Source organism: Serratia sp. OS31, assembly GCF_014164835.1.
GTDB classification, from domain to species: domain Bacteria; phylum Pseudomonadota; class Gammaproteobacteria; order Enterobacterales; family Enterobacteriaceae; genus Serratia; species Serratia liquefaciens_A.
In genome coordinates, this window is sequence record NZ_JACJFQ010000008.1 from 115,343 (window position 1) to 172,877 (window position 57,535).

The following is a 57,535-nucleotide window of genomic DNA, read 5'->3' on the forward strand; positions in this document are numbered from 1 at the left end:
AGCCGGCCTGGAAGTATTGAGTCTGGCTCGCTTGGCAAAACAACTTTACCAAATGGGCGGGATCGCCGGCGCGGCGGTGCACGTATTCAACCGCTGGCAGTGGGCGGAGGCGGACTTTACCCTGAGCGGCAACAGCGAACGCCTGCCGATTGATGGCCTGGCTGTACGCCACGCCGGTGGCGAGTTCAAAACGCTGCCGCGCAATCAGGTCTATTATCCCCCGACCCAACGCAATAACGCGGCGGTGACCTATTACAGTGCCGTCGGCACCCTGGCGGAAGTGGCGGTGGATATCGCCACCGGCCAGGTAGAACTGCTGAATCACCATTCGATCATGGAGTGCGGCAACCTGATTGTGCCGGAACTGGTTTCCGGCCAGTTGCAAGGCGGCTTGGCGATGGGGATTGGTCATGCGCTGCACGAATATTTACCGCTGTACGAAGACGGGCCCGGTAACGGCACCTGGAACTTTAATCGTTACCACCTGCCACGCGCCAGCGATGTGGCGGTCTGGAAGCAGACCGATGACATCCTGCCTGCGCTGTCGGAAACCGATCCGCCCAAAGGCATGGCCGAAGTGGTGATGATCCCGGTGGTCGCGGCCTTGGTCAACGCCATCGCCGACGCCACTGGCCACCGTTTCCGTGATTTGCCCGTCCGTGCAGAAAATATTCGTGAGGTATTACAATGAGCATCAAAACCCAGCCGATTTCCCTGACCATCAACGATAAGCAATACGGCCCGATCGACGTACCGGAAGGGCTGATGATGATCGATTTCCTGCACGAGTATCTCGACCTGACCGGCTCGCGGCTTGGCTGCGGGCAGGGTATCTGCCACGCCTGCGTAGCGATTGTCGATCACCCCAGCGGCACCAGTGAAGAAGTGCGTACCTGTATTACCGGCGCACACTTTTTCAGCGGCAAGAAAGTCCGCACCGTCGAGGGGCATGCCAAGGTGGACGCGCAGGGCGAAGTGGTGGAGTTGTCACCTATCCAGCAGGCGTTTCTCGAGCATTACAGCTTCCAGTGCGGCTACTGCACGCCGGGCTTTGTCAACGCCGCCACCATCTTTGTGGAAAAACTCAAGCGCGAACCCATCGCCCGCGAGCAGTTGGAAGACGCCATTGAACAGGCGCTGGACAGCCATATCTGCCGCTGTACCGGCTATGTCCGTTACTACGAAGCGGTTCGTGACGTGGTGCTCAAAACCCCGGGCCTGCTGAAGGAGACGGCGCAATGAAAAAACGTCTCGCTCTGTTGATCCTGCTGGTGGTGATTATCGTCATCGCCGTGCTGTGGTGGCGGGAAAACCGCCGCTACGATGGCCCGGTGCAGCAGGTGACCGCCAGCGCTGAACAGGTTGCTCGCGGTCGCTATCTGGCGCAGGCCGCCGACTGTGCCGCCTGCCATACCGCCAGCGGCGGTGCCCCTTTGGCCGGCGGCTATCCGCTGGAGACGCCGTTCGGCACTATCTATGGCAGCAACCTGACGCCTTCGGCCGATCATGGCATTGGCCGCTGGACCCGGGACGACTTTTTCCTGGCACTGACTCAGGGCGTGGCACCAGGCGGCCGCCATCTGTACCCGGCGATGCCTTATACCTCGTATAAAGGCATTTCACGCCAGGATGCTGATGACATCTACGCCTATCTGATGACCCGCCCGGCGGTGGACGTCGCCATTCCGGAAAACGACATGCCGTTTCCGTTTAACCAACGCATGGCGCTGATCGGTTGGAACCTGCTGTTCCGCAGCCAGGAGCCGTTGCCAACCAGTTCACAAGGCAATTCGGCGCAGTGGCAACGCGGCCGTTACCTGGCGGATACGCTGGGTCATTGCGGGGAATGCCATACGCCACGCGGCATGCTGGGGCAGATGAATCTTGGCAAGCCGATGCAGGGGGGCGATTTGGGGCGCTTTATGGCACCGGATATCACGCCGCACGGATTGGCCCAGCGCGGCTGGACGCCGGATGACCTGAACCGTTTCCTGGCGACCGGCATGGCACCTCAGGGATCTGCGTTCAGTGAGATGCACATGGTGGTGGATCTCAGCACCCGTCATCTGACGCCGGAAGATCATCAAGCGCTGGCGACCTATCTGATGGGTGAACAGCCGCCGGCTGCAGTGCCGGTTAAACTCGGTCAAGGCAGCGATGCCGGGCGTATCAGCTATCTGGATCAGTGCTCCGGCTGCCATGCACGAGAAGGTGAGGGCAAACCGCACGTGGCGGTGGCGATGCGCGATAACGCCACGCTGCGCCAACCGGACGCCAAGAATCTGATTGTCTCGGTGCTGGACGGTTTACCGGCGCAGCAATTCCCCAATGGCGAAAGCATGCAGAGCATGCCGGCCTTTGGCGAACGTCTGGACGATGCGCAAGTGGCGGAACTGGTGAACTATCTGCGCGTAACCTGGGGGGGCTTGCCGGCGGATATCACCGCCGAGCAGGTGAAGGCCCTGCGCCACAAATAACCTGAGAAGAAGTGTAAAATACGGGATTATTTATATTACCTAACCTGATTTTGATATCTTATCAAAATCAGGTTTTTTAATTTTAAGATTATATAATTTTAATTGATATTATCGCATGGTGTTTAAGTTTATTTGTTTATTATTAATGCATTTTCATTGTTTTTAATGGTGATGTTGTCAGTGGTGCGGGTTTTAATTGTTCATCTTGACGATGTTATTTGTTTTTTATTTCTATAAATAAACTTTGAGGTGCTTAATGATTAACAAAAAGTTTCTATTATCGTTATCCCCGGCGATTGCCCTTTTGGGCTTGGCCGGACAACCTGGTTTTGCGGCTGAGTTACTGACCAAAAAAATAATGACTGATAGTGATAGTACGCAATATTTGGTTAAGACATTGAAAAATGAGCATTCGACAGTAGCGATTAGTATCGCAGGCCTGAGTGAGCATAAGCTGCGTGCCGTTGACGAAACGGTCACTTTATTTACTACAGATGATGAAACGGTAGTGTTTAAAAAAACTTCGTCTCAGGAAGAGAATGGCAAACTGGTGTGGCAGGGCAATTGGGTGGGCTTGAACGAGTCTGCTACTCAAGAAGGGAATATTGAACAGCGTTTGCTGAATTCGGCCACATTAGTGCGTAACGGGGATAATATCGCCGGGTCGTTCCGTCTGGCCGGTCAACTCTACCAACTGTGGCCGCTCGGAGGAAATAAGGTTGCGGTGGTAAAAGTGGACGAAAGTGAAGTGAATGAATGGCATGAACATGAAGATGAACAGGATATTGAGGCCGACACTCCATTGCCTGCGGCGATGAATAGCAGGGCCTGTGAAGTCCCACCTCCTTATGCCGGGGATAGTAAACCGCCGAGTATTATTCGCGTGGCGCTGGTGACCACTGAGCAGTCGCGTAAGGCTTTGGCAAATACAGACCTTAATGCACTGGCAACTTTGGCTTTCTCTGAGGCCAACCAAGGAACAAGAAATAGCAATGTCGGTATTGTTTTTGACAGTGCCGGAATTTTACATGCTGATTATTCAGAACGTGGCACTTTTTCCAATATGTGGTCGGAGATGTTTACCAACTCTGGCAGTGCGTTAAGCCAGCAAATACAACAGTATCGTGATAAACATCGTGCACATTTGGTGGTGATGTTAGCTCAAACTACTTCATCCGCAGGGACTGGCACTAACGATGCCAATAAGAACAGCGCATTCTCCGTGATTCGCTACAGCAACTTGACGGGAACTTATACTTTTGCTCATGAAATGGGCCATAACCTTGGGGCCAGCCACGATCTTGACCAATATGGCGGGGTGCCAAAACGCTTACCTTGCTATCGGCACGGTTATAAGCATGAGTCGAGCGTTGCCAAGGAGCGTTGGCGGACCATTATGTCTTATGGCTGCAAGTCGGGGAGCTGTGGCCGCCTGAATATGTTCTCTAACCCACGCATGAGTTTTCAAGGGATTCCTGTGGGGTCAGAACAGTATGAAGACAACGCCCGTCGGTTGAACGAACGACGTGAGGAAGTGGCTAGCTTCTATCCTTGGATGTGAGGGGAAGATAGACAATAAAAAAGCCCGCCAGGATGAATGGCGGGCCTGATTAAGCCGTATGGATCAGCGGGTGACCGTACGCTGGCTGCGTTGCTTGATGAGATAGCCAATGGCCAAAATGGCCACCCAGACTGGGATCAGCAACACCGAGATTTGAATGCCCGGCGTCAGGTACATGATCACCAGGATACCGGCCATAAACACCAGGCACAGGTAGTTGCTAAACGGATACCAGAAGGCTTTGAACTTCGGCTCTACGCCTTCGCGGTTCTTGGCGGCGCGGAACTTCAGGTGCGCCAGGCTGATCATCGCCCAGTTGATCACCAGCGCCGAGACCACCAGCGCCATCAGCAGCTCGAATGCACGACCGGGGATCAGGTAGTTAATCAGCACGCAGAACGCCGTGGCCGTGGCGGAGACGGCGATAGCGATGACCGGTACGCCGCGGCCATCGACCTTCAGCAGGCTCTTCGGACCGTTGCCTTGTTTCGCCAAGCCGTACAGCATGCGGCTGTTGCAGTAAACGCAGCTGTTGTACACCGACAGTGCGGCGGTCAACACCACGATGTTCAGCACCGTTGCTACCAGGTTGCTGTTCAGCGCGTGGAAGATCAGCACGAACGGGCTGCCTCCTTCCACCACTTTGCCCCAAGGGTACAGCGACAGCAAAATGGTCAGTGAGCCGATATAGAACAGCAGGATGCGGTAGATCACCTGGTTGGTGGCTTTAGGGATGCTTTTCTGCGGGTTGTCGGCCTCCGCGGCGGTGATGCCCACCAGCTCGAGCCCGCCGAACGAGAACATGATCACCGCCATCGCCATCACCAGCCCCATGATGCCGTTCGGGAAGAACCCGCCCTGTGCCCACAGGTTGGTCACGGTCGCTTCCGGGCCGCCCATGCCGCTGAACAGCAGGTAGGCACCGAACACGATCATGCCGATAATCGCCACGACTTTGATGATGGCGAACCAGAATTCCATCTCGCCGTAGACCTTCACATTCGCCAGGTTGATGGCGTTGATGGCCAGGAAGAACACCGCCGCCGATACCCAGGTCGGGATCTCCGGCCACCAGTACTGCACATAGATACCGACCGCGGTCAGTTCTGCCATCGCCACCAGCACGTACAGCACCCAGTAGTTCCAGCCGGACGCAAAACCGGCGAAATTGCCCCAGTACTTATAGGCGAAGTGGCTAAAGGAACCGGCAACCGGCTCTTCCACTACCATTTCACCCAGTTGGCGCATGATCAGAAATGCGATAAAGCCGCCAATGGCATAGCCGAGAATGACCGAAGGACCGGCCATTTTTATTGTTTGCGCGATCCCGAGAAATAGCCCGGTACCGATAGCGCCCCCTAGAGCAATGAGCTGAATATGGCGGTTTTTCAGGCCGCGCTTCAGCTGGTCGCCATGCTGTTGACCATCCATCAATGAAACCCTCTGTCGTTGCAGAATTACTCACATGCTGTAAAGCAGTGGTTACGATGTGTGTTTTGTTTTATTTACGGCGTTATATCTATTAATTCCACGGAGCCGCTACCGTTTGGCAAAGAATAATGTTATGCGCGTCAGTTTGCACCTGCTTTATAGGGTGAGTGATTAAGATTTCAGCAGTTTAGGAAACAAAATGCGGGTTGTGTGACGGCAAGGGGGATTCAGTGCATGAAATAAGCAATAAATCACATAATGCGCAAAAATAATTTGGCGCTGGCCGCTTTGTGGTGGCGAAATATTAACCGGACAGGCGCACTTTATGCGCTGCAAATAGCTATTCGTTAAAGCTTAATAAACATGCAATAAAATGCCGTCTTTGATGCTTCAGTCTGCCTGACGGGAGGTTTCGCAAAAGTTAAATCAAAAACCTACCTCGTAAATGGTATTACCAAGCGCGCGTTAGCGGTTTGCAGCAGGTCTGGTATTGGGGTGTTAAAATGTGCGGGTAACCTGATTTCGATCAAGGCCCATATGGACAGGAGGTGAATACTTTGTTACTTTACCGTCACGTTTTTGAAATTGGTATTACCAATTGACTCCGCGCCATTCGCAGAGAAGAATTCACCCATGGCCTACAGCAAAATCCGCCAACCCAAGTTGTCAGATGTTATCGAGCAGCAGCTCGAACACCTGATCCTCGAGGGAACACTGCGCCCAGGCGAGAAACTGCCACCGGAGCGCGAACTGGCGAAACAATTTGATGTTTCCCGTCCTTCTCTGAGAGAGGCCATCCAGCGCCTGGAAGCCAAAGGGCTGCTCCTGCGCCGTCAGGGCGGTGGTACCTTTGTGCAAACTAATTTGTGGCAGAGCTTCAGCGATCCCCTGGCTGAACTGTTGGCCGACCACCCTGAATCACAATTCGATCTGTTGGAAACCCGTCATGCCCTCGAAGGCATCGCTGCCTATTACGCGGCGTTGCGCGGCACCGACGAAGATCTGGCGCGCATCCGCGATTGCCACATTGTGATCCAGCAGGCCCAGGAAAGCGGCGATCTCGACGCCGAAGCCGACGCGGTCATGCAGTACCAAATCGCCGTGACCGAAGCTGCCCACAACGTTGTGTTACTTCACCTGCTACGCTGCATGGGGCCGATGCTGGAACAGAACGTACGTCAGAACTTTGAATTGCTCTACTCGCGCCGTGAGATGTTGGCAAAGGTGAGCAGCCACCGCGCCGGAATTTTTGAGGCGATTGTGGCACGCGAGCCGGAAAAGGCCCGTGAAGCCTCGCACCGCCATTTGGCGTTTATCGAGGAAATCTTGCTGGATCTCGGTCGGGAGCATACTCGGCGCGAGAGATCGCTACGGCGTCTCCAGCAACGCAAGGATTAAGAGCGTTCTCTTCAGGGCACACCAGCCTGCGGAGCTTTCGTTCGAAGTGCTTAGTTAAGCATTTAAGCGGCAACTAAACTGATGGGCCTGTCTTCGTGTGTTTTGTCTCAGAACACAGGAAGACAGGCTCCAAAACAAACCATTAGACAGATAAGGAATACCACCATGTCAGAACGTTTAAACAATGACGTGGATCCGATCGAAACCCGCGACTGGCTGCAGGCGATCGAATCGGTCATCCGTGAAGAGGGTGTTGAGCGAGCTCAGTTTCTGATTGATCAGGTATTGGGTGAAGCCCGTAAAGGCGGTGTTAGCGTTGCAGCCGGTGCTGCGGCTCACAACTACGTCAACACCATCGCGGTGGAAGACGAACCTGCTTACCCTGGTAACCTGGATCTTGAGCGTCGTATTCGCAGCGCTATCCGCTGGAACGCGGTAATGACCGTGCTGCGCGCTTCCAAGAAAGATCTGGACCTGGGCGGCCACATGGCTTCCTTCCAATCTTCCGCGACCTTCTATGAAGTCTGCTTCAACCACTTCTTCCGTGCACGCAACGAGCAAGACGGCGGCGACCTGGTTTACTTCCAGGGCCACATCTCTCCGGGCGTTTACGCACGTGCCTTCCTTGAAGGCCGCTTGACCGAAGACCAAATGAACAACTTCCGTCAGGAAGTTCACGGTAAAGGCCTGTCTTCTTACCCGCATCCTAAACTGATGCCGGAATTCTGGCAGTTCCCGACCGTTTCCATGGGCCTGGGCCCTATCAGCGCCATCTACCAGGCGAAGTTCCTGAAATACCTGGAACACCGTGGCCTGAAAAACACCTCAGCTCAGACCGTTTACGCCTTCCTGGGCGACGGCGAGATGGATGAGCCGGAATCCAAAGGTGCGATCACCATCGCTACCCGTGAGAAGCTGGACAACCTGGTGTTCGTCATCAACTGTAACCTGCAACGTCTGGACGGCCCGGTCACCGGTAACGGCAAGATCATCAATGAACTGGAAGGCATCTTCTCCGGCGCAGGCTGGCAGGTACTGAAAGTGATTTGGGGCGGTCGTTGGGACGAACTGCTGCGTAAAGACACCAGCGGCAAGCTGATCCAGCTGATGAACGAAACCCTGGACGGCGACTACCAGACCTTCAAATCCAAAGACGGCGCTTACGTACGTGAGCACTTCTTCGGCCGTTTCCCGGAAACCGCCGCTCTGGTCAAAGACATGACCGACGACGAAATCTGGGCGCTGAACCGCGGTGGTCACGATCCGAAGAAAGTCTTCGCTGCACTGAAAAAAGCGCAGGACACCCAAGGCAAACCAACCGTTATCCTGGCCCATACCATTAAAGGTTACGGCATGGGTGAAACCGCGGAAGGTAAAAACATCGCTCACCAGGTGAAGAAAATGAACATGGAAGGGGTTCACCACTTCCGCGATCGTTTCAATGTGCCGGTTGCCGATGCCGACATCGAAAAACTGCCGTACATCACCTTCGAGAAAGACTCTGAAGAGTACAAATACCTGCACGAACGCCGTCAGGCGCTGAAAGGTTATGTACCTACCCGTCTGCCAGCCTTCACCCAGAAGCTGGAAATGCCGGCTCTGGAAGACTTCAGCTCGCTGCTGGAAGAGCAGAACAAAGAAATCTCCACCACCATCGCCTTCGTGCGTGCCCTGAACGTGATGTTGAAGAACAAGTCGATCAAAGATCGCCTGGTTCCAATCATCGCCGACGAAGCGCGTACCTTCGGTATGGAAGGTCTGTTCCGTCAGATCGGTATCTACAGCCCGAACGGTCAGCAATATACTCCGCAAGACCGTGAGCAGGTTGCTTACTACAAAGAAGACGAAAAAGGTCAGATCCTGCAGGAAGGCATCAACGAACTGGGCGCAGCATCTTCATGGCTGGCCGCAGCGACTTCCTACAGCACCAACGATCTGCCGATGATTCCGTTCTACATCTACTACTCGATGTTCGGTTTCCAGCGTATCGGTGACCTGTGCTGGGCAGCAGGCGACCAACAGGCGCGCGGCTTCCTGATCGGCGGTACTTCAGGCCGTACCACCCTGAACGGTGAAGGTCTGCAGCACGAAGACGGCCACAGCCACATTCAGTCTCTGACTATCCCTAACTGTATCTCTTACGATCCAGCTTATGCATACGAAGTGGCAGTGATCATGCACGACGGTCTGGTCCGCATGTACGGTGACGCGCAAGAAAACGTCTACTACTACATCACCACGCTGAACGAAAACTACCACATGCCGGCCATGCCGCAGGGCGCAGAAGAAGGTATCCGCAAAGGTATCTACAAGCTGGACACTCTGGCAGGCAGCAAAGGCAAGGTTCAGTTGCTGGGTTCAGGGTCTATCCTGCGTCACGTACGTGAAGCGGCGAAGATCCTGGCAGACGATTACGGCGTGGGTTCTGACATCTACAGCGTGACTTCCTTCACTGAACTGGCGCGTGATGGCCAGGACTGCGAGCGTTGGAACATGCTGCACCCAACCGAAACTCCACGTGTACCGTACATTGCTCAGGTGATGAACGATGCGCCGGCGGTGGCGTCTACCGACTACATGAAGCTGTTTGCAGAACAGGTTCGTACTTACGTTCCAGCCAGCGACTATCGCGTACTGGGTACTGACGGCTTCGGTCGTTCAGACAGCCGCGAAAACCTGCGCCACCACTTTGAAGTTGACGCTTCTTACGTTGTGGTTGCTGCACTGGGTGAACTGGCTAAACGCGGTGAAATCGAAGCTTCTGTGGTAGCTGATGCGATTAAGAAATTCGACATCAACCCAGAGAAAGTTAACCCGCGTCTGGCATAAGAGGTACAGAAGAAATGTCTATCGAAATCAAAGTACCGGACATCGGTGCAGACGAAGTGGAAATCACCGAGATTCTGGTGAAAGTGGGCGATAAAGTTGAAGCTGAACAATCGCTGATCACCGTTGAAGGTGACAAAGCTTCCATGGAAGTCCCTTCCCCGCAGGCGGGTGTGGTGAAAGAGATCAAAGTTGCCGTCGGTGATAAAACCGAAACCGGCAAACTGCTGATGATCTTTGAAGCGGAAGGGGCGGCTCAGGCCGCACCTGCTGCCAAGGCTGAAGAAAAACCGGCTGCAGCACCTGCTGCTCCGGCTGCCGCGGCTGCCAAGGACGTTGCCGTACCGGACATCGGTGCCGACGAAGTGGAAGTGACCGAGATCCTGGTGAAAGTGGGCGACAAGGTGGAAGCCGAGCAGTCCCTGATCACCGTTGAAGGCGACAAGGCTTCCATGGAAGTCCCTGCACCGTTCGCAGGCACCGTGAAAGAGATCAAAATCGGCACTGGCGACAAAGTCACCACCGGCTCGCTGATCATGGTATTCGAAGTGGCCGGCGCAGCTTCTGCTGCCGCTCCGGCTGCGGCTGAAACGCCTGCTGCTCCAGCGGCACCGGCTGCCTCTGCGGCCAAAGACGTTGCCGTACCGGATATCGGTGGCGATGAAGTAGAAGTGACCGAAGTGATGGTTAAAGTGGGCGACAAAGTTGCCGCTGAGCAGTCACTGATCACCGTTGAAGGTGACAAGGCTTCTATGGAAGTGCCGGCACCGTTCGCAGGTACCGTGAAAGAAATCAAAATCAGCGCCGGCGACAAAGTGAAAACCGGCTCCCTGATCATGGTGTTCGAAGTTGAAGGCGCTGCACCAGCGGCTGCTCCTGCTCAAAAAGCAGAAGCAGCGCCGGCACCGGCTGCCAGCGCGGCACCAGCCAAACAGGCTGCTCCAGCTGCCAAAGGCGAGTTCGCTGAGAACGACGCTTATGTGCATGCTACCCCGGTCATCCGCCGTCTGGCGCGTGAGTTCGGCGTAAACCTGGCGAAAGTGAAAGGCACCGGTCGTAAAGGCCGCATCCTGCGCGAAGACGTTCAGGCTTACGTGAAAGACGCGGTCAAACGTGCAGAAGCGGCTCCGGCTGCTGCTGCCGGCGGCGGTCTGCCAGGCATGCTGCCATGGCCGAAAGTGGACTTCAGCAAGTTCGGTGAGATCGAAGAAGTTGAACTGGGCCGCATCCAGAAAATCTCGGGTGCCAACCTGAGCCGTAACTGGGTGATGATCCCGCACGTGACTCACTTCGACAAAACCGACATCACCGATCTGGAAGCTTTCCGCAAGCAACAGAACGAAGAAGCGGCCAAGCGTAAGCTGGACGTGAAGTTCACCCCGGTGGTGTTCATCATGAAAGCCGTTGCAGCCGCTCTGGAGCAGATGCCGCGTTTCAACAGCTCTCTGTCCGAAGATGGCCAGAAGCTGACGCTGAAAAAGTACATCAACGTGGGTGTGGCGGTTGATACACCAAACGGCCTGGTGGTTCCGGTATTCAAAGATGTGAACAAGAAGAGCATCACCGAACTGTCCCGTGAGCTGATGGCTATCTCCAAAAAAGCGCGTGACGGTAAACTGACCGCCGGCGAAATGCAGGGTGGCTGTTTCACCATCTCCAGCCTGGGCGGTATCGGGACAACTCACTTCGCGCCGATTGTGAACGCGCCGGAAGTGGCTATTCTGGGTGTCTCCAAGTCTGCTATGGAGCCGGTCTGGAACGGTAAAGAGTTCGTGCCGCGCCTGATGATGCCAATGTCGCTCTCCTTCGACCACCGTGTTATCGATGGTGCAGATGGTGCGCGCTTTATTACCATCATCAACAACATGCTGGCTGATATCCGCCGTATGGTGATGTAATGAAAAAAGGGCGCAGCATGCTGCGCCCTTATCGCTTCTGTAGCAGTTTTGTCGGTTTTTGCACGACTCGACAAAATTGTTGAGACACGGGTCACTCGAACACGCTTTGCAGATTATTAACAATTCTGTAAACTGCTCGCGGTGTAAGCGTCCCGGTGGATGAAGGGCGTTATGAGATCGATTAGCAATAAAAATGACGTCTGACCCGCCGGACAATCAATTAAGAGGTCATGATGAGTACTGAAATTAAAACTCAGGTCGTGGTACTTGGGGCGGGCCCGGCAGGTTACTCTGCTGCCTTTCGTTGCGCTGACTTAGGTCTTGAAACCGTTCTGGTTGAACGTTATTCCACGCTGGGCGGTGTTTGCCTGAACGTGGGATGTATCCCTTCCAAAGCACTGCTGCACGTTGCCAAAGTGATCGAAGAAGCCAAAGCGCTGGCCGAGCACGGCATCGTTTTCGGCGAGCCGAAAACTGACATCGACAAAGTGCGCGTCTGGAAAGAAAAAGTCATCAATCAGCTGACCGGCGGTCTGGCTGGCATGGCTAAAGGCCGTAAAGTGAAAGTGGTTAACGGCCTGGGCAAGTTCACCGGCGCTAACACCCTGGTTGTTGAAGGCGAAAATGGTCCAACCACCATCAACTTCGACAATGCCATCATCGCTGCAGGTTCTCGTCCGATCCAACTGCCATTCATTCCTCATGAAGATCCACGCGTGTGGGACTCTACCGATGCACTGGAACTGAAAACTGTCCCAGAGCGTCTGCTGGTTATGGGCGGCGGCATCATCGGCCTGGAAATGGGCACCGTATACCATGCGCTGGGTTCACAGATCGACGTCGTCGAAATGTTTGACCAGGTGATCCCGGCAGCTGACAAAGACGTGGTTAAAGTCTTCACCAAGCGTATCAGCAAGCAGTTCAACCTGATGCTGGAAACCAAAGTGACCGCGGTAGAAGCCAAAGAAGACGGCATCTATGTCACGATGGAAGGCAAAAAAGCCCCTGCAGAACCACAGCGTTATGACGCGGTGCTGGTTGCTATCGGCCGCGTACCTAACGGTAAGCTGCTGGAAGCGGGTAAAGCCGGCGTGGAAGTTGACGAGCGTGGTTTCATCAACGTCGACAAACAGCTGCGCACCAACGTGCCGCACATCTTCGCTATCGGCGACATCGTCGGTCAACCGATGCTGGCGCACAAAGGCGTGCATGAAGGCCACGTTGCCGCTGAAGTTATCGCCGGCATGAAGCACTACTTCGATCCGAAAGTGATCCCATCGATCGCTTACACCGAGCCGGAAGTTGCCTGGGTGGGTCTGACCGAGAAAGAAGCGAAAGAAAAAGGCATCAGCTACGAAACTTCCACCTTCCCGTGGGCAGCTTCTGGCCGTGCTATAGCCTCCGACTGCGCAGACGGCATGACCAAACTGATCTTCGACAAAGAAACTCACCGTATCATCGGTGGCGCGATTGTCGGCACCAATGGCGGCGAGCTGCTGGGTGAGATCGGTCTGGCTATCGAGATGGGTTGCGACGCGGAAGACATCGCGCTGACTATCCATGCTCACCCAACCCTGCACGAATCCGTAGGCTTGGCGGCAGAGATCTTTGAAGGCAGCATCACCGATCTGCCTAACCCGAAAGCCAAGAAGAAGTAATTTTGCTGGTTTGAAAGGTGAATAAGTGGCTCCTGAAAAGGGGCCGTTTTTTTATGCGTGGCATTCAGGTAAAAGGCCGCTCGATGAGCGGCCAGTAGCTTACTTGTTCTGGAATATCACGTTGAACGTGAGGCTGTTGCCGTTAACCGACCAACCGCCTTTGCTCACGCCAAACGCCGATCCCAGTACAATGAGCAGGATAAATAGGGAACTCCCTTTCATTGCGCGATCCTTGTGGAACCACGACCACCGCGACTTCACCGGAAAAATCCCGGCGGAACAAGCGCTTTGTGGCGCCTGTATCGCAGTCGTTGCAGCACTGTTCTCAAGCCCGATGACCGACTGCTAAATCGGCAGAACAGACCCGGCTAAATATTACGTTGAAATGAATTTCCAGACATTCTTTTTGTTGATTTTTTAATCATCGTTGCGCACAATGTCCCTGCTTTGTGGCGCTTGTATCGTTCTTTAACGATGTAAGAAATCCGTAAGGTGCCTGCTAACACCGAACGGAACAACAGAACCGCCTTAACGGCGGTTTTTTTGTGCCTTCCGATCTCAATTTTTACTATTCGCGACCAATAGCCATTGTAAGTGAGTGGGTATTATGTTGTGCTCGTCAGGCTGATGCAGGTTGTGAACGGAACCTTCCTGCAGCCCCGTCGGGCCTGTGTTGCAGCCGATTACACTGCGCTCAACGATTCAGCAAAGATTTAATGTTGCTTTTATGTGAACGAATTAACAACCAATTCAAATCCTGATATGCTGGCTGAGCGGAACCGGGCACTGTAACTTACAGTCCAGGACATCGACAGCAGTGCCCCGTCAGGATCAATGGCATCAACACCGTGCGCTAAACCCGGTTTGAATAGAGAACGCCAGGCACAATAAATGACAATGAGAGCGAGGAGAATGTCGTGCTAGAAGAATACCGTAAGCACGTAGCCGAGCGTGCTGCAGAGGGCATCGTCCCTAAGCCGTTAGACGCCACCCAAATGGCAGCGCTGGTTGAATCATTAAAGAATCCGCCAAAAGGCGAAGAAGAATTCCTGTTAGACCTGCTGATTAACCGTGTGCCACCGGGCGTCGACGAAGCCGCCTATGTAAAAGCCGGTTTCCTGGCAGCCATCGCCAAAGGCGAAGCGACCTCCCCCCTGATTACCCCCGAGAAAGCCGTAGAACTGTTAGGCACCATGCAAGGTGGCTATAACATTCATCCGCTGATCGACGCGCTGGATAACGAAAAGTTGGCTGCGATTGCAGCCATTGCGCTGTCCCATACGCTGCTGATGTTCGACAACTTCTACGACGTGGAAGAAAAAGCCAAAGCGGGTAACCCGCACGCCAAGCAGATTATGCAGTCCTGGGCCGATGCCGAGTGGTATCTGTCTCGTCCGCAACTGGCGGAAAAAATCACCGTTACCGTATTCAAAGTCACCGGTGAAACCAACACTGATGACCTGTCGCCGGCACCGGATGCCTGGTCACGCCCGGATATTCCACTGCACGCCCTGGCGATGCTGAAAAACGAACGTGAAGGCATTGTGCCGGATCAGCCGGGCAGCGTCGGGCCGATCAAGCAAATTGAACTGCTGAACAAGAAAGGCTTCCCGCTGGCTTACGTTGGTGACGTTGTCGGTACCGGTTCTTCCCGTAAATCCGCCACCAACTCGGTGCTGTGGTTTATGGGCGACGACATCCCTTACGTGCCTAACAAGCGCGGCGGCGGTGTGGTACTGGGCGGTAAAATCGCACCAATCTTCTTCAATACCATGGAAGATGCCGGTGCGTTGCCGATTGAAGTGGACGTCAATGACCTGAACATGGGTGACGTGATCGACATTTACCCGTACAAGGGTGAAGTGCGCAACCACGAAACCGGTGAACTGATTGCCAACTTCGAACTGAAGACCGACGTGTTGCTCGACGAAGTGCGTGCCGGTGGCCGTATTCCGTTGATCATTGGCCGTGGCCTGACTACCAAAGCGCGTGAAGCGCTTGGCCTGCCGCACAGCGACGTGTTCCGCATTGCCAAAGAAGTGGCTGCCAGCAGCAAAGGCTTCTCGCTGGCGCAGAAAATGGTTGGCCGCGCCTGTGGCGTCGCCGGCGTGCGTCCGGGAGAATACTGCGAGCCCAAAATGACCTCAGTCGGCTCACAGGACACCACCGGCCCGATGACCCGTGACGAGCTGAAAGATCTGGCTTGCCTGGGCTTCTCCGCCGATCTGGTGATGCAGTCGTTCTGTCACACCGCCGCGTACCCGAAACCGGTTGACGTGACGACTCACCACACGCTGCCGGACTTCATCATGAACCGTGGCGGCGTGTCGCTGCGTCCGGGCGATGGCGTTATTCACTCCTGGCTGAACCGCATGCTGCTGCCGGATACCGTTGGCACCGGCGGTGACTCCCACACCCGTTTCCCGATCGGCATTTCCTTCCCGGCGGGTTCCGGCCTGGTTGCCTTTGCCGCCGCTACCGGCGTAATGCCGCTGGATATGCCAGAGTCTGTTCTGGTGCGCTTCAAAGGCAAGATGCAGCCTGGCATTACTCTGCGCGACCTGGTGCATGCTATCCCTTACTACGCCATCCAGCAGGGCCTGCTGACCGTAGAGAAGAAGGGCAAGAAGAACATCTTCTCTGGCCGCATTCTGGAAATCGAAGGTTTGCCGGATCTGAAAGTCGAGCAGGCATTCGAACTGACTGACGCTTCGGCCGAACGTTCCGCTGCCGGCTGTACCATCAAGCTGGATAAGGCACCGATTGAAGAGTATCTGAACTCCAACATCGTGCTGCTGAAGTGGATGATCTCCGAAGGCTACGGCGACCGTCGTACCCTGGAGCGTCGCATTCAGGGCATGCAAAAATGGCTGGCGGATCCGCAACTGCTGGAAGGCGATGCGGATGCAGAGTACGCTGCGGTGATCGACATCGATCTGGCAGAGATCACTCAGCCAATCCTGTGTGCACCAAACGATCCGGATGACGCACGTCTGCTGTCTGATGTAGCCAACAGCAAGATCGATGAAGTGTTTATCGGTTCCTGCATGACCAACATCGGTCACTTCCGCGCGGCAGGCAAGCTGCTGGATCAGCACAAAGGCCAGTTGCCGACCCGTCTGTGGGTGGCTCCGCCAACCAAGATGGATGCGGCTCAGCTGACCGAAGAAGGCTACTACAGCGTCTTCGGCAAGAGCGGTGCACGTATCGAGATCCCGGGTTGTTCACTGTGTATGGGTAACCAGGCGCGCGTGGCCGACGGTGCGACGGTGGTTTCCACCTCGACCCGTAACTTCCCGAACCGTCTGGGGACCGGTGCCAACGTGTATCTGGCTTCTGCGGAGCTGGCGGCGGTGGCTTCGCTGCTGGGTCGTCTGCCAACGCCGGACGAGTACCAGACGTACATGGCGCAGGTCGATAAGTCAGCGGCGGATACCTACCGTTATCTGAACTTTGACCAACTGGGTCAGTACACGGAAAAAGCCGACGGCGTGATCTTCCAAACCGCTGTTTAAGTCGCTATATTGCGCAACTGTTTAACGGGAGGCCTTGGCCTCCCGTTTTATTTTTCTCAGTTGCCAACTTTGCGAGCGCTCACTGAGTTAGTCATGAATTAATGTTTACACTAAGAGAAAGGGCTCAGGAGGGCGTGCTATGGATTACGAATTTCTGCGTGACGTTACCGGTCAGGTGGTGGTCAGATTTTCGATGGGGCATGAGGCGATTGGCCACTGGATCAACGAAGAACTCAAAGGCGACTTCAACCTGCTCGATCGCATCGAAGCCGGTGCGGCGCAAGTGAAGGGTAGCGAGCGTCAATGGCAGTTGGAAGGCCATGAATACACGTTGCTGATGGACGGTGAAGAAGTGATGATTCGCGCCAACCTGCTGGAGTTCGAGGGCGACGAGATGGAGGAGGGGATGAATTACTATGACGAAGAAAGCCTCTCATTCTGCGGCGTCGAAGACTTTTTGCAGGTATTGAAGGCCTACCGTTCTTTTATGCTGAAATACTGAACGTAAGGGCGCGGCGTGCCGCGCCCGATACAGATTACAGATGCGGAATATTGCGGCCGTAATAGATTTCCTGCATCTCTTTCCACAGCAGATCGGTAATCTCTTTACGCTCAGCCTCGCTCAGCGCGTCCGGTTTGGCGTTAAACAGGTAGTGCTTCAGATCGAAATCTTTCAGCAACATCTTGGTGTGGAAGATGTTTTCCTGATAAACATTCACGTCCATCATGTGGTACAGCGCCTTCATGTCATCAGACATAAAGTTCTGGATCGAGTTGATCTCATGATCGATGTAATGCTTCAAGCCGTTCACGTCGCGGGTAAAACCGCGCACGCGATAATCCATGGTGACGATGTCAGATTCCAACTGGTGGATCAGGTAATTCAGCGCTTTAAGCGGTGAAATCACGCCGCAGGTGGACACTTCGATATCGGCGCGGAAGGTGCAAAGACCGCCTTCCGGATGGCTCTCCGGATAGGTATGAACGCAGATATGGCTCTTGTCCAGGTGCGCGACTACCGTCTTTGATAGCGGGCCCGGGTGTTCTGAGGTATCGACATCGTCCGGGTCGACCGGCTCTTCGCTGACCAGAATGGTGACGCTGGCGCCCTGAGGCTCGTAGTCCTGACGTGCGATGTTGAGAATATTGGCGCCAATGATCGAGCAGGTCTCGCTCAGGATCTCGGTCAGGCGGTTGGCGTTGTATTGCTCGTCAATGTAGGCGATATAGCCGGCGCGGTCGTCCGCGGTTTTGGCGTAACAAATATCGTAAATACAAAAACTCAGGCTTTTGGTCAGGTTGTTGAAGCCGTGCAGTTTTAGCTTATGCAATTTGGTTCACCTCCTTTATCTTCTCGCTTAACGTGAAACGTTCAGTGCGTCGAGCAAATACTGCGGCAGTGCAAAGCTGCCCGCGTGAATTGCCGGGTTATAATAACGACAGTTTAAGCCGCTTTGATGAAAGCGATGTTGCAGCGTTGGCAGATCAAGCTGACGCAGCGCCGGGTTTTGGCTGGCCCAGGCGAAGGTCATAATGCCGCCGTAATAGGTCGGGATCGCCGCCTGGTAGAAACTGACGTCCTTGAAGTATTGGCTCAGCTTGGTGTGGCTATTGACCGCTTCGTCTTGCTGCAGGAAGCACACGCCGTTCTGCGCAACAAAAATGCCGCCCTCGTTCAGGCAGCGCGCGCAGCCTTCGTAGAACGCCGAGGTGAACAGGCTTTCGCCGGGGCCGATAGGATCGGTGCAGTCGGAGATAATCACATCGAATTTTTCATCGGTCTGATTAACAAAGTTGACGCCATCGTCGATCACCAGCTTAAAGCGCGGATCGTCGTAAGCACCGGCATTGTGATTCGGCAGGTATTGGCGGCAGAACTCCACCACGCCGGCGTCAATCTCGATCATGGTGATCTGCTCTACGCCCTGATGGCGGCTGACTTCGCGCAGCATAGCACCGTCGCCACCGCCGATGATCAGCACTTTCTTCGCCTGGCCGTGAGCCAGCAGCGGTATGTGGGTCATCATCTCGTGATAGATGAACTCGTCGCGCTCGGTGGTTTGCACCACGCCGTCGAGCGCCATAACGCGCCCCAGAACCGGGTTTTCAAATATCACCAAGTCCTGATGCTCGGTCTTCTCACGATACAGCACGTTCTCTACCGAGAAGTACTGGCCGAAGTTGGCATGCAGCGTTTCATACCAAATTTCTTTCTGGGTCATGTGCGGGAACTCCGTAATAACAGCCATGAAAAATTGGCGCAACATCATAGCTAACTCTGCCTGGTGATGCACGGCTGAATTTCAAACAGAGATAGCGGAAGGCGGGGGATTAGTTAGCGTAGGCCAGCAGGCTTAGCGAGTCGCGTGCCAGAGATTTGCATTTGTTCGGGGTAGGAATGGCGATACCACTGAGATCGCGATAGCTGTCTTCACCCAGAGCCTTCATATTAAAACTATTATAGTTGGTCAGATCCCAACGGTTTTGCTGCGCGAAATAAACGATGGCGCGTTTGATTTGCGCATTGGGCAAGTCGTTGTAGCCGCAATCGTTTTTCAAATAAATAAACACCGCCGTCAGATCGGCCAGATCTTCCGCTTCGGACTCATTCAGCGCCAGACTGGCGTTGGAGAACCCCAGCATGGTGAGCAACAGCACCAGTAAACTTGTTTTTTTCATCATGAAAATAGACCTGTTTGTTGTCTACAGACGTTATCACACTTGCCTGTAAAGGCACCAAATTTTATTACTCACAGGTAACATAACCGGCAGCAAAGGCTTGACCTTCCGCTAAGGGGAGGGTTTAGGCTGACGGCTATAGTTAAGTTAGATCACTGAGAAGAGGGAGTCAGCGATGTTACGCCGTGATTTTATCAAACTGACCGCTGCGCTGGGCGCGGCAAGCGCCTTACCGTTATGGAGCCGGGGCGCATGGGCGGCTGAATTGCCGGCGTTGCCGATCCCGCCATTGCTGATGCCGGACGCACAAGGGAACATTGCTCTGGCGCTGCAAACCGGCGAGGTGAACTGGCTGCCGGGCAAGGCGACCCAAACCTGGGGTTTTAATGGCGCGTTGCTGGGGCCGGCGGTGCGCCTGCAACGTGGCAAACCGGTCACGGTGGATATCCGCAATGCGCTGCCGGAAGCCAGCACCGTTCACTGGCACGGCCTGGAAATCCCCGGTGACGTAGACGGCGGGCCACAGGCGCTGATTCAACCGGGCGCGACGCGCCGGGTGCAGTTCACTATCGAACAGCCTGCGGCCACCTGCTGGTTCCATCCGCACACCCACGGCAAGACCGGTCAGCAGGTGATGAAGGGCTTGGCCGGGCTGGTGCTGCTGGAAGATGACGAAAGCAGTAAGTTACCGCTGCCGAAAACCTGGGGGCAGGATGATATTCCGGTGATCCTGCAGGACAAACGCTTGGGTAAAGACGCGCAGATTGAATACCAACTGGATGTCATGAGTGCTGCGGTAGGCTGGTTTGGCGACCGCATGTTCACCAACGGCGCTCAGTATCCCCGCCACGTGGCCCCTCGCGGTTGGCTGCGTCTGCGCTTTCTCAATGGTTGTAATGCACGCTCGCTGAACCTGGCCGCCAGCGATAACCGTCCACTCTATGTGATTGCCAGCGACGGCGGTTTTCTGGCCGAGCCGGTCAAGCTGACCGAATTGCCGATGCTGATGGGCGAACGTTTCGAAGTGTTGGTGGACGCCTCCGACGGTAAAGCTTTCGATATCGTCACGCTGCCGGTCAAACAGATGGGCATGACGCTGGCACCGTTCGACCAGCCGCTGCCGGTATTGCATATCCAGCCTTCGCTGGCGCAGGGCATCAAGACGATGCCGGACAGCCTGGTGAAACTGCCTGCGCTGCCTGCGGTGGCCGGCATCCAGGAGCGTTGGCTGCAACTGATGATGAACCCACAGTTGGATAAGCTGGGTATGCAGGCGTTGATGGAGCGCTATGGCCATCAGGCCATGGCCGGCATGAGCATGGATCACGGCAGCATGGGCAAAGGCGACAGCGGTGATATGTCCGGCATGCAAGGGATGGATCACGGCAGTATGAAGGGCATGGACCACGGCAACATGAAGGGCATGGATCACGGCGCGAAACCGTTCGATTTCAGCCATGGCAATATGATCAACGGCAAGGCCTTCGACATGACCAAGCCGATGTTTGAAGCCAAACGCGGCAAGTACGAAAAGTGGACCCTTTCCGGCGAAGGCGACATGATGCTGCATCCATTCCATATTCACGGCACCCAATTCCGCATCCTGTCGGAAAATGGTAAACCGCCGGCTGCTCACCGCAGCGGCTGGAAAGACACGGTAAGGGTAGAAGGTTGGCGCAGTGAAGTGTTGGTGCGATTCGATCACCTTGCCAACAGCGATCACGCCTATATGGCCCACTGTCACCTGCTGGAACACGAAGATACCGGCATGATGATGGGCTTTACGGTCGCGGACTGATCTCCTCGTTGTCTTTCAAGTGGCGGCGCACTCGCGTCGCCACCAGCTTCAGGCTATGCTAAACTCTGCGCCCTTCTTCCGGCAACTGACCTGAAAACTATGAAACACACTGTAGACGTAATGATTTCCGAGCAGGAAGTTAAGACCCGTATTGCCGAACTTGGCCGCCAGATCACCGAACATTACCGCGACAGCGGCAGTGACATGGTGCTGGTTGGGCTGCTGCGCGGTTCCTTCATGTTCATGGCTGACTTGTGTCGCGCCATTGAAGTGCCGCATGAGGTCGACTTTATGACCGCTTCCAGCTACGGCAGCGGCATGTCCACGACTCGCGACGTAAAAATCCTTAAGGATTTGGATGAAGATATCCGCGGCAAAGACGTGCTGATCGTGGAAGACATCATCGATTCCGGCAATACGCTGAACAAAGTGCGCGAAATTCTGGCGCTGCGTGGGCCGAAATCCTTGGCGATTTGCACCCTGTTGGACAAGCCTGAACGCCGTGAAGTGGAAGTGCCGGTTGAGTACGTCGGTTTCTCAATCCCGGACGAATTCGTGGTGGGTTACGGCATTGACTACGCTCAGCGCTACCGCCATTTGCCGTACGTCGGCAAAGTGGTGCTGCTGGACGAGTAAACGGCTGTGGGCGCGGTATGCCGCGCCCGTGAGCTTTAAATACCTTTATCCTGTTGCAGCGTGGCCATGGCTTTGCGATAGCCCATTTCCAGGCTTTCGCGGCTGGTTGCGGCCACTTCCAGATCGCGCAGACGGCCGTCCTGGATCCCGTATACCCAACCGTGAATCATCACTTTCTGGCCGCGTTTCCATGCTGATTGCATGATGGTGGAATGGCCCAGGTTGTAGACCTGCTCAATAACGTTGATCTCACACAGCACGTCAAGACGTTGTTCCGGCTCCAGTTCACCCAGCAGTGAGCTGTGTTTGTACCACAGGTCGCGAATGTGCAGCAGCCAGTTGTTGATCAGCCCCAGTTCCGGGTTCTCGACCGCCGCTTCCACGCCGCCGCAGCCCAGGTGACCGCAGATAATAATATGCTCGACTTCCAGCACGTCGACGGCGTATTGCACCACCGACAGGCAGTTTAAATCGGTGTGGATCACCAGGTTTGCCACGTTACGGTGGACAAACAGTTCACCCGGCTCCAGCCCGGTCAGTCTTTCCGCAGGTACGCGGCTGTCAGAACAACCTATCCATAAAAAGCGGGGCTTTTGCGCCTGTGCCAAGCGTTCAAAAAAGTTCGGGTCTTCCTTGCTGATGTTAGCCGACCAGGTGTGGTTATTGGCGATAAGCTTTTCGATCTCTTTCATGGAGGTTATAGGCCTGTAACGAACAGATTGCGTTGGGGTAATATAGGACAAGCGTCACAATTTGGATATCGGAACAGTGGCGCCGGGCGATATCCGGCCACTTTTTATTCAATATGGCAGGATGGAACCTGAATTTACCGCACGGATTTGCCTCAGTGAAAACGCTGCTGATGATAAGATCATCTTCATTACAAAAACGCAGCAGCATACTCATCGTCACAAGGTACTTTTTAACTTATGAATTATGCACTGGAATTAGCGCAGTTAACCAAGACTTACGCCGGTGGCGTCAAGGCGTTGCGCGGGATCGATCTCAATGTCGAAGCGGGGGATTTCTATGCCCTGCTGGGGCCGAACGGCGCCGGAAAATCCACGACCATCGGCATCATCAGTTCGTTGGTTAACAAAACCTCCGGCAGCGTGCGGGTGTTCGGCTACGACATCGACAAGGACATCGTTAACGCCAAGCGCCAGCTCGGGCTGGTGCCGCAGGAATTCAACTTTAACCCGTTCGAAACCGTGATGCAGATTGTGGTCAATCAGGCGGGCTACTATGGCGTGACCCGCCGCGAAGCCTTGGCTCGCGCGGAAAAATACCTGACTCAGCTGGATCTGTGGGGCAAGCGCGAAGAACGCGCTCGCATGCTGTCCGGCGGCATGAAGCGCCGTTTGATGATCGCCCGCGCCTTGATGCATCAGCCAAAACTGCTGATCCTCGATGAACCGACCGCCGGGGTGGATATCGAGCTGCGTCGCTCGATGTGGGGCTTCCTGAAAGAGCTTAATGCCCAGGGCACCACCATTATTCTCACCACCCACTATCTGGAAGAGGCAGAAATGCTGTGCCGCAATATCGGCATCATCCAGAACGGTGAACTGGTGGAAAACACCTCGATGAAAGGCCTGCTGGCCAAGCTGAAGTCCGAAACCTTTATCCTCGATCTGGCGGCTAAAAGCCCGCTGCCGAAGCTGGACGGCTACCGTCATCGCCTGACGGACACCTCGACGCTGGAGGTGGAAGTGATGCGCGAGCAGGGCCTGAACGGCCTGTTTACCCAGCTCAGCGCACAGGGCGTCCAGGTCCTGAGCATGCGTAACAAGGCCAACCGGCTGGAAGAGCTGTTTGTCACCCTGGTTAACGGTAATGGAGAAAAAGCATGACGCGTTTGTATTGGGTGGCTTTGCAGAGCATCTGGGCTAAAGAGATCAACCGCTTTGCCCGTATCTGGATCCAGACCCTGGTGCCGCCGGTGATCACCATGACGCTGTATTTCATCATCTTCGGCAACCTGATCGGTTCACGTATCGGCGAAATGCACGGTTTCGATTACATGCAGTTTATCGTTCCCGGCCTGATCATGATGGCGGTGATCACCAACTCGTACGCCAACGTGGCCTCGTCGTTCTTCAGCGCCAAATTCCAGCGCAATATCGAAGAACTACTGGTGGCCCCGGTGCCGACGCACGTGGTGATTGCCGGTTACGTCGGCGGCGGCGTGGCGCGGGGGATCTGCGTCGGCGTGCTGGTGACCGTGATCTCGCTGTTCTTTGTACCGCTGCAGGTGCATGCCTGGTGGGTGATTGTGGTCACGCTGTTGCTGACGGCGATTCTGTTCTCGCTGGCGGGCCTGATCAATGCGGTGTTTGCCACCACCTTTGACGATATCAGCCTGATCCCGACCTTCGTGCTGACGCCGCTGACCTACCTGGGCGGGGTGTTCTACTCGCTGACGCTGCTGCCGCCGTTCTGGCAGGCGGTGTCCAAGCTGAACCCGATCGTCTATATGATCAGCGGGTTCCGCTACGGTTTCCTGGGCATCAGCGACGTGCCGTTGGCGTTCACCATGGCGGTGCTGGTGGCGTTTATCGCGGTGTTCTACCTGCTGTCCTGGTTCCTTATTGAGCGTGGCCGCGGTTTGCGCACCTGATAGCATGGCGTCCCCGGGCTGGCGTTCGGGGACGCGTTTATCAATCTGCGGCGGGCATCCCGTAAATCAATAAGATTGCTCGAATAACCCCTTTCTCCCCGCTGTTCAAATCGTGCTATGCTGACGCTCCACATTTTCTCCATTTTGTTATATACCCTATGAATTTCAAGTTGCAGCCAGGCGGCCAGCGCGCTCATCCTCAGGTAATTAATGGGATGATCGAGGCGGGTAACAACGCTGCAGTCTGAAATACGACGGGTATTACGTACTCGTAAGCAGAATATAACCATGCGGTCTACACACAAGATAGCGGCTGGGTTACTCGGCATCCTGTTGTCGTTCGCCTCCCCGGCGGGCCTGGCAAGTTTGCTGTCGGAAGACAGCGCCGTTAAATCCGAATATATGGAAGCGCAGCGCGACAGCGAAGTTTATTCGCTGATTGGCGAGCATGTTATTCCGGTCGGCGAAGTGAAGCAGGGGCAGTTGATTCAGGTGTTCCCGGCGGATGCGGAGTATTACGAGCTCAAATTCGGCCACGGCACGGGGTTTATCGACAAAGACGATGTGCGCAGTCTTAAAAAATCGCGCAAGGTGAAGGACGATCTTGGTGAACTGAATAAGCCGCTGACCAACCAGAACCTGATCACTCAAAAGGCGATCAACGTCTATACCGATGCGGATAACGCCAGTGATGTGTTTGGCGTGCTGGAAGAGAATCTGCGCTACCCGATTATCGGCAAGCTGAAGGATAGGCTCAACAACACCTGGTATGAGATCAACATTGGCGATCGTCTGGGTTATGTCAGCGAGCTGGACTGCGAGATCGACACCGGTATTCCGGTGCTGACCTACCATCACCTGCTGAAAAACGAAGAGAACAAGCGTTTCCGCCATACCTCGACCACCACTTCCGACGTGGCGTTCAGCAACCAGATGACCTACCTGAAGCAGGCGGGCTACGACACGATTTCCCTGTATCAGTTGGAAGCCTATCTGAACAACCAGATCAACCTGCCCGGCAAGGCAGTGGTGCTGACGTTCGATGACGGGCTGAAATCAGTCTACCGTTATGCTTACCCGGTGTTGAAGAATTACGGCTTCCGCGCCACGGCGTTTATTATTTCCTCACGCATCAAGCGCCACCCGCAAAAGTGGAATCCCGATTCGTTGCAGTTTATGAGCATTTCCGAACTGAAGCAGATCCAGGACGTGTTCGACGTGCAGTCGCATACGCATTTCCTGCATCGCACCGACGGTAATCGTCAGCCGATCCTGCTGAGCCGTTCGCTGCACAACATAGAGTTCGATTTTGAGCACTCGCGCCGCGCGCTGTCGCAGTTTAATCCGCATGTGCTGTATGTGTCATACCCGTTTGGCGGCTATAACCAACGGGCGATACAGGCGGCGAAGGATGCCGGTTTCCATATGGCGGTGACCACGGTGCAGGGTAAGGTGAAGCCGGGGGATAACCCTTATACGCTAAAGCGGTTGTACATTTTGCGCACCGACTCGATTCAGACCATGGCCGACAGAATAGCCAACAAGCCGGGAACGCTGGTGGTGCAGTAATCAATAAGAAACGGGCGCCGACGGCGCCCGTTGTGACTTTTAGGCGACCTGAACCGGCACGGCTTTCGCCTTGCGCTGCAAGTTATTATCGCCTTCGAAGTAGGCCACTTTCGGATGGTGTTGGCGGGCATCGGCATCGCTCATCTGCACGTAAGAACAGATGATCAGCTTGTCGCCGACGCAGGCGCAACGCGCTGCCGCCCCGTTGACCGAAATAATGCGCGAACCGCGTTCGGCGGCGATGGCATAGGTTGAGAAACGCTGACCGTTATCAACGTTATAAATATCGATAGCTTCATATTCCAGAATGCCTGCGGCCTCCAGGAAGTCCTGATCGATGGCGCAGGAGCCTTCATAGTGCAAGTCGGCCTGAGTCACTTTCACCCGATGCAGCTTGCCTTGCAGCATAGTACGTATCATAACTTTACCTAACTAAGTATCAGCCTTCACAGGCGATTGAGGTGGCGTTAAACCCTTCGTCTTTCAAGCTGCAGCGTTGTTGGCTGCTTACGCTCACCCCAGTCACTTACTTGAGTAAGCTCCTGGGGATTCCCGTACTTGCCGCCTAGCTGCAACTTGAAATCCATTAGGGTAGATCTTTTTATTACTTTCCCGGTAACAACGGTACCAAATATGCAAAAACCTACAGAGTCAGATCAACCTGCTGGTTGTCAATCAAGCGCGCCTTGCCCAGCCAGGCGGCCATCAGCACCACTGCCCGTTGGCTTTCCACGCCCAGCGGTTGCAGGCTGTCGGCGTCACGGATAAACAGCTCGTCCGGTGTGAAACCGGCACTGCGCAACTGAGCGGCGGTTTGTTCCAGCAACTCGTCGACATGGCGTTCGCCGTTGCTGAGCTGCTCTGCCAGCGCATTCATGATCTTGCTGAGCTGTGGGGCGATTTTACGCTCTTCGGCGGTCAGGTAGCCGTTGCGTGAACTGAGCGCCAGGCCATCTTTAGCGCGGACGGTCGGCACGCCCACGATGTCGATGTCGTAACCCATATCCGCCACCATTTTGCGGATCAACGCCAACTGCTGATAATCCTTCTCGCCAAAACAGGCGAGGTCCGGTTGCACCAGATTGAACAGCTTGCTGACAATGGTCGCGACGCCGCGGAAGTGGCCCGGACGGCTGGCGCCTTCCAGCATGGAGGAAATGCCCGGTACGTCGACGTAGGTCTGCTGTTCCAGCCCCTGAGGGTAGACATCGGCCGGCGCGGGTGCGAACACCAATTCTACGCCGCGACGGGTCAGCTTCTCGCTGTCCTCTTGCAGGGTGCGCGGGTAGCGCGCCAAATCGTCAGGGCGTTCGAACTGCATCGGGTTGACAAAAATACTGACCACCACGACATCTGCACGTGCGCGGGCTTCATCAACCAGCGTCATATGGCCTTCGTGCAGGTTGCCCATGGTCGGCACCAGCGCGATACGTTTACCCTCTTGACGCCAGCGGCGGATCTGCTGACGCAACAGCAGCAGGGTTTCGATAATTACCATTCCATAACTCCTAACGCAGTCACTTTAGTTGAATGAGTGCTCTTCAGCGGGGTAAATTCCTTGCTCCACGTCCTGCATATATTGTTGCACCGCCGAGCGGATATCGCCGCTTTGCGCCAGGAAGTTTTTAGCGAATTTAGGCGTGTGGCCGCCGGTGATGCCGAACGCGTCGTGCATCACCAGAATTTGGCCATCGGTGGCATTGCCGGCGCCGATGCCAATCACCGGGATGGTCAGTTCTTCGGTGATTTTGCGTGCCAATTCGCTTGGCACGCATTCCAGCACCAGCAGCTGCATGCCGGCCAGCTCCAGATTTTTGGCGTCTTCCAGCAGTTGCTTGGCGGCAAGCTCATCACGGCCCTGCACTTTGTAGCCGCCAAACACGTTAACGGATTGCGGCGTCAGCCCGAGGTGGCCACACACCGGTACGGCCCGTTCGGTCAGCATTTTTACCGTTTCGCACAGCCAGCTGCCGCCTTCCAGTTTTACCATGTTAGCGCCAGCCTGCATCAGCTCGGCGGCATTGGTGCAGGCCAGGGAGGGGGTGGCGTAACTCATAAAAGGCATATCGGCCAGCAACAGACAGGCCGGGGCGCCGCGGCGGACGGCGCGGGTATGATAGGCAACGTCGGCGACGGTGACCGGCAGCGTGGAGTCGTGGCCCTGCAGCGTCATCCCCAGCGAGTCGCCTACCAGCAGTACTTTAACGCCTTGCTCTTCAAACAGTTTGGCAAAGCTGGCATCGTAGGCGGTGAGGGAAGCGAACTTGCGTTGTTCCTGCTTCCACTGGCGCAAATGGGTTACGGTGGTGGGTTTCATCACTACGTCTCCTGAATAGGACCGGGCGGTATGCGCAGGGCCCTGGCTGCAAAAAAGTGCTGTCATTCTACTGTAACCCTAACGGGGTGGGTAGCGCAGATCATCATGCTTAAGAGCTTCTTAAGAACCTTGTGGTGTAATGGGCGGCAATGGCTAAAAAAGGACGCACATGCGAATTTTGCTGATAGAAGATGACAAGTTAATTGGCGACGGCATCAAGGCCGGCTTGACCAAACTCGGCTTTAACCTGGACTGGTTTACCGATGGTCTGGTGGGGAAAAACGCGCTGGAAAGCGCGCCTTACGACGCGGTTATTCTCGATCTCAGCCTGCCGGGCCTCGACGGTCTGGATCTGCTGCGACAGTGGCGGCAGGCTGGCCACGACGTGCCGGTGCTGATCCTTACCGCACGGGACGCGTTGGAGCAGCGGGTCAGCGGCCTGCAGAACGGTGCCGACGATTACCTGTGCAAGCCTTTTGCCCTGGCGGAAGTTGCGGCTCGCCTGCAGGCGCTGATCCGTCGTCGCCACGGCCAACTGATGCCGCAGCTGGTGCATGGCAATGTGGTGTTTGACGCCGCCACCCGCAGCGTAAGCTGCAACGGCGAACCGGTCACGCTGACGCCGCGTGAGCTGGCGGTGCTGGAACTGTTCCTGCATAACAAGGGGCGGGTGCTGGCACGGCCGCTGATCCAGGAAAAATTGTACAACTGGGACGACGAGGTCAGCAGCAACGCGGTAGAGGTGCATATTCACCACCTGCGGCGCAAGTTGGGCAACGGCTTTATCCGCACCATTCACGGCGTGGGGTATACCCTGGGGGATGTACCGTGAAACATCTCAGTCTGCGGTTGCGGCTGATCCTGATCTTCAGCCTGCTGGCATTATTGACCTGGTGCTCCGCCAGTGTGGTGGCGTGGATGATGACGCGCAACAACATCAACGAAGTGTTCGATACCCAACAGATGCTGTTCGCCAAACGCCTGGCGACCGCCAATCTGGGGGATCTTTTGGCCGACGAAAGCGTGCGCAGCCTGCCGAAAACCAAGAAGCTGGTGCATCATGGTAAACGCGGCGAGCAGGATGACGACGCGCTGGCGTTCGCCATTTTCGATCGTAACGGCAAAATGTTGCTCAATGATGGCGAGAACGGAGCGGATTTCCTGTTCGATGGTGAGCGAGAAGGCTTTACCGATGGTGAACGCAAAGGCGATGACGATAGTTGGCGCCTGCTGTGGCTGACCAGCCCGGACGGCCGCTATCGCATCGTCGTGGGGCAGGAGTGGGACTATCGGCGCGATATGGCGTTGGGGATGGTGACCGGGCAACTGGTACCCTGGCTGGTGACGCTGCCGATCCTGATGCTGCTGATTGCCTTGATGGTCGGGCGAGAACTGAAGCCATTACGCGCGGTCGCTGCTGGACTGCGCAAGCGCGCTCCGGATGACGCCACACCGCTGGACGCGCGCCAGGTACCGACCGAAGTGCGCCCGCTGGTGGATGCGCTTAACGCGCTGTTTGCCCGCATTAATGCGCTGTTGGTGCGTGAGCGGCGTTTTACCTCCGATGCGGCCCATGAGCTGCGCAGCCCGCTGGCGGCACTGCGGGTGCAGACGGAAGTGGTGCAACTGGCCGGTGATGACGAACAGATGCGCGAGCATGCGCTGGAAAACCTGACGGTGAGTATCGATCGCGCGACCCGGCTGGTGGATCAGCTGCTGACGCTTTCGCGGCTGGATTCACTGTCCGATCTGGCCGAGTTGGAAGCGGTCGACTGGGGGCAACTGGTGCCGATGACCCTGGCGGAACAGGATCGTCATGCCCATGCCGCAGGCGTCACGCTGCGTTATGAACAGCAGGGCACACCACCGCCGTTGCAGGGGCAAGCGCTGCTGCTGTCGCTGCTGGTACGCAATCTGGTGGATAACGCAGTGCGTTACACGCCGGCAGGCGGTACCGTTACGGTGAGGCTGACAGAGCGGATGCTGAGGGTCGAAGACGATGGCCCGGGCGTGACGGAGGAGCACCTGGCTCGCCTGGGGGAACGTTTTTATCGCCCACCAGGACAGGAACAAACCGGCAGCGGGCTGGGATTATCCATAGTGCAGCGTATCGCCAGTTTGCACGGTCTGCGCGTTAGTTTTGCCAATCGGCCGGAAGGGGGATTTGTCGCGCAGGTGGTGCTGTAAGGGCGCTGTATATGAACTGCGCCCGACGCTGGCGTTTACTTGGGTTTATGCCAGAGTTCCATGCCGTTTTCCGGTACGCGTTTCAGGCAACTGCTCAGCGACTCGCCGTCCGGGAAAATCAGGTCAGGGGCGATTTCCGCCAGCGGGTAGAGCATGAACTCGCGTTCTTTCAGGCCGTAATGCGGCACCGTCAGGCGATCGGTATGAATAACCTGATCGCCATACAGCATGATGTCTAAATCGAGGGTACGTGGGCCCCAGCGCTCATCTTTGCGCACGCGGCCCTGATTGCGTTCTATCGCCTGGGTATGATCCAGCAGTTGTTCCGCAGGCAGCAAGGTATCCAGCGCCACCACCGCATTGAGAAAGTCAGGCTGGTTTTGCGGCCCCAGCGGCTTGGTGCGGTAAAACGAAGAACAAAGGATCAACCGGGTGCGCGGGAGATGCTCCAGCGCTTCCAGTGCGGCTTTGACCTGTTGCAGCGGATGCGCCAGGTTACTGCCCAGCGCGATATAAACGCGGATCATTATTCCCCTTCTTTACGCGGCGTCCGACGGCGAGGGCGGCGTTGACGCGTGCGGCGCGGCGCCGGATCGTCACCCAAGGTACTCAACATGTTTTTTTGGCGCGCCGGGGTGGCTTCCTGGAACTCGCCCCACCATTCGGTCAGACGCAACATATCCTGGTTTTCTTCCACTTCGGCACGCAGCGCCAGCAGATCGTAAGCGGCGCGGAATTTCGGGTGTTCCATCAGCTTGTGCGCGCGCTTGCCCTGACGGCGAGACAGCCGCAGCTGCAGCTGCCAGATATCGCGAACCAGCGTGGTAATGCGTTTCGGGATCGCCAATGAACGGCATTGCTCGTCCAGCACGTCATTCATGGCCAGTGCGAAGGCGTCGTAGTACGCCAGACCGCTTTCCTGCGCCAGTTTCTGCGCATGTTCCAGCAGCGGATACCAAAGCATAGCAGCAAACAGGAATGCCGGATTGACGCGCATGTCGTTCTGCAGACGGTAGTCGGTGTTCTTCAGCACCTGAACCAGAATACGCTCCATTGGCGTGTCATGGGTCGGGGTGAAGTGACGAGCGATCTGCGGGAACAACGGCTGGAACAGCTGGTATTCACACAGCTTCAGATAGGTTGGGTAACCGTAGCCTGCCTGCAGCAGTTTCAGCGACTCTTCAAACAGGCGCGCCGGCGGGATCTCATGCAGCAGCGAGGCCAGGCGCGGGATCGGCTCGGCGGTTTCGTCACTGATGGTCATGTCCAGCTTGGCGGCAAAGCGCACCGCACGCAGCATGCGCACCGGGTCTTCGCGGTAGCGGGTTTCCGGATCGCCGATCAGACGAATCACGCCCTGCTTCAGGTCGCGCAGGCCATCGACGTAATCACGCAGGGTGAAGTCCGCCACGCCGTAATACAGGCTGTTGATGGTGAAGTCGCGACGCTGGGCATCTTCTTCGATCGAACCGAAAATGTTGTCGCGCAGCAGCATGCCGTTTTGGGCCTGCTGGGAAGAGTTCTTGTCAGATTCCGGCGTTTGCTGTTCGTGATGACCACGGAAGGTGGCAACCTCGATGATTTCCGGCCCGAACATCACGTGCGCCAGACGGAAACGGCGACCTACCAGGCGGCAGTTGCGGAACAGCTTGCGCACTTGCTCCGGTGTGGCGTTGGTGGTGATGTCGAAATCTTTCGGCTTTTTGCCCAGCAGCAGGTCACGTACACCGCCGCCGACCAGATAAGCTTCGAAGCCGGATTTATTCAGGCGGTATAGCACCTTCAGCGCGTTCTCACTGATGTCTTTACGCGAGATAGAGTGCTGATCGCGCGGGATAACGGTCATTGAGCCGGTTCCCTCTGCGGCAGGAAAAGGTGGGCGTTTACGCGGTGCCTGCCGGCGGGCAGGAGTATCTCTGCCGCGATCGGCGGAACGTTGCTGCGGCGCAGACGGCTTCGCAGCCACCGCGCTTTCTTCGCGGACTACGTTTGTATCGCTGACCGGCGCATCGTCACGCGGCAGCTTGTCATCGCGGGTTAGCACCTTACGGCAGAAATTGGCTACTCGGGTAAAAATGGTACACCTCGATAGTGTCTGAAAAAAATGGCGCTAACAAAAAATAGCGGCTAATCATAGCTCACCATGGCTCTTTTGAGAATGCTGATGTGTTTTCGTCCAGGGGAATAGCCTCCTGACGCGGCACATTATCCAGCTTCCAGTGTGCGATCGCCCAGCTCAATAATAACGGCAGGTCAAGATCTTGCCAGCTTTCCGGCAGCGGTTGGCGCAGAAACTTCAGTGCGGCAACCAGCACCGGGCGCGGATCGCCTGCGGGCAGCGCGGGCGCATGGTTTTGCTTCGACAATTTGATGCCGTTGGCGCCCAGCGCCAGCGGCAGATGCACATAGGCGGGCACCGGCGCCTGCAACTGACGGTACAACGCAATCTGGCGCACGGTAGGTTCGATAAGATCGGCACCGCGCACGATTTCGGTCACGCCCTGAAAATGGTCATCAACCACCACCGCCAGGTTATAAGCGAACAGCCCATCGCGTCGACGGATAATAAAGTCTTCGCGCGCCAACGCCGGATCGACCTGCAACTCGCCTTGCAGGCGATCGTGAAAGGCATAAACCGGGCTGGACTGGCGTAAACGGATGGCGGCGCCCTGCGGGCCGAGATTCAAGGCACGACAATGGCCATCATACAGACCGCCAATCTGCTGGATACGACTGCGGGTACAGTTGCAGAAATAGCTGAGCCCCTGCTGGTGCAGGTGTTCCAGAGTGGCGCGGTAGGCTTCGTGACGTTGGGATTGATAGATGACCTGGCCGTCCCAGTGGAGACCATAGTGTTCCAGAGCGGATAAGATACGATCGGCCGCACCGGCGACTTCGCGCGGGGGATCGATATCTTCAATGCGAACCAGCCATTGCCCGTGTTGGGCACGAGCCTGGAGGTAGCTTCCCAGAGCGGCAATCAGCGAACCGAAATGCAGATCCCCGGAAGGCGATGGGGCAAAGCGCCCCACATAATGTCTTTCTTGCATATCAGAGGGGAAACTTTCCCTTTTCTCTGTGCGGCGCACACTGACGCGCACGCCGCAGCGATAACAACTGTATTAGCCGGCCATCTGCTTTTCGCGGATTTCGGCCAGAGTCTTGCAGTCGATGCACAAATCGGCAGTCGGACGCGCTTCGAGGCGACGAATGCCAATCTCCACGCCGCAGGATTCGCAGTAGCCGAAATCTTCGTCTTCTACTTTTCGCAGCGTTTTCTCGATCTTTTTGATCAGTTTGCGTTCGCGATCGCGGTTACGCAGTTCAAGGCTGAACTCTTCTTCCTGAGTGGCACGGTCTGCCGGGTCAGGGAAGTTTGCTGCCTCATCCTGCATATGCGATACAGTACGGTCCACTTCATCCCTGAGCTGGTTGCGCCATGCTTCAAGAATGCGCTTGAAATGCGACAACTGGGCGTCGTTCATGTACTCTTCGCCCGGCTTCTCTTGGTACGGCTCCACCCCAGCGATGGCGAGAATGCTCAAGGACGAGGTTTTACGGGTTTGCCCTTCTTGCATGTTGCTTCTCCTACATACACACGCACTATCGAATCCCCAATGCGGGGGAAAAACAGGCCGCTATAAATACCAGATGGGGAGTAGGTTGGCAATTATTCCTGTCGCCTGCTTGACAATGGTGTGAAGGAAGGCGTATTTGGCGACGCGATAACCGGTAGTCGGATTATTTGTACCCGGTCAGCGCTAATCGATAAAAAACGGTAACTTATCGCAGAGAGAGATACCGTCAGGTGATAATTTAGCCCCATAACAAACCACTTCTACGCCCAACTGCTGAACCTGTGCCAACAGTGCCGCATAACGCTCATCTATATGATGTGCCGGTGCGACCTGCTCAATACCGCTATGTAACACAGCAAAGAACAATACCGCCCGTTGCCCGCTTTCAACCACGCTTTGCAACTCACGCAGGTGTTTCTGTCCTCTGAGCGTTACCGCATCAGGAAAGTAACCACGTTGTTGTTGCAGTAATGTGACTGACTTAACTTCAATATAGCAGTTGGCTCGATTTTCTGCCTGTAATAACAAATCGATACGGCTATTTTCACTGCCATATTTTACTTCGCTGCTGATTTTACTGTAACCGGATAATTCATTGATTAGATTCTGTTCGATTGCCTCGCGCACCAGCCCATTGGCACGCAGGGTATTTACGCAGATCCAGTCCCCCTGTTGGGTATGCGTCAGTTCCCAGCTGTGGGCGTATTTGCGTTTGGCATTATCCGAGGTGGAATACCAAACGGTGTCGCCGGGGGTGGCACAGCCGGTCATGGCCCCGGTATTGGCGCAGTGCAGCGTGAAGGTTTCCCCTTCTGGCGTGACGACGTCCGCCAGAAAGCGTTTGTAACGTTTAATCAGCGTGGCATGGCGCAGGGGGGGCGTAAAAATCATGGGGTGTCCTGAGGGGCTAAGGGCCATTGTTCAAGCATCTGATAACGCGTGCGGCCGTTTTCAAAAACTGACTGGTATAAGGCGAATTCGTTGGCGCTGAAGTGCCAGCCCGGCGTTGCGGGCGGTATGGCGACCGGCTGGGTCGCGCAGCGCAGCAGGGTGATATGCGGATGAAACGGCATCGGGCTTTGGTAGCAGCCGCTGCGCGCCGCCTGCGAGCGCAGCAATTGCGCCAGTTGCAACAGCCCACGTGGTGCGCGCCGGGTGCCAAGCCAAACGACGCCGGGGCGCGGCCAGTGACCGAGGTCATCGAGCACCATGCTGAAACCGGGTTGACTGATGCGACCGGCCAGCTTTTTCAACGCCGTTTCTTTCTGCGCCGTAACGTCACCGAGAAAGGCCAGCGTCAGGTGCAAATTGGCGGCCGTGACCGGCCGACCGGCTTCCGACGTAAAGGCATCGGCACGCCAGCGGATCACCTGCTGCTGTAGCGCATCAGGCAAGGTCAGGGCGAAAAACAGGCGGCGCGAACTGGACATAGATACCCGGCAAGTAAATGAAACGCAGAGTCTAATGCTACAATGTGCGCCGTCCAATGTTAACCACTACGGAGAGTTCTGTGTCTTCACTGCCCGTCAGCGCGGTTCTTGATGAATTGCTTACTGCGCTGCAATCCGCTCCGCAGGTTCTGCTGCATGCGCCGACCGGCGCCGGTAAATCGACCTGGCTGCCATTGCAGATCCTGGCTAAAGCCGGATTGCCTGGCCGCATTATCATGCTAGAACCCCGGCGGTTGGCGGCGAAGAACGTGGCGTACCGGCTGGCGCAGCAGTTAGGGGAAGAACCCGGTCAGACCGTGGGCTACCGCATGCGCGCTGAAAGCAAAAGCGGGCCGGAGACCAGGCTGCTGGTGGTGACCGAAGGCATTCTCACCCGCATGCTGCAGCAGGATGCGGAGCTGCAGGGCGTTTCGCTGGTGATCCTCGACGAATTCCACGAGCGCAGCCTGCAGGCCGATTTGGCGTTGGCGCTACTGCTGGACGTGCAACAAGGGCTGCGGGACGATCTGAAACTGTTGATCATGTCGGCGACGCTGGATAATGCCCGTTTGGCGCAGCTGTTGCCGCAGGCACCGGCGGTGGTGTCTGCCGGGCGCAGCTTCCCGGTCGATCGTCAGTATCAGCCCCTGGCCAGCCACCAACGGCTGGAAGACGGCGTGGCGACGGCGGTGAAGCGCCTGCTGTCTGAGCAAACGGGGTCGCTGCTGCTGTTCCTGCCCGGCGTGGCAGAAATCAACCGGGTGATGGAGCGGTTGAACGGTGAAGTGGCGGCCGATACCGAACTGTGCCCACTGTACGGCGCTTTACCGCTGGCGCAGCAGCAGAAGGCGATTCAACCGGCGCCGACCGGGCGCCGCAAGGTGGTGCTGGCGACCAATATTGCCGAAACCAGTCTGACCATCGAAGGCATTCGGTTAGTGGTGGACTGTGGGTTGGAACGCGTTGCGCGTTATGACGTGCGCAATGGTCTGACGCGGCTGGTGACGCAGCGTGTCAGTCAGGCGTCGATGATCCAGCGAGCCGGCCGCGCCGGGCGTCTGGAGCCGGGCATCTGCTGGCATCTGTTTGCCAAAGAGCAGGCTGAACGGGCGGCAGAGCACGCCGAACCGGAAATCCTGCAAAGCGATCTCGCCGGTTTTTGGCTGGAGCTGCTGCAATGGGGGTGCCATGACGTCGGGCAACTGACCTGGTTAGACCGCCCGCCGGAAACGGCGCTGGCCGCCGCCAAAAGGCTATTGCAGCAGCTGGGCGCCACCGATGACGCCGATAAGCTCACGGCGCGTGGCCGACAGATGGCCGCTCTGGGCTGTGAGCCGCGTTTGGCGGCGATGTTGACTCACGGCGCAGAACATGGGCCGGATGGGTTGGCGACGGCCGCTGCTTTGGCTGCGTTGCTGGAGGAACCCCCGCGCGGCGGGCAGATGGATATCAGCTACTGGCTGAGTCGTCCGCAACCGAATTGGCAGCGCCGCGCTACACAGCTTGCTCGTCGCTTGCAGGTGAAAGCGGGTCGGATTGACGTCGAGATGGCACCGCGGCTGTTGGCGCTGGCGTTTACCGATCGCATTGCCCAACGACGGGGGCAGGATGGCCGCTATCTGCTGGCCAACGGCATGGGCGCGGCGATGAATCAGGATGAGGCATTGTCACGTGCCCCCTGGCTTATCGTGCCAAGCCTGCTGCAGGGGCACAACAGCCCCGATGCGCGTATCCTGCTCGCGCTGCCGGTGGAAATCGATGCACTGGCGGCGCAGTTACCGGCGATGGTTTCTCAACAAACTGCAGTGGAGTGGGATGACGAAAAAGGCACGTTGCGCGCCTGGAAACGCCAGCAAATTGGCCGTCTGACGCTGCGTGCTCAGCCGTTGGCCAAGCCGGCCGACGAAGAGCTGCAGCAGGCGCTGATTAACTGGGTTCGCGCTCAGGGCATTGCGGTACTCAACTGGGATACCGCCGCCGAACAGCTGCGGCTGCGCTTGCAGTGTGCGCAAAACTGGTTGCCGGAGGCCGCCTGGCCGCCGGTTGACGATGAGTCGCTGTTGGCCTCGCTGGAGCAGTGGTTATTGCCGTCGCTGAGTGGCGTGCGGGACATGCGCGGATTAAAACAGGTGAATATCGCCGAGGCTTTGGCGCGGTTGCTGAACTGGCAGCAAAAGCAGCGGCTGGATAATGCGCTACCCACTCATTACACTGTGCCGACCGGCAGCCGCTTGCCCATCCGTTATGATGCCGGAAAACCTCCGGCGCTGGCGGTGCGTTTACAGGAAGTGTTCGGTGAGCAGCACAGCCCGATGTTGGCCGAAGGTCGCATCCCGGTGGTGCTTGAGTTACTCTCACCGGCGCACCGGCCGTTGCAAATTACCGGCGATCTGGCAGCGTTCTGGCAGGGGGCTTACCGGGAAGTGCAAAAAGAGATGAAAGGGCGCTACCCGAAACACGTGTGGCCGGACGATCCGGCGAATACCGCCCCGACGCGGCGCACGAAAAAATATCAGTAAATGAATTCAGATGTTTCTTCTGTTCAGCGGCCTGGCACCGCGACAGATTAAGCGACTCATAATGGCCGGCAGTGCCGCCAAGTCTGGAGAACAACAGCAATGGCTGGGGATGACCGCGAGCCCATCGGGCGCAAAGGGAAACAACCAACACGCACCGCGTCGCGCAAGCCGCCGCGCCGTCGTCGAGATGACGATTACGATGATTACGAGGAAGACGAGTACCAGGATGACGATGATGATTATGAAGACGAGGAAGAACGCATGCCGCGTAAGGTAAAAGCGACTCCGCCGCGTAAAAAACGCCGCTGGCTCGGCCTGCTGATCAAACTGATTCTGGTGGTTGCCGTGCTGTTGGCGATCTACGGCGTGTACCTGGATTCGCAGATCCGCAGCCGCATTGACGGCAAGGTCTGGCAGTTGCCGGCGGCGGTTTATGGCCGCATGGTCAACCTGGAACCGGGCATGCCGTACAGCAAAAAGGAAATGGTCAATTTGCTGGAGGGCATGCAATACCGCCAGGTAAGCCGCATGACGCGTCCGGGCGAATTTACCGTGCAGGCCAACAGCATTGAGTTGCTGCGCCGTCCGTTTGATTTCCCGGACGGCAAAGAAGGGCAGATCCACGCGCGTCTGAATTTCCAGAACAACCGTCTGGCGAATATCGAGAACATGGAAAACCAGCGCAGCTTCGGCTTCTTCCGTCTCGATCCGCGTCTGATCACCATGTTGCAGTCGCCCAACGGCGAACAGCGGCTGTTCGTGCCGCGCGCCGGTTTCCCTGACCTGCTGGTGGATACGCTGATTGCCACCGAAGACCGTCACTTCTATGAGCATGACGGCATCAGCCCTTACTCCATCGGCCGTGCGGTGTTGGCTAACCTGACCGCCGGACGTGCGGTGCAGGGCGGCAGTACCCTGACGCAGCAGTTGGTAAAAAACCTGTTCCTGACCAACGAGCGTTCGCTGTGGCGTAAGGCCAATGAAGCCTACATGGCGTTGTTGGTGGATTACCGTTACAGCAAGGATCGCATCCTTGAGCTGTATCTGAACGAGGTTTATCTCGGCCAGAGCGGCAACGATCAAATTCGCGGTTTCCCGTTGGCCAGCCTGTACTACTTCGGCCGTCCGGTGGACGAACTGAGCCTGGATCAGCAGGCGCTGCTGGTGGGCATGGTCAAGGGCGCGTCGCTGTACAACCCTTGGCGTAACCCGAAGCTGGCGCTGGAACGTCGTAATCTGGTGCTCAAACTGCTGCAGAACCAGGGGGTTATCGACGCCGAACTTTACGACATGCTTAGCGCTCGTCCATTGGGCGTGCAGCCGAAAGGCGGGGTGATCACGCCGCAGCCGGCGTTCATGCAGATGGTGCGTCAGGAGCTGCAAGCCAAGCTGGGCGACAAGGTTAACGACTTGTCCGGGGTGAAAATCTTCACCACGCTGGATCCGGTGTCGCAAGATGCGGCGGAAAAAGCGGTTGAAGATGGCGTTCCGGCCCTGAAGGCGGCTCGTCACGTTCAGGATCTGGAAGCGGCGATGGTGATTGTCGATCGTTTCAGCGGCGAAGTTCGCGCCATGGTCGGCGGTGCCAACCCGCAGTTTGCCGGGTTTAACCGTGCCATGCAGGCGCGTCGCCTGGTCGGTTCATTGGCCAAACCGCCAACTTACCTGACTGCGCTGTCCGAGCCGGACAAATACCGCCTGAATACCTGGCTGGCGGATCAGCCGCTGACGCTAAAATTGCAGAACGGTACCGTCTGGCAGCCGAACAACTATGACCGCAAGTTCCGCGGGCAGGTGATGCTGGTGGATGGCCTTGCCTTTTCACTCAACGTACCTACGGTCAACCTGGGGATGTCTGTTGGGCTGGACCAAATCAGTGTGACGTTACAACGCTTGGGCATTCCAAAGGCGGAAATCAATCCGGTGCCTTCGATGCTGCTCGGCGCGATTGGCCTGACGCCGATGGAAGTGGCACAGGAATACCAGACCATTGCCGGCGGTGGTAACCGTGCTCCGCTGTCTGCGGTGCGTTCGGTGATTGCTGAAGACGGCTCTGTGCTGTACCAGAGCTTCCCGCAGGCGGAACGCGTGGTACCGGCCCAGGCGGCTTACCTGACGTTGTATGCCATGCAGCAGGGCGTAGCGCGCGGGACCTCCCGCTCATTGTCGGTGAAGTTCCCCAACTACAATCTGGCGGCGAAAACCGGTACCACCAACGACCTGCGCGACAGCTGGTTTGCCGGTATCGACGGTAAGGAAGTGGCTATCGCCTGGGTAGGGCGCGATAACAACGGCCCGGCCAAGCTGACCGGTGCCAACGGTGCGCTGACGCTGTACCGCCGCTATCTGGAGAACCAGACGCCGCTGCCGCTGATGCTGCAGCCGCCGGAAGGCATCAACCAGATGAACATCGACTCCAGCGGCAACTTTGTCTGTGGTGGCGGTGGGCGCACCATTCCGGTGTGGACCGACAACCCGCAGGGATTGTGCCAGGCAAGCCAGGCTGCTCAGCAACAGCAGCAAGAGCAACAGCAGCAACAGCAGGCGGGCGAACAAAAAGATGCTGACGGCGTTGCCGGCTGGATCAAGGACATGTTCGGTAAATAAGCGACCTTGCCTGCCTCCGCTCAGGTGAAAAGTTTTTCTTTATTATTAAGCCCGTAACTTCCCGTTGCGGGCTTTTTTATTTCTCTGCGCAGTTTATTTCCACCTGCTTAATGTGGCTAAGCGGTTAATCGCACACCAATTTACCGGCTGAATTCGACTTGCAGTTTAATTTAGCTTCTGCATAAAATGCCGCGATTATAATAATTATTATCGTTTACATTCGTTATCAAATAATTCATCAGAGAAACCACCTATGTCGACCAAGCGTCTTCTTTCCGCGGCCAAGCAGAGCCGTTCTCACGTCAGTGGGTTAGCGATAACTATCGCTGCCGCCCTTGGCACGCTGGCGATGCCGGCATTTTCCGCCGACACCCAGTCCGCCGCCAAGGAAGACACCCTTACCGTGGTGGGCAGCAGCCAATCGCAGCAGGAAAACGCCTGGGGACCGGTGGGGACCTACGCAGCCAAACGCAGCGCCACCGGTACCAAGACCGACACGCCGATTGAAAAGACTCCGCAGTCGGTTTCCGTCGTGACGCGTGAAGAGATGGATATGCGCCAGCCGGACACGGTAAAAGGCGCACTGGCCTATACGCCGGGCGTGATGGTGGGCAACCGTGGGGCCTCCACCGCTTATGATGCCGTGAACATTCGTGGTTTCAGCTCGGTGGGTACCAACATGTACCTGGATGGGTTGAAGCTGCAGGACGATAACTATTCCATTTACCAAATTGACCCTTACTTCCTGGAACGTGCCGAAGTGCTGCGCGGCCCTTCTTCCGTGCTCTATGGCAAGAGCAACCCGGGCGGGGTTGTCGCCTTGGTCAGCAAACGCCCAACCACTGAAACCCTTCGTGAGGTTCAGTTCAAAATGGGTACCGACAATCTGTTCCAGACCGGCTTCGACTTTGGTGGCGCGCTGGATGATGCTGGCATCTATTCTTACCGCTTAACCGGTCTGGCGCGTGATGAAGATCAGCAACAGGTTGGCGAAAAAAGCAAACGCTATGCAATTGCACCTTCTTTCAGTTGGCGGCCGGATGATCGTACTTCACTGACGTTCCTCAGCAGTTTCCAGGATGACCCGAGCGTGGGCTTCTATGGTTGGCTGCCGAAAGAGGGGACGGTGCAAAATGGGATTAACGGCAAATTGCCGACCAGCTTCAACGACGGTGAGCCGGGTTATAACAACATCTCGCGCAAGCAACAGATGGTGGGATATGCCTTTGAACATGGGTTTGATGATGTGTGGACCCTGCGTCAAAACCTGCGTTACTCGAAAATGGACGTGGATTACCGCTCTATCTATGGCCAGGGCATCAGCACGACAAACCCTGCTGAGTTGACGCGTGGGGTGATGAATTCGAAAGAGCACTTGTCGAGTTTTGCTGTAGACACTCAGGCGCAGGCCAAATTTGCGACGGGGCTGGTTGATCACACCTTATTGATGGGTGTGGATTATATGCGTATGCGCAACGACGTCGTGTATCAGTATGGCAGCGCTTCTAACCTTAACGTGGTGGCGCCGCAGTACGGCAACCAAAGCTACACCATTACCGGCGGCGCCAGCCAGGTGAATCGCCAAGAGCAGACCGGGCTTTACGTGCAGGATCAGGCCGAATGGAACAACTGGGTGCTGACCATGGGAGGACGCTATGACTGGAGCGACACCAACAGCACCAACCGCCTGAACCAGAACTCGGTATCAAAGCAGAAGGACAACGAGTTCACCGGCCGCGCGGGTTTGAACTATGTATTTGAAAACGGCATCGCGCCTTATGTCAGCTACAGTGAATCCTTTGAACCTACTTCAGGGGCTGATTTCAGTGGCAATACCTTCGCCGCTTCCAAAGGCAAGCAGTATGAAGCCGGCGTGAAGTATGCACCGAAGGATCGCCCTATTACTGCCAGCATTGCGATTTATCAGCTGACCAAAACCAACAACAAGGTGGCAGATCCAGACCATGTATTTGCTTCCATACAGGGTGGCGAAATTCGCTCTCGTGGGATCGAACTGGAAGGCAAAGCCGCGCTGACGGCCAACGTTAACCTGTTGGGTTCTTATACCTACACGGATGCGGAGTATTCCAAAGACACTACGCAACAGGGCAATACCCCGGCGGCCATTCCCAAACATATGGCTTCAGTGTGGGCGGATTACACCTTCCATGAAACTGCACTCAGCGGGTTGACGCTGGGCTCCGGCGTTCGCTATGTCGGTTCCAGCTATGGTGATGAAGCCAACACGTTTAAAGTGAAGGACTATACGGTCGTCGATGCGGCGATAAAATACGATTTGGCGCGTTTCAATCTGCCAGGCTCTTCGATTGGCATCAACGTGAACAACCTGTTTGATAAAGAATACGTCTCCAGCTGCTTCGCCACCTATGGCTGCTACTGGGGCGCCGAACGCCAGGTGGTCGCCACCGCAACCTTCCGCTTCTAATCGGATTACCGGGGCGGCGCCATGTCGCCCCGGACAGAGTAGGACCTATGCAGGATAAACACCTCAATCACGACGCCACCTTTACCTTGGACAGCGCCAGCTTTGCCGTTCCCGGCCGGGTGCTGCTACAACCCTTGTCGCTGACCTTTCCCGTGGGGAAAGTCTGCGGGCTGATCGGCCATAACGGCTCCGGCAAATCGACCTTGCTGAAAATTCTCGGTCGCCACCAAAATCCAACCGACGGTACGGCGCGGCTTAATCAGCAGTTGCTGAGCCAATGGGACAGCAAAGCCTTCGCGCGTCAGGTCGCTTATCTCCCTCAACAATTGCCCGCCGCGGAAGGGATGACGGTGCGCGAACTGGTGGCGATTGGCCGCTATCCCTGGCACGGTGCCTTGGGGCGCTTTGGCGTTAACGATCGTCAGCAGGTTGAGGAGGCGATTGCGCTGGTGGGGTTGAAGCCGTTCGCCAACCGCCTGGTCGACAGCCTGTCCGGCGGTGAGCGTCAACGCGCCTGGCTGGCGATGATGGTGGCGCAAGACAGCCGTTGCCTGTTGCTGGACGAACCGACCTCGGCGCTGGATATTGCCCACCAGGTTGAGGTACTGGCACTGATCCAACGTTTGAGCCATGAGCGTGGCCTGACGGTGATTGCGGTGCTGCATGACATCAATATGGCCGCACGCTACTGCGACCATCTGGTGGCGTTGCGCGGCGGTGAGATGATTGCCCAGGGCACCCCGCTGGAGCTGATGCAGGGTGACGTGCTGGAGCAAATTTACGGTATTCCTATGGGGACGCTGCCGCATCCAAGCGGCGGCGCACCGGTGAGTTTTGTCTACTGATGCCTGATTCTTCTGATTTTCATCATGATGCCGTCCGCCGTCGCCTGCTGACGGCCATGGCGCTGTCGCCCCTGCTGTTTTCTTTGCCGAGCCAGGCGGCGGCAACGCCACCCGATCTTACGCGCATCGTGGCGCTGGAGTGGCTGCCTATCGAGTTGCTGTTGGCGCTGGGGATCACGCCGCTGGCCGTCGCGGATATCCACAACTACAACCTGTGGGTGGAAGAGCCGAAAATGCCGGCGTCGGTGATCGACGTCGGTCAGCGTACCGAACCCAATCTGGAGCTGCTGCAGCAGTTGCGGCCTTCGCTGATGTTGCTGTCTCAGGGATACGGGCCTACGCCGCAAAAGCTGGCCCCTATCGGCCCGACCATGAGCTTCGGCTTCAATGACGGCAGTGGCAAACCGCTGACGGTGGGCCGGAAGTCGTTACTGCAACTGGCGCAGCGGTTGGGCCTTGAGGCACGGGCAGAGCAGCACCTGATCCAGTTCGATCGATTTATCCAGGATGTGCGTCAGCGGCTGCAGTCTTACAGCCGACAGCCGCTGCTGCTGTTCTCCCTGCTGGACACGCGCCATGCGCTGGTCATTGGCCAGAAAAGCCTGTTCCAGGAGGTGATGGATCAACTTGGGATCCAAAATGCCTGGGAGGGGGAAACCAATTTCTGGGGTACGGCGGTGGTGGGCATTGAGCGCCTGACGGCGGTAAAAAATGCGCGCGCGATTTATCTCGACCACGGCAATCAGGCCATGATGGAAAAAGTCAGTTCTACCCCATTGTGGCAGGCATTGCCGTTTGTCAGACAGAACCAATTGCGCCAGGTGCCGGCAGTGTGGTTCTACGGCGCGACGTTATCGGCGATGCGCTTTTGCCATCTGCTGGAGCAGGCGCAGGAGAGTTATTCATGAGCGCACGCATCCGTGCATTACCGCTGACGTTGCTGCTGTTACTGTTGGCGGCGGCGGGCGGTCTGACGATCTACAACCTGCTGCAGCAGCTGCCGTGGTCGCTGTGGGGGCAGGCGCTGAACGCGCCCGATATCGACGATGTACGTCAAATGCTGTTCCACTACAGCCTGTTGCCGCGGCTGTCTGTGTCCCTGCTGGCCGGTGCCGGCTTGGGGCTGGTCGGCGTACTGTTCCAGCAGGTGCTGCGCAATCCGCTGGCGGAACCGGCGACGCTCGGCGTATCCGCTGGGGCGCAGCTTGGGCTGACTATCGCCACTTTGTGGATGCTGCCGGGGGGTGAGATAACCCGGCAACTGGCCGCAATGGCTGGCGCCATCCTGGTCGGCGGACTGGTGTTCGGCGTGGCCTGGGGCAAGCGCATGTCCCCGGTGACGCTGATCCTGGCCGGTTTGGTGCTGGGGCTGTACTGCGGCGCGGTCAACAGCCTGCTGGCGTTGTTCAATTACGATCAACTGCAGGGCCTGTTCCTGTGGAGTACCGGTGCGCTAAACCAGCAGGACTGGAGCACCGCACAGTTTATCCTGCCGCGTTTGCTGATTGCCGGAGTGCTGGCCGTATTGCTGTTGCGTCCGCTGACCTTGCTCGGGCTGGATGATGGAGTAGCGCGTAATCTGGGGTTAGGGCTGTCGATGGCGCGCTTTTGTGCGCTGGCGGTGGCGATTATTTTCAGTGCGATGTTGGTGAATGCGGTGGGCGTAATCGGTTTTATCGGCCTGTTTGCGCCGCTGATGGCAAAAATGCTGGGTGCGCGCCGTCTGGCGCACCGCATGATGCTGGCGCCGTTGCTGGGTGCGCTGCTGCTGTGGCTGACCGACCAGGTGATGATCTCCTTGACGCAGGTCTGGCGTGAGATCCCAACCGGGGCGGCAACGGCGCTGTTTGGTGCTCCGCTGTTGCTGTGGCTGTTGCCGCGGTTGCGCAGTGCCGCTACGCCGCCGCCCATGAACCTGGGTGACAAGGTGCCTGCCGAACGCGGCCATCTGTGGGCATGGGCAGCAGTGGCAGGGATGGTGTTGCTGGCCGGTATCGCCGTGGCGTTGATGTTTGGTCAGAATGCCACAGGCTGGCACTGGAGCCAAGGCACCGAGCTCGAGTCATTGATGCCGTGGCGCTGGCCGCGCGTGCTGTCAGCGTTGGCGGCGGGCATGATGCTGGCGGTAGCGGGGACCCTGATCCAAAAGCTGACCGGTAACCCGATGGCCAGCCCGGAAGTGCTGGGTATCAGCTCCGGTGCGGCCTTTGGCGTGGTGATCATGCTGTTTATCGTGCCGGGGGACGCCTTCGTTTGGCTGCTGCCAGCCGGGAGCCTGGGGGCCGCGGCGACGCTATTGGTGATTATGATCGCTGCCGGGCGTGGCGGTTTCTCCACCGAACGCATGCTGCTGGCCGGCATTGCGCTCAGTACGGCCTTTACCACCACCATTTTCCTGCTGCTGGCGAGCGGCGATCCGCGTATGGGCGGGTTGCTGACCTGGATTTCAGGTTCCACCTACTCGGTGACGCCGGAACAGGCGGTACGTACGGCGGCCATTGCCGCGCTGCTTATCGTGTTGGCGCCATTGTGTCGTCGCTGGCTCAGTATTCTGCCCCTGGGCAGTGCTACGGCCCGTTCGGTGGGGATTGCGCTAACGCCGGTGCGAGTGGTCATTCTGCTGCTGGCCGCTACGCTGACGGCGATGGCGACGTTGACCGTGGGGCCGTTGAGCTTTATCGGCCTGATGGCGCCGCATATGGCACGTATGCTGGGCTTCCGCCGCGCGTTACCGCAGATGGTGATAGCTGCGCTGCTGGGGGGCTTGTTGATGGTGTTTGCCGACTGGTGTGGCCGAATGGTGATGTTCCCGTACCAGATCCCTGCCGGGCTGCTGGCTACCTTTATCGGGGCGCCGTATTTCGTTTATTTGCTGCGGAAGCAAACCTCGTAGCCGACGTCGTTCCTGCCGTTTCTATCATCAAAGGCTCAGCATCGCTGGGCCTTTATTTTTTCGTATTTTCATACTATTGCAAAGCTTTGCGTACGGCTGCGCAGAACGGATATTCAGTGCGGAAAAGGGGCCTGAGATCTGGGGGGCGATGAATATACTGCGCGCGGGTGCTCTGGATCCTATCTGGAGAGCTCCTGAACTCAAGTTACCTTGGTGTACATAGTACATTTTGTGGTGTACTTTGTACCTTAACATGGAGAGGGCGCCAGTGAGTCATGCGCTACTATTTATTGAGACCCCAATGTTTACGCGCCAGATAATGCAAATAGCCACGGATGACGAGCTAAAAGAACTTCAGAAAGAACTTATCGAATCACCAGGTAAAGGCGATCTGATACAGAAAACCGGCGGGTTGCGAAAAGTCAGGATGGCAACAGGTCCCCAGGGAAAAAGGGGGAGTGCCAGAGTGATTTACTTTCTGGCGACCAAAGAGGTTATCTATCTGGTGATGGCCTACCCGAAAAGCATTAAAGACGGTCTGACCGATATGGAAAAATCAGAGCTGAAGAAATTAACGAAATTGTTGAAAGGTGAGGTGTGACATGAGCTTTTTTGACGATATGAAAACGTCTCTTGAAGAAGCTGTCGCCATTAAGAACGGGGTTAAGGCTCCAGCTAATGTTACGCGTTATGATATCGCAGATGTGAAGGCGATCAGGGCGCAGCTTAATGTTTCTCAGAGCGAAATGGCAAAGGTATTGGGTACCAGCGTTGATACCATTAAAAGCTGGGAAACCAAAAGACGTAACCCAACCGGGCTGGCTGCAAAAGTGTTGGCGGCGATCCAGGCTAACCCCGCTTTCTTCCGTGAGCTTGCCTCACACTAGGCTTATCCCTCGATGAAATTATCCGGGACGATGAGACCCTTACAGTCAAATAAAACCAGAAAGTCACTGGGTACACTTAAGCGCTAGCAGCCAACTGTTGGCGCTTTTTGTTTTTGTATTTTCATACCATTGCAAAGCTTTGCGTATGGCCGCGCAGAACGGATATTCAGTGCGGAAAAGGGGCCTGAGATCTGGGGGGCGATGAATATACTGCGCGCGGGTGCTCTGGATCTTTCTTCCCGAGCATTCGTAAGGGATAGAAAGAGAAAAGCCCCGTGTCGATATACATCAACCCGAGGCCAACTCTAACGCCAGAGAACGTTAGGTTAGCTTCTTACCCGCCGAGAGGCAAGGAGAAGGAGGCATGATGCCGAACAAAGGAAGTGTCGTAAAACTGGTCGTTATTTGTGCCACTGTAATATCACTGGCATGGATAACACGCAGCAAACTTTGTGAGCTGCGGATCCGATCGGGCAACACGGAAGTTGCGGCCATTCTGGCTTACGAATCCAAAAGGTAAGGCAACCCAACGGCGGGGGCATTGCTCCCGCCTGTTGGTTGTTTGAGCGTGGATCCACGAGCACCCATCCGCTAAAAACAAAAACGGCAAGCCAAGGCTTGCCGTTTTCACATTCGATACGCAGGCTTATTTCAGGCCGGCAGCATCGCGCAGCAGTTCTGCTTTGTCGGTCGCTTCCCAAGGGAAGTGCTCACGGCCGAAGTGACCGTAAGCTGCGGTTTCGCGGTAGATCGGCTGCAGCAGATCCATCATCTGGATCAGGCCGTATGGGCGCAGATCGAAGAACTCGCGTACCAGCAGGGTCAGCTGTTCGGTAGGGACTTTCTCGGTACCGAAGGTTTCCACCATGATGGAGGTAGGTTCCGCCACGCCGATAGCGTAGGAAACCTGGATCTCACAGCGGTCAGCCAGGCCGGCGGCAACGATGTTTTTCGCCACGTAGCGCGCTGCGTAAGCCGCTGAACGGTCAACCTTGGACGGATCCTTACCGGAGAACGCACCGCCACCGTGACGAGCCATACCGCCGTAGGTATCAACGATGATTTTACGGCCGGTCAGGCCGCAGTCACCCATTGGGCCACCGATAACGAAACGGCCGGTCGGGTTGATGTGGTATTTGGTGCTGGCGCTCAGCCATTCGGCAGGCAGAACCGGCTTGATGATCTCTTCCATCACCGCTTCTTGCAGGTCTTTCAGAGAAATATCTTCGGAATGCTGGGTGGACAGAACCACCGCATCGATACCGACGATTTTGCCATCGTCATATTGGAAGGTGACCTGGCTTTTCGCATCCGGGCGCAGCCACGGCAGAGTGCCGTTTTTACGGACTTCGGACTGGCGCTGCACCAGACGGTGCGCGTAGGTCACCGGTGCCGGCATCAGCACTTCGGTTTCGTTGGTGGCATAGCCAAACATCAGGCCCTGGTCGCCGGCACCCTGTTCCAGAGGATCGGTACGGTCAACACCCTGGTTGATATCCGGGGATTGCTTGCCGATGGCGCTCAGTACGGCACAAGAGTTGGCGTCGAAGCCCATATCCGAATGAACATAGCCGATTTCGCGCACGGTTTTACGGGTGATCTCTTCGATATCTACCCAGGCGCTGGTGGTGATTTCGCCGCCAACCAGAACCATGCCGGTTTTCACGTAGGTTTCGCAAGCTACGCGTGCTTTAGGATCCTGTTCCAGGATGGCGTCGAGGACGGCATCGGAGATCTGGTCAGCGATTTTATCAGGATGTCCTTCGGAGACGGATTCGGACGTGAATAGGTGTTTAGCCATGGTGTTCTTTACCTTGCATAAGACGGGTTAGAAATTACTGCACAGCGCTGGAGATCCGGCATCAAAGCGAAGGGTCTTCCGCTGATGGCGCGAGATGCTTCCTGCAACGCCCCTCAGGCAAAGCCGTTAAGCAGTTTATCAGTTAACCAGTATAGATGGATTAACATCTGGACGTCTATTTTAGGTCAGGGCTTAGCCGGATTGCCAGTATTTTTTTGCCCTTTCGCTCTTTTGCGCAAAGCTAGCGGCGCCATTTTCATCGCTTGAAACAGTTTCCGACAAATTTTCATTTTGCATTTTCCCCGTGTTATCGGTATAAACTGCGCGCGCGGCTCATTTGGTGCACAGTGCGGGGTACGAAGTTGTAAACTTCTGTGACGCCTCCACGGGTGGTCTGATTGTCAGCCGCAGACGCCAACCTTTGGCGTCGCCGCTTCATAGAACGGTCACGTTCTTACACTATTAATAGAGGCTCAGTCGTTCATTGAGGACGACGTGCGTGGAGGTGGTTGGATTAATGATCCGTTGTCTACCGGTTGTTGGTTCTCAACAGCAGTGCCGTTCTGGCGCACATTCTTCTGCTATTTCCCGTCTTGTCTCTACACCACCTTCCAGGTGTGATAAACACTTGGGCGCTACTCAGGATTCTCGGGCCGGTTAACGGTCGTCTGAAGAACTGAACAAGGGTAGCCTGCAGCCTTCCTGTGGGATGTTTCTTGACCCGATTCACGAGGTTTGAACAGGGTGTCTTACAATTATATGAGTAATAAACCGATCGCTGACCGCGAACGGCAGTTTTATTCGCTGCCGCAAGGGCGGTTTGTTGGGTTGTTCTCGCGGGTTGTAGCTGCGATAGTGGCTGACTGTATCGTCAGTACGCGATGTGAGGCGAGTAATGTCTGATGATCTTTTGATTCACCGTCCGTCAGCAACGGGCGAATCTAAATCTTTGCGCTCCATGCAGGAGGTTGCCATGAATGATCGTGATGCCAGCAAGATGCTGCGCACTTATAACGTCGCCTACTGGGGCAACAATTATTATGACGTCAATGAACTGGGCCACATCAGCGTGTGCCCGGATCCGGACGTCCCGCAGGCACGTGTCGATCTGGCCGAGCTGGTGAAGCAGCGTCAAAACGACGGTTTGCGCCTACCGGCACTGTTCTGCTTCCCGCAGATCCTGCAGCACCGTCTGCGTTCGATCAATGCCGCGTTCAAACGTGCGCGTGAGTCGTTCGGCTATGAAGGTGGCTATTTCCTGGTTTACCCGATCAAGGTAAACCAACACCGCCGGGTGATTGAATCTCTGGTCAACTCCGGCGAACCTCTGGGGCTGGAAGCCGGCTCCAAGGCCGAACTGATGGCGGTGCTGGCGCATGCCGGCATGACCCGCTCGGTGATCGTCTGTAACGGCTATAAAGACCGTGAATATATCCGTCTGGCGCTGATCGGTGAAAAACTGGGGCACAAGGTGTACCTGGTGATCGAGAAGATGTCCGAGATCAACATGGTGCTGGAAGAGGCCGAACGCCTGAACGTGGTGCCGCGCCTGGGCGTGCGTGCGCGTCTGGCGTCGCAAGGCTCCGGTAAATGGCAGTCGAGCGGCGGCGAAAAGTCCAAGTTCGGTCTGGCAGCCATTCAGGTGCTGAAGCTGGTGGAAACCCTGCGTGAAGCGGGCCGTCTCGACAGCCTGCAACTGCTGCACTTCCACCTGGGTTCGCAACTGGCCAATATTCGCGATATCGCCACCGGCGTACGTGAGTCGGCGCGCTTCTACGTAGAACTGCATAAGCTGGGCGTGAATATCCAGTGCTTCGACGTGGGCGGCGGTTTGGGCGTAGATTATGAAGGTACCCGTTCGCAGTCCGACTGTTCGGTGAACTACGGCCTGAACGAATACGCCAACAACGTGATCTGGGGCATCGGCGACGCCTGTAATGAACACGGTTTGCCGCACCCGACGGTGATCACCGAATCCGGTCGTGCAGTGACCGCGCATCATACGGTGCTGGTATCCAACGTGATCGGCGTTGAACGCAACGAATTCAGCGATCCATTACCGCCTGCAGAAGATGCGCCACGCGCGTTGGAAAGCATGTGGGAAACCTGGCAGGAAATGAACGAGCCGGAAAATCGCCGCTCGCTGCGTGAATGGCTGCACGACAGTCAAATGGATCTGCACGACGTTCATACTCAATATGCACACGGCATGTTGGATCTGACCAAACGCGCCTGGGCTGAGCAGCTGTATCTGAACATCTGCAACAAGATCCAGCAGCAGTTGGATCCGAGCAATCGTGCACACCGTCCAATCATCGACGAACTGCAAGAGCGTATGGCGGACAAGTTCTACGTCAACTTCTCGCTGTTCCAGTCCATGCCGGACGCCTGGGGTATCGATCAACTGTTCCCAGTGTTGCCGTTGGAAGGCCTGGATAAGCCGCCGGAAGGCCGCGCGGTGCTGCTGGATATCACCTGTGACTCGGATGGCACCATCGATCACTACATCGATGGCGACGGCGTGGCGACCACCATGCCAATGCCGCCGTACGATCCGGAAAACCCACCGGCGCTGGGCTTCTTCATGGTTGGCGCCTATCAGGAGATCCTCGGCAACATGCACAACCTGTTCGGCGACACCGCCTCGGTTGACGTGTTTGTCTTCCCTGACGGTACGGTAGAAACCGAGTTGTCCGATGAAGGCGATACCGTTGCCGACATGCTGGAGTACGTGCAGCTCGACCCTACCGCACTGTTGGCCAAGTTCCGCGATCAGGTGAAAGAAACCGATCTGGACAGCGAGCTGCAGGCGCAGTTCCTGGAAGAGTTCGAAGCCGGTTTGTACGGTTATACTTATTTAGAAGATGAATAAGTAGAGCGCTTCTGAAAGGTCGGGCATCTGATGGATGTCCGGCCTTTTTTATATCTTGATGACTGATATTCTATTTTATTTGCTCATCTTTCAATTTTAAAACATGCTTTTCCACCAGCGGCTGGTAACGAATAAATATCCTGATGCGATAAGGAAAGAGTAACCTAGTGGTTTAAGCATTATGCCGGCGCTAATGGCTTCCCCTTTAACCAGAAAGACAAGCGTATAGCAAAGAAAGAAAAGCGAAAATATTTTGAGAAATTTTATAATCACTACCTACCCCCACAGATGCTGATAAGCGCGTTCATTACTAACACAGCGCTTAGTCACCCACAAGGCGCTGATAAAAAAGTCTACGGCGATCATGGATACGGGAACATAGATAAGCACTACTTCTATGGATATTTCATTCAGTGAGTCAAATTTAGAGCAAAGATAACCCAACGGAATGCCTGATAAGAAAGCTAGGGTTTCTAGCGTGATATAAAGTTTTTTGTTTTTAATTATTCGCCGTTGGCGCATGGGCATAATATTAAACATGGCTTTACTGATCCCGTGTTATCTGAAAGTGTAAATGTTAATTATAAACAGGGCTGTTAACTTATTTTTAATAAAGTGGTTTTTATAATTAACCTATATATTTTTCTTGCCGGCTAAAGGGATCAAAATCACAAAGTTCAAACCTCGCCGCACGGCAACGGTCACACGACGGTAGGATTCAGGGTATATACTGGCTAACGACGAGCAGCCGATATGATGATGCGCGCTCTTGAAGCGCGAGCGAAATGCGGCGATAATCTGCTGCATAGGCAGTACTGAAACAGATTTCGAATGGATCCCTTTCTCGTCGGGCTAACGACGCGGGAGGGATTTTTTTTTGCCAGCGTCTGTGTGATTTTTCAACAGGCGAAACGTTGAAATATGAGGGTTTACTATGAGTACCTTAGGCCATCAGCCCGATAATTCCTTAGTGTCCAATGCCTTTGGTTTCCTGCGCTTTCCGCTGAACTTTATGCCCTACGACAGCGATGCAGAGTGGGTCATCACCGGCATTCCATTTGACATGGCAACCTCCGGCCGCGCCGGTGGCCGTCACGGTCCCGCGGCAATCCGTCAGGTTTCCACCAACCTGGCCTGGGAAGGCAACCGCTGGCCGTGGAACTTTGACCTGCGCGATCGTCTGAATGTCGTCGATTGCGGCGACGTGGTGTTCAACTTCGGCGACGCTCAGGACATGAGCGACAAGCTGCAGGCGCACGCGGAAAAACTGCTGAAAGCCGGCAAGCGCATGCTCTCCTTCGGCGGCGACCACTTCGTGACTCTGCCGTTGTTGCGCGCACACGCCAAACATTTCGGCAAACTGGCACTGGTGCACTTTGATGCCCATACCGACACCTATGCTAACGGCAGCCAATACGATCACGGCACCATGTTCTTCCATGCGCCGAACGAAGGCCTGATCGATCCCACTCGCTCAGTGCAGATCGGTATCCGTACCGAGTTCGATCACGACAACGGTTTCACCGTGTTGGACGCGGCACAGGTTAACGATCGTAGCGTTGACGATCTGCTGACTCAGATCAAACAGATCGTCGGCGATATGCCGGTCTATCTGACCTTCGACATCGACTGCCTGGATCCGGCGTTCGCACCGGGGACCGGCACACCGGTCATCGGCGGTCTGACCTCCGATCGTGCGCTGAAACTGGTGCGCGGCATGCAGTCGCTGAACATCGTCGGCATGGACGTGGTAGAAGTCGCCCCGGCGTATGACCAGTCTGAAATCACCGCGCTGGCTGCGGCGACGCTGGGTCTGGAGATGCTGTATCTGCAAGCGGCTAAAAAACAGGCCTAAACAGTATTGGCTTAAACTCTGGCCTTTCAGAGGCCAGAGTTCATGGAGAAAACATGCTGACCAAGCCTTCCACACGTCTTAACAAATATATTAGCGAGAGCGGCATCTGCTCTCGCCGCGACGCCGATCGTTACATCGAACAAGGCAACGTTTTTATCAATGGCAAGCGCGTTACGCTTGGCGATCAGGTATTCCCAGGGGACGTCGTCAAGGTCAACGGTCAGCTGATTGAACCTCGTAACGAAGACAACCTGATCTTTATCGCGCTGAACAAGCCGGTCGGGATCGTCAGCACCACCGAAGAGGGCGAGAAAGACAATATTGTCGATTTCGTCAACCACAGCACCCGTATCTTCCCGATCGGCCGCTTGGACAAAGACTCTCAGGGGCTGATCTTCCTCACCAACCATGGCGATCTGGTGAACAAGATCCTGCGTGCGGGCAACGACCATGAAAAAGAATACCGGGTGACGGTCAACAAACCGGTCACCGACGACTTTATCCGTGGTTTGGGTGCCGGCGTGCCGATGCTGGGGACGGTGACGAAAAAATGCAAAGTGAAGAAAGAAGCCCCCTTTGTGTTTCGCATCGTGCTGGTTCAGGGCCTGAACCGCCAAATTCGCCGCATGTGCGAGCATTTCGGCTATGAGGTCACCAAGCTGGAACGTACTCGCATCATGAATGTGAGTATGGCCGGTTTGCCACCGGGTGAATGGCGCGATTTAACCGACGACGAACTGGTCGAACTGTTTAAGTCGATCGAGGGCTCCACTTCGGAAGCAAAACCGGCGAAGAAAGCCAAACCGGCAGTGAAAAAACCGGCCGGTAGCGGGGCGAAAAGCGCCGATAAACCCAGCAGCAGTGCGCCTGCGCGCAAGCGCTTTGCTCAGCCGGGTCGTAAAAAGAAAGGGCGCTGAGCCCCGGTAATATGAATAGGGTTCGGGGCGCAGGTGCGCCCCGACTGCTTTATGCCCGCCTGGCTTCTCGCGTCATCCGCATCCGGCTAAACAGCACACAGCCCGCCAACAGCGTTACTAGCTGCGACACCATCAGCACCGCAAATCCTGAAGACACCTTGCCCTGGCTGGCCATCACCATGCCCATAATCATCGGCACAAACGCCGAGAACATATTGCCAATGCCGTTAATCAGCCCGTAGGCGCTGCCGACCGCCTGCGGCTGCGCATAATGTTGCAGCAGGGTTGGGATCGCCGCCCCCTGAGCCCCCCAGCAGGCATTGGCCGCCAGCAGGAAGAAGGCAATCCAGCCGAGCTGATGACTGTGCATCACGCCATAGATACACAACGCAGTTGCCGCACCGCCAAAGGCGAAAATCAACGGTGCCTGATAGGGGCGAATGCGGTCAAGCAGCACGCCGCCGAGATATTTTGAGGCGATGCTGACGATAAACGGCAGCGAAGCCATCCAGCCCATCTGTTTGATGGAAAATCCTTTCTCGTCGGTCAGGTAAGCCGGCAGCCAGGAGCTGGAGCCCCACAGGTAGCTCAGGGTAGCAATCTCGATCAGCATGATCCAACCCAGCATCGGGGTATGCCAGGCCAGGGCGAAGGTGTGCCAGACACGGCTCAGAACCGGTTGAGGATCGACGTCGCGCGGCGGTAACAAGGCTGGGTGGATAAACCACCGCACCAACGCCAACCCCAGCAGCAGGTTGATCAGCGCCAGCAGATAGAAAGAGACCGCCCAGCCGAAGTGCGCCATCAGGAAACTCACCAGCGGAAAGCCGATCACCAGGCCCAGAGAAACCCCCAATGTGCTGACGGCATTGGGTTTGCCACGTTCATCGGCGGCGAAGTGATCGCCGATATACATGGTTTTCAACGAGAACAGGGGGCCCTCGCTGATGCCAAGCAGTATGCGTACCGCAAACAGCAGCAGTAACGAACCCGCCAGCGGCGAGGCGGCGGTGAGCAGCGCCCACAGCACAATGCTGAGCGTCAGCGCGCGGCGATAGCCCATCAGGGTTTCCAGAAAGGGCGTCAGCAGCATGGCGGAAAGCCCGTAACCGAGCAAAAAAACCGTCATCAGCATGCCCTGGTGCGCCCGGTTACCGTCGAGCTGAAAGTGCTGCAAGAATTCGGGGTTAACCAGCATCACGGCGATATTGACCCGATCGGCATAGGCGATGACGATCAGAAACAGCAGGGCTACCACCCCGAACCAGCGTTGACGTTGTTGCACAATGCGCTCCTTTGGCGGGCGAAGAAAGAATTTAGGCAGCAGCAAACTAACCCGCTGATTTCACAGTGCTGAAAAGCAGGGCTGAGCCGTTTTAATGTAAATTTATTGTTATCAAAAAGATGTATTTGTCAGTGAGAGAGCACTTTTACTCGCATTGCATCCGCCAGATCAACGTCTTTTTACCCATGAATTAGTGATAGAAAGCACAACTTTCATCAGTTTTTCATATCGGTGCATTTTTTCGTGATCCTTCCCGCATTTGTCATGTTTAAACAACTTTCCATTAACAATTGCCGTATTGCTCTCTTGACGAAAGTTTCACCAGACTTATAGTGAGTGTATTAAATAAGAAACTGAGTTTCATATATGAAACAATCAGATAGAGGACAGAAGCAATGAGCTGGAAGAACGTGTGTGAAGTGTCTCAGGTGAAAGAAGATTTTCCTTTCTCCGCCAACGTGGAGGGGAAAGAGGTCGGTGTGTATCTGATCGACGGCAACTATTACGCGCTGGAAGACGTTTGCCCACATGCCTATGCCTTGCTCAGCCAGGGGTTTGTTGATGACGGCAAGGTCGAATGTCCGTTGCACGAAGCATTGTTCGACGTGCGTACCGGCCAGTGCCTGCGTGAGCCAGGCGGTCGCGATCTGCAAACCTATGCCACCCGGGTGATCGACAATCAAATCCAAATCACCTTTATTGCGGAGGAGTAATCATGCAGCACATCACCGATTTCAATCCCTGGCTGCCGGACACCCAACAGGTGATCCCGGCGCGCGAAGGCGGCAACGGTCAAATCCATCAGCCGGGCCAATTCCAGAACGTCATCTGGCAAACCCGCGCCCGGGTGCCGGACGGTTTCGAAACTGCGCTGGTGACGGCGTTGGAAGAGATCTTCGATCAGGGTGCAGAAGAGCTGGAGCAGATCGTCAGCGCGCTGAATCAGCGTCGCCTGTTCGATCGCAATGGCCAGCCGTGGAATGAGACGGCGTTCCGCGAATTCCTTCACGTTAACGGTTTCTGAGCAGCA

50 protein-coding genes (1 of these 50 only partly in view) are annotated in these 57,535 nt (G+C 56.1%); 32 read left to right on the top strand and 18 right to left on the bottom strand.

Going from position 1 to position 57,535, the window contains the following annotated elements:
* The 4 genes from H5P17_RS09540 to H5P17_RS09555 all read left to right on the top strand — a co-directional run.
* On the top strand, positions 1-691 hold the final stretch of the coding sequence (locus H5P17_RS09540) for a xanthine dehydrogenase family protein molybdopterin-binding subunit (protein WP_182822544.1). 2,099 nt of this gene lie to the left of the window's left edge; the window shows 691 of its 2,790 coding nt (coding positions 2,100-2,790); its start codon lies beyond the left edge, outside the window; the stop codon is at positions 689-691.
* On the top strand, positions 688-1,242 hold the full coding sequence (locus H5P17_RS09545; protein ID WP_044553408.1) for a (2Fe-2S)-binding protein: 555 nt from the start codon (positions 688-690) through the stop codon (positions 1,240-1,242). The genes H5P17_RS09540 and H5P17_RS09545 overlap by 4 nt, the downstream gene beginning before the upstream one ends.
* Positions 1,239-2,477: a cytochrome c gene (locus tag H5P17_RS09550; RefSeq protein WP_182822546.1), complete on the top strand. Its 1,239-nt coding sequence runs from the start codon at positions 1,239-1,241 to the stop codon at positions 2,475-2,477. The genes H5P17_RS09545 and H5P17_RS09550 overlap by 4 nt, the downstream gene beginning before the upstream one ends.
* Positions 2,478-2,733: 256 nt before the next feature.
* Positions 2,734-4,038, top strand: a complete 1,305-nt coding sequence (locus H5P17_RS09555) for a M12 family metallo-peptidase (protein WP_182822548.1) — start codon at positions 2,734-2,736, stop codon at positions 4,036-4,038.
* Positions 4,039-4,101: 63 nt separating this feature from the next.
* Here H5P17_RS09555 and H5P17_RS09560 read toward each other — a convergent pair whose 3' ends face one another.
* A complete protein-coding gene (locus H5P17_RS09560; RefSeq protein ID WP_182822550.1) occupies positions 4,102-5,469 on the bottom strand; it encodes an amino acid permease in 1,368 nt (455 codons plus the stop codon).
* A gap of 633 nt (positions 5,470-6,102) precedes the next feature.
* On the opposite strand from H5P17_RS09560, the gene pdhR reads away from it, so the two are divergent.
* The 4 genes from pdhR (at position 6,103) to lpdA (ending at position 13,249) form a co-directional block, all read left to right on the top strand.
* Complete coding sequence (gene pdhR, locus H5P17_RS09565; protein ID WP_044553402.1) at positions 6,103-6,867, top strand: pyruvate dehydrogenase complex transcriptional repressor PdhR; 765 nt, start codon at positions 6,103-6,105, stop codon at positions 6,865-6,867.
* Positions 6,868-7,032: 165 nt separating this feature from the next.
* Positions 7,033-9,696 (top strand): pyruvate dehydrogenase (acetyl-transferring), homodimeric type, encoded by a 2,664-nt coding sequence (gene aceE, locus H5P17_RS09570; protein WP_020828584.1) that lies wholly within the window; start codon positions 7,033-7,035, stop codon positions 9,694-9,696.
* Positions 9,697-9,710: 14 nt separating this feature from the next.
* Positions 9,711-11,591 carry a pyruvate dehydrogenase complex dihydrolipoyllysine-residue acetyltransferase gene (aceF, locus tag H5P17_RS09575; protein WP_182822551.1) on the top strand — a complete coding sequence of 627 codons (1,881 nt, stop codon included), beginning with the start codon at positions 9,711-9,713 and terminating at the stop codon, positions 11,589-11,591.
* 233 nt (positions 11,592-11,824) lie between these two features.
* Positions 11,825-13,249 carry a dihydrolipoyl dehydrogenase gene (gene lpdA / locus H5P17_RS09580; protein ID WP_020828582.1) on the top strand — a complete coding sequence of 475 codons (1,425 nt, stop codon included), beginning with the start codon at positions 11,825-11,827 and terminating at the stop codon, positions 13,247-13,249.
* Between the two features lie 99 nt (positions 13,250-13,348).
* On the opposite strand, the gene H5P17_RS26630 is transcribed toward lpdA, so the two are convergent.
* Positions 13,349-13,471, bottom strand: a complete 123-nt coding sequence (locus H5P17_RS26630) for a hypothetical protein (RefSeq protein ID WP_255477881.1) — start codon at positions 13,469-13,471, stop codon at positions 13,349-13,351.
* A 695-nt stretch (positions 13,472-14,166) separates the two neighbouring features.
* Between H5P17_RS26630 and acnB the strand changes: the two genes are divergently transcribed.
* Both acnB and yacL read left to right on the top strand, forming a co-directional pair.
* Positions 14,167-16,764, top strand: a complete 2,598-nt coding sequence (gene acnB, locus H5P17_RS09585; RefSeq protein ID WP_044553400.1) for a bifunctional aconitate hydratase 2/2-methylisocitrate dehydratase — start codon at positions 14,167-14,169, stop codon at positions 16,762-16,764.
* A gap of 139 nt (positions 16,765-16,903) precedes the next feature.
* Positions 16,904-17,266: a protein YacL gene (gene yacL / locus H5P17_RS09590; RefSeq protein WP_020828579.1), complete on the top strand. Its 363-nt coding sequence runs from the start codon at positions 16,904-16,906 to the stop codon at positions 17,264-17,266.
* A 34-nt stretch (positions 17,267-17,300) separates the two neighbouring features.
* On the opposite strand, the gene speD is transcribed toward yacL, so the two are convergent.
* From speD to H5P17_RS09605, 3 genes are all read right to left on the bottom strand, one after another.
* Positions 17,301-18,095: an adenosylmethionine decarboxylase gene (speD, locus tag H5P17_RS09595; RefSeq protein WP_020828578.1), complete on the bottom strand. Its 795-nt coding sequence runs from the start codon at positions 18,093-18,095 to the stop codon at positions 17,301-17,303.
* Between the two features lie 27 nt (positions 18,096-18,122).
* Positions 18,123-18,986: a polyamine aminopropyltransferase gene (gene speE, locus H5P17_RS09600; RefSeq protein WP_182822553.1), complete on the bottom strand. Its 864-nt coding sequence runs from the start codon at positions 18,984-18,986 to the stop codon at positions 18,123-18,125.
* Between the two features lie 109 nt (positions 18,987-19,095).
* On the bottom strand, positions 19,096-19,443 hold the full coding sequence (locus H5P17_RS09605) for a YacC family pilotin-like protein (protein ID WP_041415681.1): 348 nt from the start codon (positions 19,441-19,443) through the stop codon (positions 19,096-19,098).
* Between the two features lie 175 nt (positions 19,444-19,618).
* On the opposite strand from H5P17_RS09605, the gene cueO reads away from it, so the two are divergent.
* Together cueO and hpt are read left to right on the top strand one after the other, a co-directional pair.
* Positions 19,619-21,241, top strand: a complete 1,623-nt coding sequence (gene cueO, locus H5P17_RS09610) for a multicopper oxidase CueO (RefSeq protein ID WP_182822555.1) — start codon at positions 19,619-19,621, stop codon at positions 21,239-21,241.
* Between the two features lie 99 nt (positions 21,242-21,340).
* Entirely contained in the window at positions 21,341-21,877 is a 537-nt protein-coding gene (gene hpt / locus H5P17_RS09615) for a hypoxanthine phosphoribosyltransferase (protein WP_182822557.1), read from the top strand.
* Between the two features lie 35 nt (positions 21,878-21,912).
* Here hpt and can read toward each other — a convergent pair whose 3' ends face one another.
* Positions 21,913-22,569, bottom strand: a complete 657-nt coding sequence (gene can / locus H5P17_RS09620; RefSeq protein ID WP_012146699.1) for a carbonate dehydratase — start codon at positions 22,567-22,569, stop codon at positions 21,913-21,915.
* Between the two features lie 237 nt (positions 22,570-22,806).
* Here can and H5P17_RS09625 point away from each other — a divergent pair, with 237 nt between their 5' ends.
* From H5P17_RS09625 to H5P17_RS09635, 3 genes are all read left to right on the top strand, one after another.
* The gene (locus H5P17_RS09625) at positions 22,807-23,730 is read left to right on the top strand and encodes an ABC transporter ATP-binding protein (RefSeq protein WP_182822559.1); all 924 of its coding nucleotides are present in this window, start codon (positions 22,807-22,809) and stop codon (positions 23,728-23,730) included.
* On the top strand, positions 23,727-24,497 hold the full coding sequence (locus H5P17_RS09630) for an ABC transporter permease (RefSeq protein WP_044553394.1): 771 nt from the start codon (positions 23,727-23,729) through the stop codon (positions 24,495-24,497). Before H5P17_RS09625 ends, H5P17_RS09630 begins: the two co-directional genes overlap by 4 nt.
* Before the next feature lie 288 nt (positions 24,498-24,785).
* A complete protein-coding gene (locus H5P17_RS09635; protein ID WP_182822561.1) occupies positions 24,786-26,066 on the top strand; it encodes a polysaccharide deacetylase family protein in 1,281 nt (426 codons plus the stop codon).
* 39 nt (positions 26,067-26,105) lie between these two features.
* Here the strand turns inward: H5P17_RS09635 and panD are convergent, their stop codons facing one another.
* From panD to panB, 3 genes are all read right to left on the bottom strand, one after another.
* Positions 26,106-26,486 carry an aspartate 1-decarboxylase gene (gene panD, locus H5P17_RS09640; protein ID WP_037416822.1) on the bottom strand — a complete coding sequence of 127 codons (381 nt, stop codon included), beginning with the start codon at positions 26,484-26,486 and terminating at the stop codon, positions 26,106-26,108.
* Positions 26,487-26,709: 223 nt separating this feature from the next.
* Positions 26,710-27,564: a pantoate--beta-alanine ligase gene (panC, locus tag H5P17_RS09645; protein WP_182822563.1), complete on the bottom strand. Its 855-nt coding sequence runs from the start codon at positions 27,562-27,564 to the stop codon at positions 26,710-26,712.
* 24 nt (positions 27,565-27,588) lie between these two features.
* Positions 27,589-28,383 carry a 3-methyl-2-oxobutanoate hydroxymethyltransferase gene (panB, locus tag H5P17_RS09650; RefSeq protein ID WP_182822565.1) on the bottom strand — a complete coding sequence of 265 codons (795 nt, stop codon included), beginning with the start codon at positions 28,381-28,383 and terminating at the stop codon, positions 27,589-27,591.
* A 169-nt stretch (positions 28,384-28,552) separates the two neighbouring features.
* Here panB and qseB point away from each other — a divergent pair, with 169 nt between their 5' ends.
* Entirely contained in the window at positions 28,553-29,215 is a 663-nt protein-coding gene (qseB, locus tag H5P17_RS09655) for a quorum sensing response regulator transcription factor QseB (protein ID WP_182822568.1), read from the top strand.
* A complete protein-coding gene (gene qseC, locus H5P17_RS09660) occupies positions 29,212-30,570 on the top strand; it encodes a quorum sensing histidine kinase QseC (protein WP_182822570.1) in 1,359 nt (452 codons plus the stop codon). Before qseB ends, qseC begins: the two co-directional genes overlap by 4 nt.
* Before the next feature lie 35 nt (positions 30,571-30,605).
* Here qseC and folK read toward each other — a convergent pair whose 3' ends face one another.
* From folK to thpR, 6 genes are all read right to left on the bottom strand, one after another.
* A complete protein-coding gene (gene folK, locus H5P17_RS09665; protein WP_182822572.1) occupies positions 30,606-31,097 on the bottom strand; it encodes a 2-amino-4-hydroxy-6-hydroxymethyldihydropteridine diphosphokinase in 492 nt (163 codons plus the stop codon).
* Positions 31,097-32,647, bottom strand: a complete 1,551-nt coding sequence (gene pcnB / locus H5P17_RS09670; protein WP_182822629.1) for a polynucleotide adenylyltransferase PcnB — start codon at positions 32,645-32,647, stop codon at positions 31,097-31,099. The genes folK and pcnB overlap by 1 nt, the downstream gene beginning before the upstream one ends.
* Before the next feature lie 61 nt (positions 32,648-32,708).
* Positions 32,709-33,620: a tRNA glutamyl-Q(34) synthetase GluQRS gene (gene gluQRS / locus H5P17_RS09675; protein WP_182822574.1), complete on the bottom strand. Its 912-nt coding sequence runs from the start codon at positions 33,618-33,620 to the stop codon at positions 32,709-32,711.
* A 72-nt stretch (positions 33,621-33,692) separates the two neighbouring features.
* Positions 33,693-34,148: an RNA polymerase-binding protein DksA gene (gene dksA, locus H5P17_RS09680; RefSeq protein WP_020828563.1), complete on the bottom strand. Its 456-nt coding sequence runs from the start codon at positions 34,146-34,148 to the stop codon at positions 33,693-33,695.
* A gap of 183 nt (positions 34,149-34,331) precedes the next feature.
* Positions 34,332-35,039: a DNA/RNA nuclease SfsA gene (gene sfsA / locus H5P17_RS09685; protein WP_048760032.1), complete on the bottom strand. Its 708-nt coding sequence runs from the start codon at positions 35,037-35,039 to the stop codon at positions 34,332-34,334.
* Entirely contained in the window at positions 35,036-35,578 is a 543-nt protein-coding gene (gene thpR, locus H5P17_RS09690) for an RNA 2',3'-cyclic phosphodiesterase (protein ID WP_182822575.1), read from the bottom strand. The genes sfsA and thpR overlap by 4 nt, the downstream gene beginning before the upstream one ends.
* A gap of 56 nt (positions 35,579-35,634) precedes the next feature.
* On the opposite strand from thpR, the gene hrpB reads away from it, so the two are divergent.
* The 9 genes from hrpB (at position 35,635) to H5P17_RS09735 (ending at position 48,295) form a co-directional block, all read left to right on the top strand.
* Complete coding sequence (gene hrpB / locus H5P17_RS09695) at positions 35,635-38,097, top strand: ATP-dependent helicase HrpB (protein ID WP_220496760.1); 2,463 nt, start codon at positions 35,635-35,637, stop codon at positions 38,095-38,097.
* Between the two features lie 99 nt (positions 38,098-38,196).
* Entirely contained in the window at positions 38,197-40,704 is a 2,508-nt protein-coding gene (mrcB, locus tag H5P17_RS09700; protein WP_182822579.1) for a bifunctional glycosyl transferase/transpeptidase, read from the top strand.
* A gap of 253 nt (positions 40,705-40,957) precedes the next feature.
* The gene (fhuA, locus tag H5P17_RS09705) at positions 40,958-43,150 is read left to right on the top strand and encodes a ferrichrome porin FhuA (protein WP_182822581.1); all 2,193 of its coding nucleotides are present in this window, start codon (positions 40,958-40,960) and stop codon (positions 43,148-43,150) included.
* A 47-nt stretch (positions 43,151-43,197) separates the two neighbouring features.
* Positions 43,198-43,995 (top strand): Fe3+-hydroxamate ABC transporter ATP-binding protein FhuC, encoded by a 798-nt coding sequence (gene fhuC / locus H5P17_RS09710; protein ID WP_182822582.1) that lies wholly within the window; start codon positions 43,198-43,200, stop codon positions 43,993-43,995.
* Positions 43,995-44,903, top strand: coding sequence for a Fe(3+)-hydroxamate ABC transporter substrate-binding protein FhuD (fhuD, locus tag H5P17_RS09715; RefSeq protein ID WP_182822584.1), 909 nt, complete (start codon positions 43,995-43,997; stop codon positions 44,901-44,903). Before fhuC ends, fhuD begins: the two co-directional genes overlap by 1 nt.
* Positions 44,900-46,888, top strand: a complete 1,989-nt coding sequence (fhuB, locus tag H5P17_RS09720) for a Fe(3+)-hydroxamate ABC transporter permease FhuB (protein WP_182822586.1) — start codon at positions 44,900-44,902, stop codon at positions 46,886-46,888. The genes fhuD and fhuB overlap by 4 nt, the downstream gene beginning before the upstream one ends.
* A gap of 268 nt (positions 46,889-47,156) precedes the next feature.
* Positions 47,157-47,489, top strand: coding sequence for a type II toxin-antitoxin system RelE/ParE family toxin (locus H5P17_RS09725; protein WP_182822588.1), 333 nt, complete (start codon positions 47,157-47,159; stop codon positions 47,487-47,489).
* A gap of 1 nt (position 47,490) precedes the next feature.
* Entirely contained in the window at positions 47,491-47,775 is a 285-nt protein-coding gene (nadS, locus tag H5P17_RS09730; protein ID WP_182822590.1) for a NadS family protein, read from the top strand.
* A 367-nt stretch (positions 47,776-48,142) separates the two neighbouring features.
* Positions 48,143-48,295, top strand: a complete 153-nt coding sequence (locus H5P17_RS09735; protein ID WP_071827059.1) for a Hok/Gef family protein — start codon at positions 48,143-48,145, stop codon at positions 48,293-48,295.
* 126 nt (positions 48,296-48,421) lie between these two features.
* On the opposite strand, the gene metK is transcribed toward H5P17_RS09735, so the two are convergent.
* Positions 48,422-49,576, bottom strand: a complete 1,155-nt coding sequence (gene metK, locus H5P17_RS09740) for a methionine adenosyltransferase (protein ID WP_020828554.1) — start codon at positions 49,574-49,576, stop codon at positions 48,422-48,424.
* 759 nt (positions 49,577-50,335) lie between these two features.
* On the opposite strand from metK, the gene H5P17_RS26820 reads away from it, so the two are divergent.
* Entirely contained in the window at positions 50,336-50,479 is a 144-nt protein-coding gene (locus H5P17_RS26820) for a virulence promoting factor (protein WP_115058053.1), read from the top strand.
* On the top strand, positions 50,472-52,448 hold the full coding sequence (gene speA, locus H5P17_RS09750) for a biosynthetic arginine decarboxylase (RefSeq protein ID WP_182822592.1): 1,977 nt from the start codon (positions 50,472-50,474) through the stop codon (positions 52,446-52,448). Before H5P17_RS26820 ends, speA begins: the two co-directional genes overlap by 8 nt.
* A gap of 276 nt (positions 52,449-52,724) precedes the next feature.
* Here the strand turns inward: speA and H5P17_RS09755 are convergent, their stop codons facing one another.
* Positions 52,725-52,988, bottom strand: a complete 264-nt coding sequence (locus H5P17_RS09755; protein ID WP_255477884.1) for a hypothetical protein — start codon at positions 52,986-52,988, stop codon at positions 52,725-52,727.
* Positions 52,989-53,382: 394 nt separating this feature from the next.
* Here H5P17_RS09755 and speB point away from each other — a divergent pair, with 394 nt between their 5' ends.
* The gene (gene speB / locus H5P17_RS09760; RefSeq protein ID WP_182822594.1) at positions 53,383-54,303 is read left to right on the top strand and encodes an agmatinase; all 921 of its coding nucleotides are present in this window, start codon (positions 53,383-53,385) and stop codon (positions 54,301-54,303) included.
* A gap of 53 nt (positions 54,304-54,356) precedes the next feature.
* Positions 54,357-55,220 carry a 23S rRNA pseudouridine(2604) synthase RluF gene (rluF, locus tag H5P17_RS09765; protein ID WP_182822596.1) on the top strand — a complete coding sequence of 288 codons (864 nt, stop codon included), beginning with the start codon at positions 54,357-54,359 and terminating at the stop codon, positions 55,218-55,220.
* A 49-nt stretch (positions 55,221-55,269) separates the two neighbouring features.
* Here rluF and H5P17_RS09770 read toward each other — a convergent pair whose 3' ends face one another.
* Complete coding sequence (locus H5P17_RS09770) at positions 55,270-56,505, bottom strand: MFS transporter (RefSeq protein ID WP_182822599.1); 1,236 nt, start codon at positions 56,503-56,505, stop codon at positions 55,270-55,272.
* Between the two features lie 395 nt (positions 56,506-56,900).
* Between H5P17_RS09770 and H5P17_RS09775 the strand changes: the two genes are divergently transcribed.
* Both H5P17_RS09775 and H5P17_RS09780 read left to right on the top strand, forming a co-directional pair.
* Positions 56,901-57,218, top strand: coding sequence for a non-heme iron oxygenase ferredoxin subunit (locus tag H5P17_RS09775; RefSeq protein ID WP_044553353.1), 318 nt, complete (start codon positions 56,901-56,903; stop codon positions 57,216-57,218).
* Between the two features lie 2 nt (positions 57,219-57,220).
* The gene (locus H5P17_RS09780) at positions 57,221-57,529 is read left to right on the top strand and encodes a recombinase-like helix-turn-helix domain-containing protein (protein ID WP_044553351.1); all 309 of its coding nucleotides are present in this window, start codon (positions 57,221-57,223) and stop codon (positions 57,527-57,529) included.
* Positions 57,530-57,535: the final 6 nt, after the last annotated feature.

What these genes read in the sequence shown, in the direction of transcription:
- hrpB (WP_220496760.1), top strand. Translation starts at nt 35,635, where the DNA reads ATGTTAACCACTACGGAGAGTTCTGTGTCTTCACTGCCCGTCAGCGCG.
- panB (WP_182822565.1), bottom strand. Translation starts at nt 28,383, where the DNA reads ATGAAACCCACCACCGTAACCCATTTGCGCCAGTGGAAGCAGGAACAA.
- dksA (WP_020828563.1), bottom strand. Translation starts at nt 34,148, where the DNA reads ATGCAAGAAGGGCAAACCCGTAAAACCTCGTCCTTGAGCATTCTCGCC.
- cueO (WP_182822555.1), top strand. Translation starts at nt 19,619, where the DNA reads ATGTTACGCCGTGATTTTATCAAACTGACCGCTGCGCTGGGCGCGGCA.
- speB (WP_182822594.1), top strand. Translation starts at nt 53,383, where the DNA reads ATGAGTACCTTAGGCCATCAGCCCGATAATTCCTTAGTGTCCAATGCC.
- mrcB (WP_182822579.1), top strand. Translation starts at nt 38,197, where the DNA reads ATGGCTGGGGATGACCGCGAGCCCATCGGGCGCAAAGGGAAACAACCA.
- panC (WP_182822563.1), bottom strand. Translation starts at nt 27,564, where the DNA reads ATGGTAATTATCGAAACCCTGCTGCTGTTGCGTCAGCAGATCCGCCGC.
- speA (WP_182822592.1), top strand. Translation starts at nt 50,472, where the DNA reads ATGTCTGATGATCTTTTGATTCACCGTCCGTCAGCAACGGGCGAATCT.
- rluF (WP_182822596.1), top strand. Translation starts at nt 54,357, where the DNA reads ATGCTGACCAAGCCTTCCACACGTCTTAACAAATATATTAGCGAGAGC.
- H5P17_RS09635 (WP_182822561.1), top strand. Translation starts at nt 24,786, where the DNA reads ATGCGGTCTACACACAAGATAGCGGCTGGGTTACTCGGCATCCTGTTG.
- H5P17_RS09550 (WP_182822546.1), top strand. Translation starts at nt 1,239, where the DNA reads ATGAAAAAACGTCTCGCTCTGTTGATCCTGCTGGTGGTGATTATCGTC.
- H5P17_RS26630 (WP_255477881.1), bottom strand. Translation starts at nt 13,471, where the DNA reads ATGAAAGGGAGTTCCCTATTTATCCTGCTCATTGTACTGGGATCGGCG.
- qseB (WP_182822568.1), top strand. Translation starts at nt 28,553, where the DNA reads ATGCGAATTTTGCTGATAGAAGATGACAAGTTAATTGGCGACGGCATC.
- H5P17_RS09775 (WP_044553353.1), top strand. Translation starts at nt 56,901, where the DNA reads ATGAGCTGGAAGAACGTGTGTGAAGTGTCTCAGGTGAAAGAAGATTTT.
- H5P17_RS09560 (WP_182822550.1), bottom strand. Translation starts at nt 5,469, where the DNA reads ATGGATGGTCAACAGCATGGCGACCAGCTGAAGCGCGGCCTGAAAAAC.
- H5P17_RS09755 (WP_255477884.1), bottom strand. Translation starts at nt 52,988, where the DNA reads ATGTTTAATATTATGCCCATGCGCCAACGGCGAATAATTAAAAACAAA.
- folK (WP_182822572.1), bottom strand. Translation starts at nt 31,097, where the DNA reads ATGATCCGCGTTTATATCGCGCTGGGCAGTAACCTGGCGCATCCGCTG.
- thpR (WP_182822575.1), bottom strand. Translation starts at nt 35,578, where the DNA reads ATGTCCAGTTCGCGCCGCCTGTTTTTCGCCCTGACCTTGCCTGATGCG.
- fhuC (WP_182822582.1), top strand. Translation starts at nt 43,198, where the DNA reads ATGCAGGATAAACACCTCAATCACGACGCCACCTTTACCTTGGACAGC.
- fhuB (WP_182822586.1), top strand. Translation starts at nt 44,900, where the DNA reads ATGAGCGCACGCATCCGTGCATTACCGCTGACGTTGCTGCTGTTACTG.
- aceE (WP_020828584.1), top strand. Translation starts at nt 7,033, where the DNA reads ATGTCAGAACGTTTAAACAATGACGTGGATCCGATCGAAACCCGCGAC.
- sfsA (WP_048760032.1), bottom strand. Translation starts at nt 35,039, where the DNA reads ATGATTTTTACGCCCCCCCTGCGCCATGCCACGCTGATTAAACGTTAC.
- lpdA (WP_020828582.1), top strand. Translation starts at nt 11,825, where the DNA reads ATGAGTACTGAAATTAAAACTCAGGTCGTGGTACTTGGGGCGGGCCCG.
- H5P17_RS09605 (WP_041415681.1), bottom strand. Translation starts at nt 19,443, where the DNA reads ATGAAAAAAACAAGTTTACTGGTGCTGTTGCTCACCATGCTGGGGTTC.
- H5P17_RS09555 (WP_182822548.1), top strand. Translation starts at nt 2,734, where the DNA reads ATGATTAACAAAAAGTTTCTATTATCGTTATCCCCGGCGATTGCCCTT.
- H5P17_RS09735 (WP_071827059.1), top strand. Translation starts at nt 48,143, where the DNA reads ATGCCGAACAAAGGAAGTGTCGTAAAACTGGTCGTTATTTGTGCCACT.
- H5P17_RS09625 (WP_182822559.1), top strand. Translation starts at nt 22,807, where the DNA reads ATGAATTATGCACTGGAATTAGCGCAGTTAACCAAGACTTACGCCGGT.
- H5P17_RS26820 (WP_115058053.1), top strand. Translation starts at nt 50,336, where the DNA reads ATGAGTAATAAACCGATCGCTGACCGCGAACGGCAGTTTTATTCGCTG.
- fhuA (WP_182822581.1), top strand. Translation starts at nt 40,958, where the DNA reads ATGTCGACCAAGCGTCTTCTTTCCGCGGCCAAGCAGAGCCGTTCTCAC.
- metK (WP_020828554.1), bottom strand. Translation starts at nt 49,576, where the DNA reads ATGGCTAAACACCTATTCACGTCCGAATCCGTCTCCGAAGGACATCCT.
- hpt (WP_182822557.1), top strand. Translation starts at nt 21,341, where the DNA reads ATGAAACACACTGTAGACGTAATGATTTCCGAGCAGGAAGTTAAGACC.
- gluQRS (WP_182822574.1), bottom strand. Translation starts at nt 33,620, where the DNA reads ATGCAAGAAAGACATTATGTGGGGCGCTTTGCCCCATCGCCTTCCGGG.
- pdhR (WP_044553402.1), top strand. Translation starts at nt 6,103, where the DNA reads ATGGCCTACAGCAAAATCCGCCAACCCAAGTTGTCAGATGTTATCGAG.
- yacL (WP_020828579.1), top strand. Translation starts at nt 16,904, where the DNA reads ATGGATTACGAATTTCTGCGTGACGTTACCGGTCAGGTGGTGGTCAGA.
- H5P17_RS09780 (WP_044553351.1), top strand. Translation starts at nt 57,221, where the DNA reads ATGCAGCACATCACCGATTTCAATCCCTGGCTGCCGGACACCCAACAG.
- H5P17_RS09545 (WP_044553408.1), top strand. Translation starts at nt 688, where the DNA reads ATGAGCATCAAAACCCAGCCGATTTCCCTGACCATCAACGATAAGCAA.
- can (WP_012146699.1), bottom strand. Translation starts at nt 22,569, where the DNA reads ATGAAAGAGATCGAAAAGCTTATCGCCAATAACCACACCTGGTCGGCT.
- panD (WP_037416822.1), bottom strand. Translation starts at nt 26,486, where the DNA reads ATGATACGTACTATGCTGCAAGGCAAGCTGCATCGGGTGAAAGTGACT.
- speE (WP_182822553.1), bottom strand. Translation starts at nt 18,986, where the DNA reads ATGACCCAGAAAGAAATTTGGTATGAAACGCTGCATGCCAACTTCGGC.
- nadS (WP_182822590.1), top strand. Translation starts at nt 47,491, where the DNA reads ATGAGCTTTTTTGACGATATGAAAACGTCTCTTGAAGAAGCTGTCGCC.
- aceF (WP_182822551.1), top strand. Translation starts at nt 9,711, where the DNA reads ATGTCTATCGAAATCAAAGTACCGGACATCGGTGCAGACGAAGTGGAA.
- fhuD (WP_182822584.1), top strand. Translation starts at nt 43,995, where the DNA reads ATGCCTGATTCTTCTGATTTTCATCATGATGCCGTCCGCCGTCGCCTG.
- H5P17_RS09630 (WP_044553394.1), top strand. Translation starts at nt 23,727, where the DNA reads ATGACGCGTTTGTATTGGGTGGCTTTGCAGAGCATCTGGGCTAAAGAG.